Raw genomic sequence first — 57,671 nt, 5'->3', positions numbered from 1 at the left:
TTCGCGACGGCGCCGAAGATCGCGACGCCGACGGCGGATCCCACCGAGCGCGAGAAGGCGTTGAGTCCCGTGACGACCCCGCGCTCGCCCCACCCGACCGACGCCTGCGCGGCGATCAGGGTCGGCGCGGCCGTCCAGCCGAGGCCGAAGCCGACGACGAACGCGGTGAGGGCGACGAGGAACGGGTTGGGCCAGGGCGCGACGGCCACGAGCCCGGCAGCGCCCGCGAGCGAGATCGCCGCGCCGATCACGGTCGTCGTGCGGAAGCCCCAGCGCAGGTACAGGCGCCCCGAGTTCGACGCCGCGAGCGGCCATCCGAGCGTGAGCGCGGCCACCGCGAGCCCCGAGAGGAGCGGCACGGTGCCGATCGAGTTCTCGAGGTAGGTGGGCGCGAAGCTCGTGATGCCCGTCAGCAGCGCACCGACTGAGAGCGCCACGAGGGTGGTCGTGAGGATGAGCCGGCGCCCGAGCAGCGACAGGTCGATGATCGGCTCGGCTGCGCGCCGCTCGACGAGGGCGAACGCGACGAGGGCGACCCCGGCGATCGAGAAGGCCGCGATGCTCGGCGGAGCCGTCCATGCCCAGGCGCTCCCGCCCTCGAGGACCGCGAGGATGAGGGCGGACATCCCGATCGTCAGGAGCGCGGCTCCCGCGTAGTCGATGCGGTGACGGCGCCGCTCGACCTGCTCGTGATACGCGCGCACGAGCATCCAGCCCGCGGCGATGCAGAGCGGGATGTTGATGAGGAAGATGCCGCGCCACGACGCGAACTGAGAGAACACCCCGCCGAGGGCAGGGCCGAGGACCGACGAGACCGCCCAGACGCTCGCGATGTAGCCCTGCACCTTCGCGCGCTCCTCGACCGTGTAGATGTCGCCGACGATCGTCATGGCCATGGGCGTCGCCGCGCCGGCGCCGAGACCCTGGACGAGGCGGAAGAGGATGAGCGACGTCATGCTCCAGGCGACGCCGCACAGAAGGGAGCCGACGAGGAACAGCCCGATGCCGATGAGGATGATGGGCTTGCGCCCGATCGTGTCCGAGAGCTTCGAGTAGATCGGGACGCTCACGGCCTGCGCGAGCAGGTAGACCGAGAACAGCCACGGGAACTGGTCGAACTGCCCGAGATCGGCCACGACGCTCGGGACGGCCGTCGCGAGGATGGTCGCGTCGATCGCGATGAGCCCCGTCGCCAGCATGAGCGCTCCGAGCACGGGCCCGCGCTCGGATCGAAGGCCGACGGTCCTGCTGCGACTGCTCGTGGTGCTCACCTCACATCCCAAGTCGCGGGGCGCCCCGGGCATTCCCGATCAGGCGAGACGTCGGACGAGGGTCCAGACGTTCCCGTGGTCGACATGGTGATCGAGCACGTCGAGCGCTTCTCGGGCGAGCGCGAGACCGCGCCCCGATTCCGCTTCGGGGCCGGGCATCGACACGTCCGCCCACGCGATGTCGACCGGCCACGCCGTGTCGCGGATGATCGCGGTGAGCGCGGTCCGCCCCACCTCCAGGTCGGCCGTGACACGGACCTCCGCGTCGTCGGGGGCGTGCGTCACGACGTTGGTCGCGATCTCGGACACCGCGAGCCCGAAGAGCATCCGGTCCGCGTCGGCGACGTCGGCCCGGGACCAGATTCCCTCCAGCGCGTCGAGCACGGCGTCGACGAAGGCGATCTCCGCGCGTCCCTCGACACGGGCACGCAGGACCGGCTCGTCACCGTTCATCGAACGCGGTCTCCGGCGACGCGTGCTCGCGCAGCACGCGATCGAGGTTCGTCAGGCGCATCACCGTCCGCACAGCATCCGGGACGGCGGCGATGCGCAGGTCCCCACCCGCGACCCGCGCGGCCTTGAGACCGCCGATGAGGGCGCCGAGACCCGACGAGTCCACGAACTCGGTGCCGCCGAGGTCCACGACGATCCGCGTGCGGCCGGCCTCGACGAGCTCCTTCACGGCGTCGCGCAGACGCGGTGCGCCCGACGCGGTGAGGCGTCCGGTGATCGCGATGACGGAGAACCCGTCGCGGTGAGCGCTCGTGAGGTTCATGCAGTTGCCTCTCTGTCGGCGGCCGCCGGCCCTCGATAGCGGGCGGCCTGGATGATCACGCTGAGGACGACGACGTCGTAGGCGACCCACAGGGTGTTCACGAGGGTCCCCGTGCCGTCCGCGGTTCCGACCGCGACGCGGACGACGCCGATCAGGAGCGACGCGACGAGCACCGCCATCGCGGTGAGCTGCGGCCAGATCTCGCGCCACGGCACTCCTCCGGGCGCCCGCCCGTCCTTCCTGGTCACCGCGAAGCCGAGGGGGCGGCCCAGCACGACGTTGGCGAAGGCCGTCCAGCACGCCCGGATCCAGACCGGGAAGAGCGCGAGCGAGTACTGCTGCCCGCGCCACGTGCGCACGCCCTTGGCGACGACGAGGAAGAGCAGCTGGTTCACCGCGAAGGCGGGGAGGAAGCGTGCGAAGAAGTCGACGGACCACGCCGTGACCGGCATGACGCCGAAGACGAGGTAGAACACGGGAGCGGCGAGGTACACGATCGCGGCGAAGCCCGACAGGTACGTCCACATCGTCGCGAAGTACATGAGCCGCTGGCCGGCGGAGAGCCCGCGCTTCACGAGCGGGTTGTCGCGCAGCATCACCTGAAGCGTGCCCTGCGCCCACCGCAGGCGCTGCGTGAGCATCGTGCGGAGGTCCTCCGGGGCGAGTCCGCGGGCGAGGATCTCGTGGTGGTAGACGCTGCGCCACCCGAGGGCGTGCAGCTGCATCGCGGTGGCCATGTCCTCGGTGACCGAGATCGTCGCGAGCGGCAGGAGCGGCTGGGCCTCACCCGGCCGGTCCACGCGCAGCGCGTCGAGCAGCGATCGGACGGCCTCGATCGCGCCGAGCGGGGAGAGGTCGCGGGCCGCCAGCTCGTCGAGCGCGACCTCGTCGACGACCATGACGTCGAGCTGCGCGTCGTGCGCGATCGGCAGCTCGCCGATCTCCTCGAGGTCGGCGCGGATGGCGGCCAGGTCGTTCTCGACGAGACGCCGACCTGCGTCGTCGACGCGCGCACGCACGCGGTACGTCGTGTCGGCCACCGGCTCGCCCGCGGCGATCTCGGCGCGTGCGGCTGCGACCTCGGCGCGCAGGTCCATCAGCTCCTCTCGCAGCGCTCCGTCGGCGCGCTTCGCCTCGCGCCCGAGCAGCGACTCCGACGCGCGGAGCGCGCGCTGCGTCGATTCGGCGAGGTCGCGCACGTAGCCGACGATGCCGAGCTGCATGAGCGCCTCGCGGCGCAGCACCGCGTTCGACCCGCAGAAGAACGCGGCGTTCCAGCCGTCCTTGCCCTGCTGGATCGGGCCGTAGAACAGCGGCGCCTGGCTGCCGAGCGGGTCGGCCTCGTCGACGTTCGAGAACCACTGCGGCGTCTGGACGAGCGCGACTTCCGGGTCGTCGGCGAAGTAGCCGAGCGTGCGGTGGAGGATCAGGGGATCCGGCACCTGGTCGGCATCGAGGATGAGCAGGAACTCGCCGTCGGTCTGGAACAGGGCGTTGTTGAGGTTCCCCGCCTTGGCGTGGCGCGGTTTGCCGTCCCAGTCGTCCGAGCGCCGGATGTAGCCGATCCCGGCCTCGGCGGCGGCGAGCTCGAGATCCGCGCGTGCACCGTCGTCGAGGATCCAGGTCGAGTGCGGATAGGCGATCCGCTTCGCGGCCAGTGCGGTGCCCATCACGAGGTCGAGCGGCTCGTCGTACGTCGTGATGAGCACGTCGACCGTGCCCTGCGGCTCCGACCGCGGGCCGGGGCGGTCTCGTGCGCGCCACATCGTGAGGCAGAAGAGGATCGTGTCGATGAGGCTGTACGTCTCCGCGAGCACGAGCGGCACGGCGATCCACCACGCCGACCAGTTGACGGACTCGAGCCAGCGCCAGGCGACGTAGTTCACGCCGAGGATCACCGACAGGACGGCGAGGATGCGGATCGCTGCGAAGCGCGCGCTCATGTGCGGACCATCCCGTCGTCGCTCGTGCCCATCCGCGCCATCCTATGGCCGCGGTGGATCCACGCGGTCGGCGTTGACATCCGCCCTGCCGGCCGGTACGCCGATCAGGCGCGTGGGCGCGACAGGACGGCGTTCGCGACCGCCGCGATGAGGACGAGGGCGGCCGTCGCGATCGGCAGCAGGAGCGCAGCCGACGTGCCGAACCTCTCGGACACGGACCCGGTGAGGGCCGAGGCCATCGCCTGCCCGACGACGACGGCCGAGCCGACCATCGTCATGACCGTGGCAGAGCGGCCCTCGGGGCTGCGGGCCGCGGCGAGGCTGTACTGCGTCACGAGGGTCGGCCCGATGCCGATGCCGATGACCGCGAGCGAGCACGCCATGGCCGCAGGGCTGGCGGCGAGCAGGAGCGAGAGGGAGCCCGCGAGGAGCACCGAGGCGAACGCGATCCATCGTGCGGCGAGCGAGAACCGGGCCGGAAGATATGCGACGCCGAGCGCGAACAGGGCCGAGCCGATGCCCATCACGCCGTACATGAGCCCCGCCTCGTCGGCGCGGCCCCGGTCGGCCATGAACGAGGTCAGGGAGGTGAGCATCGAGCCGAAGAAGAGGCCCACGCCGAGCGTGCCTCCCACGACCACGAGGACGCGCGGCCGGAAGAGATCGCGCACGTCGGAGGAGGGTGCCGCTCCGTCCTCGCGACCGGGCGCGACCAGGCGTCCCGTGGGATGCAGTGCGAAGGCGCCGACGAAGACCGCGGTCAGCACGGCGGCGCCGACGAGCGGCGCCCACGGCGCGGTCGCCGCAGCGAGCAGCCCCACGATGAAGGGGCCGATCACGAAGACGGTCTCGTCGGCCGCGGACTCGTACGCCATCGTCGACGAGAGGGTGCGCGGTGCGCGCTCGGGGGCGATCCGGTGTCGGATGAGCGTCACGAGCCGGGCGCGCGAGAGCGGCGCGACCTGGGGAGCGGTCGCGCCGATCCCGAAGGCCGCCGCGAGCACGAGTCCGTCGGGGGTGTCGCCGTAGACGACCGCGGCGAACAGCGCGAGCGCCACCGCGTTCGCCGCCGCGAGCACGAGGAGCACGCGGCGCTGCCCGAACGCATCGGCGGCGGCGCCGAGCAGCGCGCCGAAGCACGCCGTGCCGAGTCCGACGGTCGCGGACGTGAGCCCGCCGAGCGCGAGCGAGCCCCGGATGGACACGACCGCCGTGAGCACGCCGACCACCATCATGGCGAACGGCAGCCGCGCCACGAGCGCGATGAGGAAGTAGGGGAGTCCTGCGATGCGCAGGAGGCTGCGGCTCTCTCGGACGTCGCTGATCGTCATGGGCACCTCCGGTTCGCGGGGTTCGGGTGCCGCCGCTGTCCGCCGGAGTCTCCGGCGGCCGGTAGATGCACTGCTCTCGGACGACGAGCGTCCGACAGAGGAGACTCTACCGAGCCGACCTCGGCGTCAGCTGACCACGTCGTCGGAGGCGATCTCGCTCCACACCGTCATCATGTGCGACCGCGAGTGCCGTTCGGCGGCGTCCCGGTCGCCCTCGGCGATCGCGCGGGCGGTGAGCAGATGATCCTCGAGCGTGCCCTCGGCGGGGATGCCCGGAGTGAGGCCGAGCTTCGCGCGGCCGCTCAGGACCTCGTGGACGGGCGTCTCGAGCGCCGTGAGGAGCGGGTTCCCGGAGGCGGCGAGGAGCGTGCCGTGGAAGGCGAGGTCGGCCGCGAGGTACTCCTCCGAGTCGCCCTTGCCGGTCTGCCCGAGCGTGTTGAGCCGCTCGGCGAGCCGCAGGAGCTCGGCGCGCTGAGCCGAGGTCGCCCGGGCGGCGGCGAGGCGCGCGGCCATGGGCTCGACCGTGACGCGCAGCTCCATGAGGGCCTCGAGCTGCTGCTGGCGGAAGCGGCCGCGCAGGTTCCACTGGATGAGGTGCGGATCGAAGGCGTCCCACTGCTCGCGGGGGAGGACCGTGATGCCGACCTTGCGGCGGGACGCGACCATGCGGATGCTCTCGAGCACGCGCACCGCCTCGCGGACGACCGTGCGGGAGGCGCCGTAGTCGCGCTCCAGCTGGGCGAGCGTGAAGACGGCTCCCGGCTGGGGGTCGCCCGACGCGATCCGGCTCCCGAGATCGTCGAGCACATCGCCGTGGACTCCGATGGCCATGTCGCTCCCTTGCTCGCGGTTACGTAGTATCTTATCCGTTGTTTAAGTAGTACCTTTGATGCACGGCACGCGACAGTGCGCGCCCTCGATTTCAATGGAGAAACCATGGAAGACTGGACCCAGACGATGGGCACCGGGCCTCTGCTCGGCATCGCGGCCGTCGCCGTCGCGCTCATCCTCTTCCTCGTGATCAAGGTGAGGCTGCACGCCTTCCTCGTCCTCATCGTCGTCTCGCTGCTCACCGCGATCGCGACCGGCCTGCCGCTGAACGCGCTCGTCAACGAGGTGCTCGTGTCGAGCTTCGGCGGGACGCTCGGCTCCGTCGCCCTGCTCATCGGGCTCGGCGCGATCATCGGCCGCCTCATCGAGTCGTCGGGCGGAGCCCGCGTCATCGCGGAGAAGATGGTCGCCATCTTCGGCGAGAAGCGCGCCGCCTTCGCACTCGGCCTCACCTCGCTCATCCTCGGCTTCCCGATCTTCTTCGACGCGGGCCTCATCGTCATGCTGCCGATCATCTTCGCGGTCGCGCGTCGCATCGGCGGCCGGAACCTCCTGCTCTACGGCTTCAGCGGCGCGGCGGCCTTCTCGGTCATGCACGTCTTCCTGCCCCCGCACCCGGGCCCTGTCGCCGCATCGGACTTCTTCGGCGCGAACCTCGGCGTCGTCATGCTGCTCGGCCTCGTCATCGCGTTCCCGGCCTGGTACCTCTCGGGCTACCTGTGGGGCAAGTTCGTCAACTCGCGCTACCCGATGATCGTCCCCGAGCTCTTCGGCGCGCAGGACGACGACCAGCCCGCGAACCCGCCGAAGGCGAGCACGGTCATCATGATCCTCCTGCTCCCGCTCGTGCTCATCTTCCTCAACACCGGCCTCAGCACCCTGGCGACCGCGGGTGTCGTCGACGGCGACGCCGTGTGGGTCCAGGCGCTCATCCTCATCGGCACGTCGCCGGTCGCCCTCCTCATCACGGCGCTCGTCGCCCTGCTCGTCCTCGGCAAGTTCCGCGGCGAGAACGGGTCGGCGCTCGAGAAGCTCGTCGAGGGCACGCTCGGCACGGTGGCCTCCGTGATCCTCATCACGGGCGCCGGCGGCATGTTCGGCGGCGTCCTGCGCGCATCCGGCATCGGCGACGCCCTCTCCGGCACCCTCGCCGACCTCGGCATGCCCGTGATCTTCGCCGCGTACGTCATCGCCGTCGCGCTGCGCGTCGCGCAGGGCTCGGCGACGGTCGCCCTCGTCACGACCGCGGGCCTTCTCGCGCCGGCCGTCACATCGGGCGGCTACAGCGTCATCGACACGGCCGCCATCACGCTCGCCGCGGCGGCGGGCTCGGTGTTCGCCAGCCACGTGAACGACTCGGGCTTCTGGCTGGTCGGCCGGCTCATGGGCATGGACGTCAAGACCACCCTCAAGACCTGGACCGTGCAGCAGGCGATCGAGTCGGTCGTCGGCTTCGCGATCGTGCTCATCGTCTTCGCGATCTTCTGAGCATGGCGGGGATCTTCGACATCACGGGCCGGCTCGCGCTCGTCACCGGCTCCTCTCGCGGTCTCGGCGCGTCTCTCGCCCTCGCGCTCGCGGAGGCGGGGGCCGAGGTCGTCCTGCACGGACGCGACGCCGCGGCGATCGCGTCCGCGCAGGACGCGATCGCCGAGGCGACGGGCCGCCGACCGCACGCGGCGACGTTCGACGTCACCGACGCCGAGGCCGTCGAGCACGGCGTGGCCGACATCGTCGCCGCGCACGGCGTGCCCGACATCCTCGTGAACAACGCGGGCGTGCAGCGGCGCGCTCCGTTCACCGAGTTCCCGGTCGCGGACTGGGATGCCGTCGTGAGCGCGAACCTCTCGAGCGTGTTCTACGTGTCGCGGTTCGTCACCCCCGGGATGGCCGAGCGCCGCTCCGGCAAGGTGATCAACATCGGATCGGTGCAGTCGCAGCTGGCCCGGCAGACGATCGCGCCCTACTCGGCGTCGAAGGGCGGCGTCGCGATGCTCACGAAGGGGATGGCCGCCGACCTCGCGCGCTACGACGTGCAGGTCAACGCGATCTCGCCCGGGTACTTCGCGACCGAGATGAACCGGGCCCTCGTCGAGGACGAGGCGTTCAACTCCTGGCTCGTGAACCGGACGCCCGCGCGGCGCTGGGGGGACTTCCGCGAGCTGTGGGGCACGCTGCTCTACCTCGCGTCCGATGCGTCGAGCTTCGTCTCGGGGCAGAACATCTTCGTCGACGGCGGCATGACCGCCGTCGTGTGAGCGAGAGGGAGAAGAGCATGCGCGCGGCATTCATCGACGGCAAGGAGCGGATCGAGGTCCGCGAGGCCCCGACGCCCGAGCCGGGGGAGGGCGAGGTGCGGATCCGCGTCGACAGTGTCGGCATCTGCGGCTCCGACCTGCACTACTACTTCGAGGGCGCGAACGGCGAGTACGTGGTGCGGGAGCCCCTCGTCCCGGGGCACGAGCTGTCGGGACGGGTCGATCTCGACCCGTCGGGCCGGCTCGCCCCCGGGACGCCGGTGACGGTCCATCCCGCGCGCTTCGGGACCCCGGAGCGCGGCATCGAGGACGACCCGCACCTGTGGCCGGGCGGGTCGTACCTCGGCAGCGCGTCGACGTGGCCGCACACCCAGGGCGGCATGAGCGAGCAGCTCGTCGTGCGGGCCGACATGATCCGCGTCCTGCCCGACGCGCTGCCCGTTCGTCGCGCCGTGCTCGCCGAGCCGCTGGGCGTCGCGCTGCATGCCGCCACCCGGGTCGGCGACCTCGCCGGCGCCCGGGTGCTCGTGTCGGGTGCCGGGCCGATCGGCCTGCTCGCGGTCGCCGCGGCCCGCGCACGGGGTGCCGCGCACATCACCGTCAGCGACGTGCTCGAGGCCCCGCTCGCGCGGGCCGAGGAACTCGGGGCCGACGCGCTCGTTCGCGTGGGCACCGAGGAGCTCCCGCAGAGCGCGTTCGACGTCGTCTTCGAGTGCTCGGGGGCGCCCGTCGCGATCTCGTCGGCCGGCACGGCGGTGCGCCGCAAGGGCGTCGTCGTGCAGGTCGGGATGGTCCCGAACGAGCCGCGGCCGGTGAACCTCGCGCCGTACATCTCGAAGGAGGTGCACCTCGTGGGCACCTTCCGGTTCCATGACGAGATCGACGAGGCCGTCGCGCTGCTGGCGGCCGACCCCGGCATCGAGAAGGTCGTCACGCACGCGCTTCCCCTCGCCGAGGTCGCCGAGGCCTTCCGGATCGCGCGCGATGCGCAGGTTTCCGGCAAGGTGGTCGTGACGCTGCAGAGCGACGCTGGCTGACGAGGAGGTCGGAGCATGACGAACCCGCGCGACATCGTGATCGGCGTCGACATGGGGACGACCGCCACGAAGGCGGTCGCCTACACGGTCGACGGCGAGCTCGTCGCCTCGGCCTCGCAGGGCTACCCGCTCGAGGAGCCGCATCCCGGTCACGCCGTGCAGGACCCCGAGCTCATCCTGGGCGCGGTCTACGCATCGGTGCGCGAAGTCGTCGCCGAGATCGGCGCGGAGCGCGTCGCGGGGCTGTCGTTCTCGTCGGCGATGCACTCGCTGCTGGCGCTCGACGCGCAGCTGCAGCCGATCACGCCCGTCGTCACGTGGGCCGACACGCGCGCGGCGGTGCAGGCGGAGCGGCTGCGCGCGTCCGCGAGCGGGCTCGCCCTCCATCGGCGCACGGGAACGCCCATCCATCCCATGTCGCCGCTCACCAAGCTCATCTGGTTCCGCGAGCAGGAGCCGCGGATCCGCCAGCAGGCGGCCATCTGGGCGGGGATCAAGGACTGGGTGCTGCTGCGGATGTGCGGTGCGCTCGTCATCGACCACTCGCTCGCGTCGTGCTCGGGGCTCATGGACATCCACCGCCTCGACTGGGACGAGGAGGCGCTCTCGCTCGCGGGCATCCGCGCCGAGCAGCTCCCCGAGCTCGTCCCGACGACCACGGTGCTCGACGCGCTCACGGAGGAAGGGGCGTCCGCCACGGGCCTCCCGCTCGCGACCCCCGTGGTCGTCGGCGCAGGAGACGGCCCCCTCGCCAATCTCGGCGTGGGAGCCGTGCGGCCCGGGGTCGCGGCCTGCTCGATCGGCACAAGCGGGGCGCTGCGCGTCGCCGTCCGCCGACCCGCGGTCGATCCGCGCGGCGGCGTCTTCTGCTACGCCCTCACGGAGGACCGCTGGGTCATCGGCGGGGCGATCAACAACGGCGGCGTGACCCTCGAGTGGGTGCGATCCGAGATCGCCGGCGGCCACGAGCTGTCCACGGCAGAGCTGCTCGATGCGGCGGCGACCGTGCCGGCCGGCTCGGGCGGCCTGATCATGCTGCCCTACCTCCTCAGCGAGCGCGCACCGCACTGGAGCAGCATCGCGCGCGGCGCCTACATCGGGCTCACCCGCGCACATCGCACGGAGCACCTCGTGCGCGCCGCGGTCGAGGGCGTCGCCCTGCAGCTGGCCCTCGTCCTGCAGTCGATGCGCGCGGCCGACCTCGAGGTCGAGGAGATCCGTGCGACGGGCGGCGTCATGAAGCACCCGCTGTGGCAGCAGACCCTCGCGGATGCGTTCGGCGCTCCGGTCGGCCTGCTCGAGGGGCAGGAGGGCTCCAGCTACGGCGCGGCCCTCCTCGGCATGCAGGCGCTCGGGCTCATCGAGTCGATCGACGTCGCGGCCGAGCGCCTGCCCGTGCACGAGACCATCCGCCCGCATCCCGGCGACGCCGCCGTCTACGGAGCGCTCCTGCCCGTCTTCGACGAGCTGTACGACGCCCTCCTGCCGACGTACACGCGGCTTCGGCGGCTCGCGCCCTCGCTTCCGATCGCGTTCTGAGGCGGATGGACGGGGAGCGTCCCCGGGTGCTTCCGGCCGTTCACCTCGGCGTCGCCGCGCAGCCGCATGCGCGACACCGTCGTGCTCGCGCGGTTCGGTTCGCTGGCGGCATGAAGCGAATCCTCTCCCGGAGGCCCCAGCGCTTGGCCGCGGCCGCCGCGGCGGCCGCCGTGGCCGTCTCCCTCGTCCCCGCTCCCGCCCTGGCCGCGAACGAGAAGGGCGGCGCGCCCGTCGACGAGCCCACGCTCGTCGCGCGCGCGACCCTCTCCGCCGACCACCTCGAGGAGGGGCCGCCGTCGGGCGCCCTCGCGACCCCCGCGAACGGCCGCACGGGCCCGTGGGAGGGCCAGGTCATCCCCGGGTTCTCCGCCATGATCGACAACGGCGACGGCACGTTCTGGGCTCAGCCCGACAACGGGTTCGGCTCCAAGGCGAACTCCGCCGACTTCCTCCTGCGCAGCTACCTCGTCCGTCCCGACTGGGAGACGGCGGAGGGCGGCTCCGGCGAGACCGCGGTCGAGCGGTTCATCTCGTACAACGACCGCGACAACCTCCTGGACTTCCCGATCGTGAACGAGGGCACGGAGGAGCGGCTGCTCACGGGCGCCGACTTCGACATCGAGTCGGTCGTGCGCGCGAAGGACGGCACGTTCTGGGTCGGCGAGGAGTTCGGGCCGTTCCTGCTCCACTTCGACGCCGAGGGCACGCTCCTCGAGAAGCCCTACGCGCTCGAGGGCGCGAAGTCGCCGCAGAACCCCTACCTCTCGGCCGGAGAGACGCCGCGCGTGCGCTCGAGCCGCGGCTTCGAGGCGCTCGCGATCTCGACGAACGGCCACTACCTGTACCCGGTGGTCGAGGGCGCGTACGCCGACGACGCCGACCAGCGTCGCCGGGAGATCCTGGAGTTCGACATCCGCGCCGGCGCGTACACGGGGCGCACCTGGAGCTACCAGGCCGACCAGGAGGCCAACGTCATCGGCGACGCCTTCGCCGTCCGCGGCGGCGATCTGCTGCTCGTCGAGCGCGACGACTTCGAAGGCGAGCAGGCCGTGACCAAGCGCGTGTACCGCGTCGCCCTGGACAGCGTGGACGACGACGGATACGTCGAGAAGACCCTCGCGCTCGACGCGCTGCGCATCGCGAACCCGAGCGGGATCGGCGCGGGCGACGGCTACGGGACGGGCGAGGTCTTCTCCCTCCCCGTCCAGTCGTTCGAGACGGTCGTGCAGCTGCGCGGCGGCGACCTTCTCATCGGGAACGACAACAACTACCCCGGCAACGACGCGCGCGTGCCGGGCACGCCCGACGACACCGAGTTCGCGGTCGTGTCGTTCGAGAAGACGCGACCGCAGGTCTCGGCGGTCGACGTCATCGGCCACCGCGGCGCGAGCGGGTACCGTCCCGAGCACACGCTCGCGGCGTACGAGACGGCCATCCTGCAGTGCGCCGACTACATCGAGCCGGATGTCGTGTCGACGAAGGACGGCGTCCTCGTGGCCCGGCATGAGAACGAGATCGGCGGGACGACCGACGTCGCCGCCCATCCGGAGTTCGCCGATCGCCGGACGACGAAGGTCATCGACGGCGTGAGCGTGACGGGCTGGTTCACGGAGGACTTCACGCTCGCCGAGCTGCGCACGCTGCGCGCCAAGGAGCGCGTTCCGCACGTCCGCCCTGGCAGCGCGGCCTATGACGGGCTGTACCTGATCCCCACCCTCGACGAGGTGATCGACCTCGCCCGCCACTCCACGACGTGCGACGGGGAGCCCGTCGGGATCGCGCCCGAGACGAAGCACCCCACCTACTTCGACGGGATCGGCCTCTCGCTCGAGGAGCCGCTCGTCGCGGCGCTCGAGGCCGACGGGATGAATCGCGCGGACGCGCCCGTCGTCATCCAGAGCTTCGAGACCGGCAACCTGCGCGATCTCGACGCGATGACGGATGTCCGGATCGCCCAGCTCGCGAACTCGTCGGGCGCACCGTTCGACCTGCGCGCCGCGGGCGACCCGCGCACGTACGCCGACCTCGTCACGCCCGAGGGGCTCGCGGAGATCGCGACGTACGCCGACATCCTCGGCGCCGAGAAGTCGGTCGTCATCCCGCGCGCGGCCGATGGCACGCTCGCCGAGCCGACCGCGGTCGTCGCCGACGCGCACGCCGCCGGACTCGAGGTGCACGGGTGGACGTTCCGGCTCGAGAACCAGTTCCTGCCCGCCGAGTTCCGGTCGAGCGCCGACCCGAATGCGGCCGGCGATCTCGCCGGGGAGCTGCGCGCGTTCGTCGATGCCGGCCTCGACGGCGTCTTCAGCGACCATCCCGACGTCGCCGTCGAGGCCGTGGCCGACGCGCGCTGACCGGCCGGCGCCATCCGCTCGGCCGCCGCGTGACACGCGGCGTCATCCGCCCGGCTCCCCTCTTCGCGCGGGGAGCCGGGCGGCTTACCATGTCGGGATGTCCTCCGGGAAGAAGAAGAGCAAGCGGGTCAAGCCGAAGAAGTCCTGCTGCAAGTCGAAGCCACGCTGCAAGCGGTGCCCCATCCGCCTGCTCGCCGAGGGCAGACTGGACCCAGCGGACGCGAAGAAGATCTTCGCGAAGGACCGCAACCGCAAGCAGGCGAAGAAGGCCAAGCTGGCACTCCCCGAGGGCTGAGGAGGCGAGTCGGGCCGCAGGACACAGGGGGAAGCATGGCACTCGAGCGGATCGCGATCGTCTGGAACCCGTCGAAGACCGAGCGCGAGGTGCTCGAGACCGGGCTCGCCGCCGCGCTCGGCGATGACGAGCGGGAGATCTCGTGGTGGGAGACCACGGTCGAGGATCCCGGTCAGAAGGCGACGGAGGATGCGCTCGAGTGGGGTGCCGACGTGATCGTCGCGGCGGGCGGCGACGGCACGGTGCGCGCGGTCGCGGAGCGCCTCGCGGAGCCGGGCGCGGGCGCGGAGCTCGCGATCGTGCCCCTGGGAACCGGCAACCTGCTCGCGCGCAACCTCGACATCCCGCTCAACAACCCGCAGGCGGCGTTTGCTCGCGCGCTCGCCGACGAAGCGCGCGTGATCGACATCGGATGGATCGAGACGGCCGTCGACGGGGCGCCCACGCGGCAGGCCTTCGCCGTCATGGCCGGCTTCGGCATCGACGCGCACATGATCGTGGAGACCGACGACGACCTCAAGAGCAAGGTCGGATGGCTCGCCTACGTGGAGTCCCTCGGGCGCGCGGTCAACGCGAGCGAGGTCATCGAGCTGCGGATCGCGGTCGACGGGGGAGAGGCCGTGACGGCGGCGGGCCACACCCTGATGGTCGGCAACTGCGGCATGCTGCAGGGCGGCATCACGCTTCTGCCCGACGCGGATCCGTCGGACGGCGAGCTCGACCTGCTGCTGCTGAGCGCGGAGGGCATCGCCGGATGGCTGGACACCCTGCGCTCGTTCGTGTGGGACAACGGCATCCGCCGTCTCATGGGTGCGACCGACCGCGCCGAGAGCGGCGACACGGCGGCCCACGCGCGGGCGACGTCGGTCGCGGTCGAGCTGCCGGAGCCGCGTGTGCTCGAGGTCGACGGCGACGACCTCGGCGAGGTGACGCAGTTCACGGTCGAGATCCAGCCCGGCGCGCTGCGCGTGCGCTGACGTCGGGCGGTGCGCGTCCTCTGCAGCTTCGTCGGCGGCGCGGGGCATCTTCTCCCGCAGCTGCCGCTCCTGCGCGCCTTCGCGGCCGCAGGTGGCGAACTCACCCTCGTCGGGCGGGTCTCCGCAACCCGCGCCGCCCCCGACGGCGTCTTCGAGAGGGTGGTCTCCACCCAGGACCGACGCGCGCGCAGGGCGACCGAGATCGGGCCGCTCGGCCGCGTCGACAGGGATGCGGAGATCGCTGTCGTCGCGGACCATTTCGCGGGCGCCGCGGCACGTCGATCGGCCGAACGCGTCGCACCGCTTCTGCCGGGCACCGATCTGCTCGTCTGCGACGAACTCGACTTCGGTGCGATGGCGGCGGCACAGGGCGCGGGGATCCCCGTGGTCGTCGTGGCCGTGCTGGCGTCCGGTGCGCTCGTGCGCGGCGACCGTATCCGGGCGCAGCTCGATGCGCTCGGCGGAGCGCTGGGACTGTCCGATGCCATCCGATGGCAGGGTGATGCCTTCGTCGTGCCGTTCGCTCCTTCGCTGCGCGACCCCGGGCATCCCGCCCCGCCGCACACGCTCTGGCTGAGCCCCGATGCCGGCGCATCGCCTGACCCCGACGGATCCGTGGTCGCGACGCTGGGGACCGAGTTCAACACCGAGTGCGGCGATCTGTTCGAGCGCATCCTGGCGGCGCTCGCCGATCTCGGCCGACCGAGCGTGCTTGCGATCGGCAGCGACCTCGATCCCGCGCGCTTCGGTCCGCAGCCCGGCCATGTGCAGGTGCGGCGGTATGTCGACCTTCCCGCGCTCGCTGCGCGCGCGAGCGCGGTGATCCATCACGGCGGCAGCGGCATGCTCGTCGCAAGCGTGCTGGGCGGCGCGCCGCAGGTGGTTCTCCCGATGGGCGCTGACCAGCCCTTCAACGCCGACCGGGTCTCCGCGCTGGGGCTCGGAACGGTGCTCGACGTGCACAGCGCGACTCCGTCCGCCATCCGTGACAGCGCGGCGGCGCTTCTCGCCGACAGCGATGCCCGGATGCGGGTCGGAGCCGTCCGCGAGGAGCTCCTCGGCCTGCCCTCGCCGGCCGACGTCGCCGAGGAGATCCTGCGCGGCCTGCTCTGAGCATCCGAGCCGGGCCCGCCGCGTCGGCGGCTATGCCTGCGGCAGGCGGATGGTCCCGGTCGCGGAGTGCTCGGTCGGCATGCGATCGCGCTGGTAGGTGATCGAGTCGTAGCCGTGCGGGGCGGGGTTGCCGTCCTCGCCGAGGTTCACGAAGACGATCTTCTCGATCGTGAGGATCGTCCGCCGCGTGATCATGTTGCGCACGACAGCGCGCATCGTGAGCGACGTGCGGCCGAAGTGCGTCGCGATGAGGCCCATCTCGATGAGATCGCCCTGCACAGCCGACGCCTCGAAGTTGATCTCCGAGATGAACTTCGTCACGACGCGGTAGTTGCCGAGCTGGATGATCGCGTAGATCGCGGCTTCCTCGTCGATCCACTTGAGCAGGCTCCCGCCGAACAGGGTGCCGTTCGCGTTGAGGTCCTCGGGGCGGACCCACTTGCGCGTGTGGAAGTTCATGCGGCCGTCGTCTGCGGAAGTGCTCATCGCGGCCAGCCTACGCGCGGGGCCGCTCCGCGGCGACGGCTCCGCGCCGTGAAAGCATGGACAGGTGAACAGCGCCAACCTCAGCCGTGAAGCAGCGGCCGCGCGATCCGCGGCCATCACCGTCCACGCCATCCGCGTCGAGCTCGATCTCACGGGAGCACCCGATCCGCAGCGCAGCGGCTTCCCGACGACGAGCGTCCTCGAGTTCGACGCGACGGCCGAGGAGACGTGGATCGACTTCATCGGAGAGGCCGTCGAGTCCGTCGAGGTGAACGGCGTCGCGCACGATGTCGAGTGGGATGGCGCGCGCATCCGCGTCTCGGGCCTCGCCGACCGCAACACCGTGCGCATCGCGGCACGCGGCGCGTACAGCCGATCGGGCGAGGGCCTGCACCGGTTCGTCGACCCCGTCGACGGCGAGACCTATCTGTACACGCAGTACGAGCCCGCCGACTCCCGCCGGGTGATGGCCTGCTTCGAGCAGCCCGACATGAAGGCGCGGTACACGTTCCGCGTCTCCGCGCCGAGCGGATGGCACGTGCTCTCGAATCAGAGCGCGGTCGCGTCGGAGGAGGCGGATGGCGCGCAGCACGTCGAATTCGCGCCGACTCTGCCGTTCTCGAGCTACATCACGTCGGTCGCCGCGGGCCCCTACCACCGCGTCGACGGCGTCTGGCGCCGCGACGAGCAGGAGGTCGCGCTCGGCGTCCTCTGCCGCGGGTCGCTCGCAGAGCACCTCGACGCGGACGAGGTGCTCGAGGTCACGCGCCAGGGCCTCGACTTCTTCACGGACGCGTTCGCGTTCCCGTACCCGTGGGGCAAGTACGACCAGGTGTTCGTTCCCGAGTACAACCTCGGGGCGATGGAGAATCCCGGTCTCGTGACCTTCACGGAGGCCTACGTGTACCGCGGCGCGTCGACGACGGCGCAGCATGAGGCGCGCGCCAACACGATCCTCCACGAGATGGCGCACATGTGGTTCGGCGATCTCGTCACGATGCGCTGGTGGGACGACCTCTGGCTCAAGGAGTCCTTCGCCGACTACATGGGCTCGCACGCGGCCGCCGCGGCGACCCGGTTCGCAGACGCCTGGGTGACGTTCGCGAATCGACGCAAGGCGTGGGCGTATCAGCAGGACCAGCTGCCGACGACTCATCCGATCGTCGCCGACATCCCCGATCTCGAGGCAGCCAAGCTCAACTTCGACGGGATCACCTACGCGAAGGGCGCATCGGTCCTCAAGCAGCTCGTCGCGTTCGTCGGCGAGGAGGCGTTCTTCGAGGGGTCTCGACGCTACTTCGCCGCGCACGCGTACGGGAACACGACCCTCGAGGATCTGCTTGCGCAGCTCGAGGCCGTGTCCGGCCGCGACGTCCGCGCGTGGTCGCGCGCGTGGCTCGAGACGACCGGCATGTCGACGATCTCGGTCGAGCGCGGGCAGGGCCTCACCGTCGTGCAGACCGATCCGCGTCCGCACCGGCTCTCGCTCGGCCTGTACGCGCTCGACGCGGGCCGCCTCGTCCGCCGCGCATCGCTCGACCTCGACATCCGCGCGGAGCGCACGACCGTGGATCTCCCGGTCGCCCCCGACGTCGATCTGATCCTCCCGAACGACGGCGACCGCACATACGCCAAGGTCCGCCTCGACGCGCGCTCGCTCGACGCCGTGCACGAGGCGCTCTCGACCATCGACGATGCGCTCGCGCGCGGGCTCGTGTGGTCGGCGCTCTGGAACGCGGCCCGCGACGGGGAGCTCCCGACGGGGCGGTACCTCGAGATCGTCCGGCGTCACGCACCGGCCGAGTCGAACGTCGCGCTGCTCGGCGGCGTGCTCGCGAACTCCGCCTACGCGGTCGGGCACTACACGCCGGAGTCGTCGCGCGCGACCGAGCGTGCGGCATGGCTCGAGACGACGTGGCAGGGGATGACCGCGGCGGCACCGGGGTCGGACGGCCAGCTCGCCTGGGCGCGTGCGGTCGCGTCGGCGGCGGCCTTCCACGACGGGCGCGCCGCCGACCTCCGTGCGATCCTCGCGGGCGAGCGGCCAGCGCCGGATGGTCTCGCTCTCGACCCCGACCTCCGCTGGGCGTGGCTCGCGGCGCTCGCCGCAACCGGGCATGCGACGACTGCCGACGCCGACGCCGAGCTCGCGCGCGACGACACCGCGAGCGGCCGGACGGAGCACCTCCGGGTGCTCGCGTCGCGCCCTGACGCCGTGGTCCGCCGGGACGCGTGGAACGCCGCGTGGGAGGACCGGACGCTCACGAACGACCACCTCTCGGCGACCATCTCGGGCTTCCGCGCCGGCGGCCGGCGCGACCTCGTGGCCGAGTTCGACGACGCCTACTTCGCGCGGATCCGCGCCGCGTGGGAGGAGCGCAGCATCGAGATCGCGGGGCGCCTCGTGCGCGGGCTGTTCCCCGAGGCCGATTCGCTCGATCGCGTCGACGCGTGGCTCGCCGCGAACGGCGACGCCCCGGCCGCACTGCGCCGGATCGTCATCGAGGAGCGCGACCACCTCGCGCGCGCCCTGCGGGTCCGCGGGGCTCAGCCGGCCTGATCGCCGTCGTCCGCCTCGCGGCCGAGCATGCGCGCGTGCAGGGCGCGGATCTCGGCCGCGAGCTCGGGCGCGGGGCCGGCGACGCGGACGCCGGGCGCGACCGCCGTGATCGGCAGCGCGGCGACGGGGCCAGGGGCGACGCCCCACGCGCGATGCCACGCGCCCAGCTGCTCGGTGCTCGACGCGTACACGATGCGCCCGAGCCCGACCCAGGCGTGCGCAGCGGCGCACATCGGGCAGTGCTCACCCGAGGTGTACACGGTGCACGTCCGCCGCTCGGCGGGCGACAGGTGCGCGGCTGCCCAGCGTGCGATCTCGAACTCCGGGTGGCGGGTGGCGTCGCCGTCCTTCACGCGGTTGCGGTCCTCGAAGCGCACGAGGCCCTCGGCGTCGACGAGGACGGAGCCGAACGGCTCATCCCCGTCGTCGAGGGCCTCGCGCGCGAGGTCGACGCAGCGGCGCAGGTGCGCCAGATCGGTGTCGCTCAGGGTGGTGCTCATGTCGCGACGATAGCGCGGCCCTGGCCTCAGATCCGGACGAGCATCTTCCCGGTGTTCGCGCCGCGCATCATGTCGAGGAACGCGTCGACCGCGTGGTCGATGCCGTCGACGATCGTCTCGTCGTAGGCGATGCGTCCCTCCGCGAGCCAGCCGCCCATCCGCTCCTGGAACTCCGGCGCCGCCGACAGATGCTTGCCGACCGTGAAGCCCTCGAGGCGCAGACCGCGCGTGACGAGGTTCGACAGGTTGTCGGGGCCCGGCACGGGGCCGTCGGCGTTGTACGTGGCGATCGCCCCGCACAGGGCCGCGCGGCCGCCGTCGTTGAAGGCGTCGAGGGCGGCCTCGAGGTGGTCGCCGCCCACGTTGTCGAAGTAGACGTCGATGCCCTCGGGCGCGACGTCGGCCAGCTGCTGACGGATGGGGGCGACCTTGTAGTCCACCGCCGCGTCGTAGCCGTACTTCTCGGTGAGCAGGGCGACCTTCTCGGGCGAGCCCGCCGAGCCGATCACGCGCTTCGCGCCGAGGAGCCGCGCGATCTGGCCCGCGGCCGTGCCCACGGCTCCGGCCGCGCCCGAGATGAAGACCGTGTCGCCCTCCTTCATCTCCGCGATGCGAGTGAGCCCGACGTACGCCGTGAGCCCGGTCATCCCGAGGATGTGGAGCCGCAGCGAGAGGGGCACGCCGGGCAGGTCGGGGACGACTCGGAACGCCGACGCGTCAGCCTGCGCGATGTCGCGCCATCCGAGCTGGTGCACGACGACGCTGCCCACCGGCACGTCGTCCGACGCCGACGCCACGACCCGTCCGACCGCTCCGCCCTCCATGGTCTCGCCGAGCGCGTACGGCGCGACGTAGCTGCGCGCGTCGTTCATGCGCCCGCGCATGTACGGGTCCACGGAGACGAACGCGTTCTCCACACGGACCTCCCCGGGAGCGAGGTCGCCGTAGGTCACCTGGACCGTGCGGAAGTCCTCGTGGGTCGGCCAGCCCTGAGGGCGGGACACGAGCTGGATCTGAGTGCTGACGGCGGATGGCATGGGCCGGGTTCTCTCCTTCGCTGCGGTTTCGCGGGGTGCGTCGATCACAGGGCGAGGCCGATCGCGAGCGCGATCACAGACAGGGCAGGGACCAGGCCCTGCTTCAGCGCGGCCGCGGCCTTGTCGGGGCTCGAGATCAGGAGCACGAGGCTCGCGGCCAGCATCGAGCCCACTCCGGTGAAGACGAGGGTCGCCCCGACGACGGCCGCGCCCGTGGCGAACAGCACGACGCCGAGTGCCGCGACGATCGCGAGGAACAGGTTGTAGAAGCCCTGGTTGAAGGCGAGCTCCTTCTGCGCCTCGGCCGCCTCGCGCGTCTGGCCGAACGTCCTGAGGGCGCGCGGGCTCGTCCAGGCGATCGACTCGAGGAAGAAGATGTAGACGTGGACGAGTGCCGCGACGGCGGCGAGCACGAGACCTGCGACGATCATGATCGACCTTTCTGTAATGACCGTTACAATATAGTCCGGGGAACGGGTGACGGGAGCGGACATGGGGCGGATTCCGAGCTTCGACCGCGCGGAGGTCGTGCGCGCGGCGCGCGGCGTGTTCTGGCACGAGGGCTATGAGGGCGCGTCGGTGCCGGCGCTCGAGGAGGCGACGGGGCTGCGGCGGTCGAGCCTCTATCACGCGTTCGGATCCAAGCGCGGTCTCTTCGACGCCGCCGTCGAGAGCTACCTCGACGAGGTCGTGCGCCCGCGCCTGCGGCCGCTGCAGGGCGCGGACGTGGCGGTGACCGCGGCACGCGACTACCTCGTGGGCCTGCGCGATGCGCTCGCGCGGGCGCGCACGCTCCCGGCCACGAGCGGGTGCCTCCTCATCAACGCCGCGTCGGCGCCGATCGGCGACGACCACGCGGTCGCCGAGACGGTCGCGGCCTACCGTGCCGAGCTGCGCGACGCGCTCGCCGCAGGCGTCGCGGCACGGCATCCGGAGCGGTCGCAGGGCGAGCGGCTGCGACTCGCGGAAGCGCTCACGGGGCTCGTCGTCGCGGCGCTCGCCACCGTGCGGGTCGACGCGCAGGCGGCGGCGCGCACGCTCGACACTGCGGTCGACCTGCTGGAGGGCTGAGCTCCGCGGGATCAGCGCGCGTCCGCGGCGTCGCGGTACGCGACGGCGTACCGGATGTGGGTCACGCCCGTGCCCTCGACGACCTGGAGCTGCGTGAGCTCGATGTCCCGGCGGCCGATCCCGTCGAGGTACCGCGTGCCGGCGTGCAGCAGCACGGGCGCGAGGTCGATGCGGATCTCCTCGAGGACGCCGCGGTCGAGGCACTGGCGCACGATGTCGGCGCCCGCGACGTTGATGTCGCCGTCGCCGGCGAGCTCGCGCGCGATCCGCAGTCCCTCGTCGAGGTCGCCGACGAAGGTGAAGGGCGCGTCCGGCACGGGCGGCCAGCCTTCCGGAGGCGGTCGATGCGTGACCACGACGGTCGGCGAGTCGCCGGGCGGCCTCCCGCCCCAGCCCCGCGCGTCGTCGAAGATCCCGCGTCCGGCCACGAACGCGCCCTCGGTGTCGTTCTGCCGCCAGTAGTCGGCGCTCGCCTGCGACATGTGGAACACGAGGCCGTAGCCGCGCAGCGGCACCTCGACGTCGCCGTTCTCGTACCAGTCGAAGAGCGCGCCGACCCGGCCGTGCTCGTCGGCGATGAATCCGTCGAGAGACGTCGTGAAGCTCGAGAACACCACTCCCATGCGCCTGCCTCCTCGGGGCCGCCTGCGACTGACGCTAGGCACCCGCGGCGGCGCCGTCAACGCCGGTCGTCGTGTCAGCGCCGGTTCATGTCGCGTTCACGGCCGGGGAGAACGATCGAGCGTCACCGTTCCCCGAACCGAGGAGAGACCTTGCTCCCCCGACTGCTCACCGTCACCGCGATCGGCACGGCCGCCGTGCTCGTCGGCGCCTCCGCCGCGCAGGCGCGCCCTCACCACGACGAGCCCGATGAGCTCACGGCCGTGCTCGAGACCCCCGCGCTGTGGGACGAGGACGACGCCGACGCCGACGACCCCGCGATCTGGATCGACGAGGACGACCCAGAGGACAGCGTGGTCATCGCGACCGCGAAGGAGGCCGGCATCTACGTGTACGACCTCGACGGCGAGGAGCTCCAGCACATCGCCCCGAAGCCGGCACCCGGCGACGACCACGCGCCCGGCCGCTACAACAACGTCGACATCGTCGAGGACTTCGAGCTCGACGGCGACGAGGTCGACCTCGCGGTCGCGTCCGACAAGGGCATGGACGACCTGGGCATCTTCGTCATCGACGACGGCGAGCTGACCGAGGTCACCGACCCCGACGCCGGCTGGGTCTTCAGCGCCTCTCAGGAGGAGATCGACGGCGAGCACAGCGCGTACGGCCTCACGACGTGGCAGGACGACGACGGCGCGTACGCGCTCGTCAGCCGCAACTCCGAGACGGAGGTGGCCCTCCTCGAGCTGAAGGCGCGCGAGGACGGCACCGTCGGCTGGGAGCGCATCCGCGAGCTCGCCCTGCCGGCCGCGTTCACGCTGCCCGACGGCTCCACCTGGACGACGTGCGACGACCCCGGCGAGTACGCGCAGGTCGAGGGGATGGTCGTGGATGAGCGGACAGGGACGGCCTACCTCGGCCAGGAGCTCGTGGGCATCTGGAAGGTCGACGCCGACCTCACCGGAGAGCCCGAGCTCGTCGACACCGCGGCCGAGTTCGGCCAGCCCGCCGTGTACGACCCGGAGACCGACGAGTGCGTCGCGGGGGAGAACCCCGGCTTCGGAGGCGATGCGCTGCGCACCGACATCGAGGGGCTCACGATCTACCGCACGAAGGGGAAGAAGGGCTACCTCCTCGCCTCGAGCCAGGGCGACGACACCTTCGCCGTCTACGAGCTGCAGGGCGGGAACGACTACGTCGGCTCGTTCGCGATCGGCGACGGCGCGGTCGACGGCACGCAGCACAGCGACGGCGCGGACGCGGTGAGCGCGAGCCTGCCCGGGTTCGACGGGGGACTGCTCGTCGTGCAGGACGGCGACAACACGCCGGAGGGCTCCGACGAGGCGAGCACGAACTTCAAGTTCCTCGCCTGGGAGGACGTCGCGGAGCGCAGCGGCCTCGACCTCGACGTCGCACGCCGGTGACGGGTCGGAGGGAAGCCGCCGGCGGGGCGGCTCCCCTCCGCGACCGAGACGGGATACATCGCGAGGATGACCGGATGGGGCCGCCCGGCGGACGACGCCGCGGGAGGCCGTCCGATGTCATGGAGGCATGCACACTCCAGACCCTCGACCCGATGCCTCCGCCCATGCCCCGTCCGCCCCGCTGCTCAGCGGACGCGGCCTGACGAAGGCCTACGGGCCGACCTACGCGCTCGCGGGCGTCGACATCGACGTGCGCCCGGGCGAGGCCGTCGCGATCATGGGCGCCTCGGGGTCGGGCAAGACCACCCTGCTGCACGTGCTCGCGGGCATCATCACCCCCGATGCCGGGACGGTGACCCTCCAGACGCGCACGGGCGCCAGGCTCGTGAACGACCTGCGCGAGTCCGAGCGCTCGAAGCTGCGTCGCGAGGAGCTCGGCTTCGTGTTCCAGCAGGGCCTCCTCCTGCCTGAGCTCACGGCCGTCGAGAACGTCGCGCTCCCGCTCATGCTCGCCGGCCATCCGCGGGAGGCGGCACAGGCGCACGCCGGGCAGTGGCTCGCGGCGCTGGGCCTCGCCGGTATGGAGGACCGTCGCATCGGCCAGCTCTCCGGCGGCCAGGCGCAGCGCGTCGCGATCGCGCGCGCCCAGGCGACCGGAGCGCGCGTCGTGTTCGCCGACGAGCCGACCGGCGCGCTCGACTCGGCCACGTCGGCCGACGTGATGACCGCCCTGCTCGACGCGACCCTGCGTCAGGGGCACGCGCTCGTCGTGGTCACGCACGATCCGCAGGTCGCGGCGCGCTGCACGCGGACCATCCGCCTGAGCGACGGACGGATCGTCCAGGGCGAGCGGACGACGGCGGTGGCGCGATGACCGCGCTGGCGGCCGAGCGCACGGCGCCTCCCGCGCCGCTCGGGCAGGGGAGCGGCCGCGCCCCGGTGCTGCGCCTGACCTGGCACCTCTCGCGACCGAGCGCGCAGAGCGCGGCTGCGCTCGCGCTGCCCGCCGTCGCGTTCGCCGTGACGACCGCTCTCCTCCTCACCGTGCTCGGGGGCGTGCTCATGTTCTGGGCCTGGCCGGTCGACGACGCCGGCATCGTCCCGCTCTACCAGGTGCTGAGCGTCGTGGCGCTCGCGATCCTCGCGGTGCCGCTCATGGCTCTCGGCGGCGCTGCGGCCCGGCTCTCGGCGCGCCGTCGCGACGACCGGCTCGCGACGCTCCGCCTCCTCGGGGCGACGCCCCGCCTCGTCACGATCATGACCGTGCTCGAGTCGACGGCGGTCGCCGTGGCCGGGGCGCTCGTCGGCATCGTGCTCTACCTCGGGCTCATGCCGTTCGTCGGCCTCATCCCGTTCCTCGGACGGCCGATCGGCGCGGCATCGCTCTGGGTCGGACCCGGGCCGCTTCTCGGGGTCGTCGCCGCGGTCGGCGCGGTCGCCGCCCTCAGCGCGGGGCTCGGGCTGCGCCGCGTCAACATCTCGCCGCTGGGTGTGCGGACGAGGCAGGAGGCGCCGCGGCTGCACTGGCTGCGGGCGGTCATCGCCGTCGCGGTCGTCGCGGGTGCGTATGCGGTGCTCAGCGCCCTGGGAGCGCTGCCGGGATACGCCGCCGTCGTCATCGCGGTCGGCGGCTGCTTCGCCGCGGGCGTGGGGGTGCTCGGGCTCATCGGGCCGTGGGCGATCGGCGTGCACGCGCGGCTCCGCGTGAAGCGCGCGACGACCCCCGAGCGGCTCATCGCGGCGCGCGCCGTCCTCGAATCCCCCAAGGCCGCATGGCGGCAGGTCGGCGGGATGGCCATGACGACGTTCGTCGCGGTGGTCGGCGGCTCGGGCATGGCCTTCGCCGAGGCGACCCCGGCCGGCGAGGGAGCGGAGGCCTACCTCATGGTCGACGTGCGCACGGGCATCCTCATCACGCTCGTCGTCTCGTTCCTCATGGTCGCGTGCTCGGTGGGCGTCAATCAGGCGGCGGCCATCCTCGACCGGCGCGGGCTCTACGTCGCGCTCGATCGCATCGGCATGCCGCGGGCGACGATGGAGGCCGCCCGCACGCGCGCGACGATGGGGCCGCTGCTCTTCACAGTCATCGTCTCGGCGCTCGCCGGGGGCGCGCTCGTCTTCCCGCTCCTCGGCATGTCGCTCATCCTCGCGCCCATCTCGATCCTCGTCATGGTCGCGTGCTTCGCGCTCGGCATCCTGCTCGTGTGGCTCGCCCTGCGCGCGACCCGCCCCGTGCTCACCCGCGTGCTGCGGGACCCCGAGCGGACCGAGTAGCCGTCAGCCGCGCGCCGCGATGAGCGCAGCCGCCTCGTCGACGTCGTCCACGAGGTGCACGTGCCCCGCCATGGACCGCCCCTCCGCGAGAGCGCGCAGGAGCGGCCAGGCGGGGTACGTCTCCGTCCAGTGCCGCCGGCCGACGAGCACCATCTCGCCCACGGCCTCCGGCGTCGCGTAGTAGTTCTCGCACGCGTCCTGGAAGATCTCCTGCACGGTTCCGCCGGCGCCGGGCAGGAAGACGATGCCGCGGTCGCAGAGCTGCAGGAGGATCGACTCTCGCAGCGCGTTCCGGAAGTACTTCGCGATGGCCGTCGCGAAGAGGTTCGGCGGCTCGTGCCCGTAGTGCCAGGTGGGCACGCCGAGCGTGTCGACAGGCGACGCGAGGTCGGCGAGGACGGCGCGCGCCGATGAGGCCCATCTGTCGACCGACGGATGGAAGGACGGATGCACGGCGAGGGTCGCGAGCGCCGCATCGAGAGCGTCCTCGGGGAGATCGGCGAAGCGCGCGCCCAGATTCGCGGCCTCCATCGCGCCGGGACCCCCTCCGGTCGCGACGACGAGGCGGCCGTCGGGGCGCTGCGCCGCGAGGAAGCGCCCCAGCCGCGCGGCTTCGCGGTAGTCGGGCTCGCCGCGCCGGAGGGCGTGGCCGCCCATCACGCCGACGAGGTGCCGCCCCGCGACCCAGCGCTCGAGCGCCGCGTCGACCCCCGCGTCATGCAGCACGCGGGCGAGGACGGCGTCAGGGTCGCGCGCTTCCTGCGACCAGGCGTACGCGCGTCCGTCGAGGGATGCGCCCCACGCCGGCGCGTCGTAGAGCTCGTCGGCCGTGTAGAGCGCGTCGCGATGAGGGTCGACGGGGGCGAAGGCGACGTCGGGGAGCACGAGCGCGCCCCGACCGGCGTGGAGCTCGGCGTCCCCCGGGGCGAGCGCGCATCCCGCGAAGGTCGCGCGCGACGTGTCGCAGTCCGCGAGCTGCCCGGACCGCTCGCGGAGGTCGAGGCCGAGCAGGCGCCATCCGCGCAGGCTCCGCGCGCCCTGCGCGAGCCGGGCGTCGAACTCGGCCAGGGACTCCACCACGACGATCCGCCCGCGCCTGTGCCTCATCCGTCCGAGGTTAGCGCGGTGCCGTGCCGCGTCAGGCCGGGCGGGGCCACCATGCGGGAAGGTGCTGGAAGATCGCGCGCGTGTACGACTCCTCGTCGGCGTCGTCGCTCGTCGCCCAGCGCAGGGCGGCGCCCACGAACCCGCCTGCGACATACGCGGCAGCGACCGCGTCGTCGAAGACCACATCGAAGCCGCGTTCGCGGAACCGCGACAGCGCCGTGGCGCAGCGCTCGTCGAAGAGGGCCTGCAGCCGTCGGCGGAAGTCGAGGGAGAACTCCGAGGCGAGGAGCGCGCGCAGGGCGGGGCGCTCCTCGGTGATGCCGCGCAGGACGGCCGCGGTCGCCTCCTCGTACCGCGCGGCGAGGTCGTCGAGCGAGTCTCCCGGCTGCACGGAGATCTCGGCGGCGGCGTCGAGCCAGCGCGCGTGCATGTCGGACGCGACGTCGCCCACGTTCGTGTAGTGCCCGTAGAACGTCGTCCGGTGCACACCGGCCGCACGACACAGCTCGGCGACGCCGATGTCGGTCAGCGCCTCGCGCGTGAGCAGGTCGTGCAGCGCCTCCTGCAGCCGCCTGCGGCTGCGCAGCGCTCGGGGGTCCTCCGCCATCCCTCCAGTGTGCCCGATCGCGGCATCCCGCACATCCCGCACTGCAAGCGCTTGCGCGGAAGGGGCCGAGTCGGCGGTGACTCTTCATGTTTCTCGCTGCAAGCGCTTGCAGAATCACCGCCGAGGTTGCTACCTTCGGCGGGACGCCTGGCGTCATCACCCGAGCACCCCGGAGAAGACGTGTCGAAGACGACCGCTGCGCGACGTCGCGCGCTTGCCCTCATGACCATCCCCGCCCTCGCGCTCTCGGGCGCGGTCGGCTCCGCCGTGTCCGCGAGCGCCGCCGATCGGTCGCCTGCGCTCGTGGGCAGCCTGCAGAGCGAGCTCGGCTGCGCCGACGACTGGCTGCCGGACTGCTCGGAGACCGAGCTCGCGCCGACCGGCGTCGAGGGCGTGTACGCCGCCGAATTCGAGGTGCCGGCGGGCAGCTACGACTACAAGGTCGCGCTGAACGACACATGGGACGAGGCGTACGGGCTCGACGGGGGAGCCGACGACATCCCGCTCGCCGTCGCGGGGCCTGCGACGCTGCGGTTCGTCTTCGACGACAACCTCAAGCGCGTCGGCGTCGAGGTCGTGGATCTCACGGGCGGGTACACGGCGGAGGACGACGCGCTCGTCGCGGCGCCTGTGCGGCAGCCCGGCTCCGACGAGCGGTTCTACTTCGTGATGACCGACCGGTTCGCCAACGGCGACCCCGCGAACGACACGGGCGGCATCGAGGGCGACCGGCTCGCGCACGGCTTCGATCCGACCGACCGCGGGTTCTACCAGGGCGGCGACATCGCGGGCCTGCGCGACAGCCTCGACTACATCGAGGGTCTGGGCACGACGGCGATCTGGCTGACGCCGAGCTTCGCCAACAAGCCCGTGCAGGGCGAGGGCGCGAATGCGAGCGCCGGGTACCACGGGTACTGGGTCACCGACTTCACCCGCATCGATCCGCACCTCGGCACGAACGCCGAGCTCGAGGCGCTCATCGCCGACGCCCACGCGCGCGGCATCAAGGTGTACTTCGACATCATCACGAACCACACCGCCGACGTCATCGACTACGCCGAGGGCCAGTACGGGTACATCGACCAGGCGACGAGCCCGTATCGCGACGCGGACGGCAGCGCCTTCGACCCGGCGGACTACTCCGGAACGGGATCGTTCCCGGCTCTCGACGCGGAGACGTCGTTCCCGTACACGCCCGTGACGAGCGACCCCGAGGCCAAGACCCCCGCGTGGCTCAACGACCCGACGCTGTACCACAACCGCGGCAACTCGACCTGGTCGGGGGAGTCGGTGACCTACGGCGACTTCGACGGGCTCGATGACCTCATGACCGAGCACCCGACCGTCGTGAACGGCTTCGTCGAGGTGTACCGCGACTGGGTCGACCTCGGCATCGACGGCTTCCGCATCGACACCGTCAAGCACGTCGACTTCCCGTTCTGGGAGACCTGGACGAAGGAGGTCCTCGACTACGCGCACGCGCAGGGCAAGGACGACTTCTTCATGTTCGGCGAGGTCTACGACGCCGACCCGGTCAAGCTCGCGCCGTACGTGCGCGACACCGACATGAACTCGGTCCTCGACTTCGCCTTCCAGTCCTCGGCAGCGGGCTTCGCGGCGGGCAACTCCGCGAAGGGCCTCCAGGGCCTCTTCGACGGCGACGACCGCTACACGACGCCCGACTCGTCGGCGACGGCGCTGCCGACATTCCTCGGGAACCACGACATGGGGCGCATCGGCTACCTCCTCCAGAACACGGGCGAGGCCCTCGAGCGGGACGAGCTCGCACACGAGCTGCTGTTCCTCACGCGCGGGCAGCCGGTCGTCTACTACGGCGACGAGCAGGGCTTCGCGGGCACGGGCGGCGACAAGGGCGCACGCCAGACGCTCTTCGCCTCGCAGGTCGCGGAGTACGTCGAGCAGCCCCTCGTGACGGGGGAGACCGCGGGATCCGTCGACCGCTACGACACGTCGGCGCCGCTCTACACGCACATCGCCGAGCTCGCTGCGCTGCGCGAGGCGCACCCCGCGCTGTCGACCGGCGCCCAGATCGAGCTCTACGCCGAGAACGGCGCGGGCGTGTACGCCTTCTCGCGTGTCGATCGCGATGAGAAGGTCGAGTACGTCGTCGCCCTCAACAACGCCGAGGAGGCGCGCACGGTCGAGCTCACCACGCTCACCTCGGACGCGTCCTACGCTCCCGTGCACGGCGCGGACGCGCCCATCGCGAGCGACGCGTCCGGCACGGCATCGGTCACCGTCCCCGCACTCGGCGCGGTCGTCTACCGCGCCGACGCGACGGTGTCGGCGGGCGTTGCCGCGCCCGCCGTGCAGATCGCGGCCCCGACACCCGGCGCAGGCCTCGACGGCCTCGCACCGATCTCGGCGGAGGTCGAGGGCGACGGATGGATCGAGACGAGCTTCTCGTGGCGCACCGTCGGAGAGGATGCCTGGCACGCGCTCGGCACCGCCGAGGACACCGAGCCGCGCGTGTTCCACGACGTCTCGGAGCTGCCAGCGGGAACGCTCGTTGAGTACCGCGCCGTGGTGACCGATGCCGCGGGCAACCGCTCGGCGGCCTCGACCTACGCATCGGCCGGCAATGCGGTCGACCTCGTCGAGAGCGAGGAGCCGGAGACGCCGATCGAGCTCGTCACGGTGCCCGGAAGCCACAACTCCGAGCTCGGCTGCGCGGGGGACTGGGACCCGGCGTGCGAGGCGGCGAAGCTCGAGCTGCAGGCGGGCGGTGTCTACGCCGGCACGTTCGACCTGCCCGCGGGCGACTACGAGTACAAGGTGGCGCTGAACGGCAGCTGGACCGTGAACTACGGCCAGGGCGGCGTCCAGGACGGCGCGAACTTCTCGTTCTCACACGACGGCGGCCCGATCACCTTCCTCTTCGACCCGCGCTCGAACGTGGTGCAGTCGACGGCGGAGGGCCCCATCGTCACGGTGTCCGGGAGCTTCCAGAGCGAGCTCGGGTGCGCGGGCGACTGGGCCCCCGACTGCCTCGGCTCACTTCTCTCCGACGGCGATCGCGACGGCGTGTACGAGCTCACGACCGACGCCATCCCCGACGGCGGCTACGAGGCCAAGGTCGCGCACGGGCGCAGCTGGGACGAGAACTACGGCGTCGACGGCGTGCGCGACGGGGCTAACTACTCCTTCAGCGTGGCCGACGGCACGCCCGTGACCTTCCGCTACTCGATCGCCGACCACCGGCTCGAGATCGCCGCGGCCGAGCCGCCGCTCGCCGGGACGGGGGAGCAGCGCGCGCACTGGATCGATGAGGAGACGCTCGTCTGGCCCGCCGACCTCGGGCAGCCCGACGGGGCGTCGTACGAGCTCTACGCCTCGCCGGACGCGAGCCTCGAGCTCGTCGACGGCGCCGTCGAAGGCGCCGACCCCATCGCCCTGACGGTCGTCGACGGGGGCCTCACCGAGGAGCAGCGCGAGCGCTTCCCGGCGCTCGCGGACGGGATCGCGCTGCGGGTCGAAGGGCAGGACGCCGCCGAGCTCGCTCGCGGCGAGCTGGCTGTCGCGCAGCGCGGCGGAGACGGCGTCATCACCGGCTACACCGGCGTCCAGATCCCCGGGCTGCTCGACGCGCTCTACGCTGACGCGCTCGAGCGGGTCGAGCTCGGCGTCACGTTCCAGGGGAGCAAGCCGACCTTCCGCCTGTGGGCCCCCACGGCGCAGTCGGCGACCCTGCTGACGTGGGACGAGGGCGCCGACGGCGATCCGCTCCGCCACGAGGCGCGCTACGACGAGGCCTCCGGAGTGTGGGAGGTCCGCGGGAAGAAGGATCTCAAGGGCGATGAGTTCGCCTGGGAGGTGACCGTCTTCGCGCCGACGACGGGCGCCATCGAGACGAACGTCGTCACGGACCCGTACTCCGTCGCGCTCACGCCGAACTCCGAGCGCTCGGTCGCGATCGATCTCGACGACAGGGCCTGGCAGCCGAAGCAGTGGACGAAGGCGAAGGCGCCCGAGGTCGAGCAGGACGTGGACCGTGCGATCTACGAGCTGCACATCCGCGACTTCTCGATCACGGATGAGTCCGTGCCCGCGGAGGAGCGGGGCACGTACCGCGCGTTCACGCGGGACAGCGACGGCACGCGGCAGCTGCGTCAGCTCGCCGACGCCGGCATCACGACCGTGCACCTCCTGCCGTCCTTCGACATCGCCACGATCGAGGAGGACCGGGCCGCGCAGCTCGAGCCCGACTGCGACCTCGCCTCCATGGGGCCGGCGTCGCCCGACCAGCAGGAGTGCGTGTCGGCGGTCGCCGCTCAGGACGGCTTCAACTGGGGGTACGACCCGTACCACTACTCGGTGCCCGAGGGCTCCTACGCGGTCGACGCCCACGGAGGGGCTCGCGTCGCGGAGTTCCGCTCGATGGTGGGAGCGCTGCACGGCATGGGGCTCGAGGTGGTGCTCGACGAGGTGTTCAACCACACCGCGGAGTCCGGTCAGGGGGAGCGCTCGGTGCTCGACCGCGTCGTGCCGGGCTACTACCACCGCCTCGACGCCGCGGGAGATGTGGAGACGTCGACGTGCTGCCAGAACGTCGCGACCGAGCACGCCGCGGCGCAGAAGCTCATGGTCGACTCGGTGGTGACCTGGGCGCGGGACTACCACGTCGACGGATTCCGCTTCGACCTCATGGGCCACCACTCCGTCGAGAACATGACCGCCATCCGCGCGGCGCTCGACGAGCTCACCCTGCGCCGCGACGGCGTCGACGGATCGTCCATCTACCTCTACGGCGAGGGCTGGGACTTCGGCGAGGTCGCGGGGAACCGGCTCTTCACCCAGGCGAAGCAGGGCCAGCTCGGCGGCACCGGGATCGGCACGTTCAACGACCGGCTCCGCGACGCCGTGCACGGCGGCAGCCCGGTCGACGGATCGTCGACGTTCCGCCAGGGCTTCGGCACGGGCCTCGGCACCGACCCGAACGGCGACCCGATCAACGGCACCGACGAGCAGGCGCTCGCAGACCTCGGCCACGAGACCGACCTCGTGAAGCTCGGCCTCGCGGGCAACCTCCGCGACTACGAGCTGCTCACGTCGGACGGCGAGATCCGCCGGGGCGATGAGATCGACTATCGCGGCGCGCCCGCCGGCTACGCCGACGAGCCATCCGAGGTCGTGAACTACGTCGATGCGCACGACAACGAGACGCTCTACGACCTCTCGGTGTTCAAGCTCCCGGCCGACACCCCGATGGCCGAGCGCGTGCGCATGAACACGCTGTCCCTCGCGACCGCCACGCTGTCGCAGGCGGTGTCGTTCTGGCACGCGGGCACCGAGCTGCTCCGCTCGAAGTCGCTCGACCGCAACAGCTACGACTCGGGCGACTGGTTCAACCGGATCGACTGGTCGGGGCAGGAGTCCACCTTCGGGTCGGGTCTGCCTCCCGAGGCCGACAACGGCGGCAAGTGGAGCATCATGGCGCCCCTCCTCGAGGACCCTGCGCTGAAGCCGACGGCCGACGACATCGCGATGGCCGAGGCCGCGGCGCTCGACCTGCTCGAGGTGCGCTCGGAGGTGGGCCTGCTCACGCTCGGCTCGTCGGAGCTCATCCACGAGAAGGTGTCATTCCCCGCGACCGACGCGCCGGGCACGATCGCGATGTGGATCGACGATCTGCGCGGCGCCGACGCCGACCCCGAGCTCGACGGCGCGCTCGTGTTCTTCAACGCCTCGGATGAGCCGGTCACGCAATCGCTCGCGGGGCTCGAGGGACGCGCCCTCGCGCTCACGCCCGCGCAGGCCGACGGCTCCGACCCGGTCGTCCAGGAGACCTCCTGGAGCGCGGACACGGCGACCATCGAGATCCCGGCGCGGACGGTCGCGGTGCTCGTCGACTGAGCTCGGACCACGCGGGAGAGGAGGGGCGCGATGCGCCCCTCCTCTCCCGCGTTTCCTAGGATGGATCGAGTCCCTCGACCCCGAAGGCCTCATCTCCCATGCGCACCACCCCTCGGCGCCCGCTCGGCGTGCTCGCGGACGTCCCGCCCGCCGGCTGGGCAGTGGTCGCGCTCGGGGTCCTGAGGGCGGGCGCCCTCACGGGGGCTGCGCTCGCCGCGGGCGCCGGCGTCGACGCGCTCCTCCAGGGCGCGAGCGCCGCCCCCGCACTCGGCATCGCGCTCGCCGCCACGGCGGCTGCGGCGCTTCTCGCAGGAGCCGAGGCGCTCCTTCCTCCGCTCGCGCAGGCCGGTGAGGAGCGCGCCTGGCGTCGCGCCGTCGTCGCGGCGCAGCTGACGGCGCCGCTCGATGACGGCACGCCGTCGGGCGACCGCGTCGCGCGCGCGACCGACGACGTCGAGCGGGCCGCGCACTACCGCAGCGTGTTCCTCGGGCCGCTCATCGCCGCGTTCACCGTGCCCGTGGTCGTGATCGTGGCGATCGCGGTGCTCGTCTCGACCGGCATCGCGCTGCCGATCGCGGTCTGCGCGGCGGCGATCCCGCCCGTGATCGCCTGGTTCCTGTCGCGCTTCCGCGCGGGGTCCGGCCGCTTCCGGATGATCTCCGCGCGTCTGGCCGCGTCCTTCCTCGAGACGCTGCGCGCTCTCGGCACGATCCGCCTGCTGGGTGCCGAGGGGCAGCGCCGCGCGCAGCTCGCCGCCCAGGCCGAGAGGATGCGCGTGGAGGCCATGCGCCTTCTCCGGCGCAATCAGGTCGTGCTGCTCGTCACCGATGCGATCTTCGGGGTCGTGATGCTGTCGCTCGTCGGCGCGCTCGCGGTGTCCGGCGTCGCGGACGGCTCCGTCTCGCCGGGGGCCGCATTCGCCCTGCTCCTCCTGACCGTGCCTCTGCGCGAGCCGGTCGACCGCCTCGGCCGCTCGTTCTACGTCGGGCTCGCCGGGCGCGCCGCCGCGGAGCGCGTGCGCGCCGCCATCGCGTCCGCTCCGTCGCCCGCATCCGCAGCGCCGGCCGTCGCGCCGGGCGGCCGCATCCGCGGAGACGGCATCCGCGTCGATCGAGGCGGCGTCCGTGTCGTCGACGAGGTCGATCTCGAGCTCGCCCCCGGGCTCACCGCGATCGTCGGACCCTCGGGATCCGGCAAGTCGTCGCTGGCGCTCGCGGTCGCCGGGCTCCTGCCCGCGACGGGTCTGCGCATCGACGGGCGCGAGGCGTCCCCCGAGGCCCTCCGCGCGGCGGTCGCCTACGTCCCGCAGCGCAGCGTGCTGCTGACCGGCACGGTGCGCGACAACCTCCTTCTGGCCGCGCCCGGCGCGTCCGACGACGACCTGGTCGCGGCGCTCCGCGCCGCAGGTCTCGCGACACCGGAGGCCGAGCTGCCGGCCGGACTCGAGACGAGGGTCGGCGAGGGCGCGCGAGGCGTCTCGGGCGGTCAGGCGCAGCGCATCGCGATCGCGCGTGCCCTGCTCGGCGGCCGGGGTGCGCTCGTCGCCGACGAGCCGACGGCGAGCCTCGACCGCGACACGGCCGACCGGGTCCTCGCGACGCTCCGAGACCTCGCGCGCACACGCGCCGTCCTCCTCGTCACACACCGTCTGCCCGAGGCGCACGCCGCCGATCGCGTCGTGGTGATCGAGGGCGGAAGAGTCACCGCCGCGGGCGCTCCTTCCGAGCTCGCGCTGTCGAGCGGCTACCTCGCGGCCGCCACCTCGGCGGAGGAGGCATCGTGATCGCACGGCTCGCTCGCATCGCCGCACCGGCCTGGCCCTGGCTGCTCGCGTCCCTGCTCGCGCGGCTCGCGGGGCTCGCCGCGGGCGTCGCGCTGCTCGCCGTGCCGGCAGGGGCCATCGTGTCCGTCGCCGCAGGCGCCTCCGTCGACATCCTGCCCCTGGTCGTCCTGCTCGTGGCCCTCGCCGTCGCGAAGGGCGGGCTGCGGTATCTCGAGCAGTTCCTCGGCCATCGTGCCGCGTTCGATCTCATCGCCGACATGCGGCTGCGGTTCTACGACGCGGTCGTCCCGCTCGCGCCCGCCGAGATCGCGGAGGGGTCAGGCGAGCTCACCTCGATCGCCGCACGCGACATCGACCGCGTCGAGGTCTTCTTCGCGCACACCCTCGTTCCGGCGCTCGCGGCGGTCATCGTGCCCGGCGGTCTGGTCGCGGCGGGCTTCGCGGTCGGACCGGCCGAGGGAGCTGTCGTCCTCGCGGCCTTCATCATCGGGGGAGTGCTCGCGCCGCTCGTGGGCCGCGCGCGCGGAGCCTCCGCAGCGCGCGGGCTCCTCGTCGAACGCGCCGCGATCGCCCAGCACGTCGCGGAGGACGCGGCCGCCGCGGTCGAGATCCGGACCCTCGGCGCCGAGGAGCGGCGCCTCGCCGCACTCGATGCGCTCGGGGCGCGAGTCGGGGCGCACCTGCGAGCGGAGGGGCGCGCGCTCGGCGCACGGACGGCGATCGGCGCCGCCTGGCCGTTCGCGGCCGTCATCGCCCTGCCCGCGCTCGCGGGCGGCGACCCGGCGGCGCACGTCGTGCTCGCGGCCGCGGTCGTGGGCGCAGCGCCCGCCGTCACCGCGGTCGAGGCGTTCGCGCGCAGCCTCCCGCTCGCGCTCGCGGCGGCCCGGCGCTACCTCGACGTGCTCGATCGCAGCCCGCGCGTCGCCGACCCCGAGCGACCCGTGAGGCTGCCGGACGGCCCGCTCGACGTCCGGGGCGAGAACGTGACCGCGGCGTATTCGGAGGCCGCTCTTCCGGTCCTCGATGCACTGTCGTTCGCGGTGCCGCCGGGCGGGAGCCTCGCCGTCGTGGGGCCGAGCGGAAGCGGCAAGTCGACGCTCGCGTCGCTCCTCGTCCGGGCACGGGATCCCCGGTCGGGGCGCATCCTGCTGGGCGGCGTGGATCTCCGCGACATCGCGCTCTCCGAGCTGCGTGCCGCGGTCGCGCTCGTCGAGCAGCGGGCCGTGCTCGTGAGCGGCACGGTCCTCGAGAACCTGCGCCTCGGACATCCGCGGCTCTCGGAGGATGACGCGTGGCGAGCGCTCGAGCAGGCGGCACTCGCCGACGACGTGCGCGCGCACCCCGACGGTCTCGCCGCGCGCGTCGGCGAGGACGGTCTCGCGCTCTCGGGCGGCCAGCGCCAGCGGCTGAGCCTCGCGCGCGCCCTCGCGCGGCGCCCGCGCCTCCTCATCCTCGACGAGGCGACATCCCATCAGGACCCGATCACCCAGGAGGCCATCCGCCGCAGCGTCGCGGCGCGCCCCGAGCTCACGACGATCGTCATCGCGCACCGTGCGGACGCCGTGGCCGGCATCTCCGAGATCCTCGCCCTCGAGGCCTCCGACGCGGGAGCCCTTGACACGGAGCGAGCACGCACGGGAGGCTCACGAGGCCTCGAACGTCCGCAGGCAGAACGAGGAGGACTCTGATGGAGAGACAGCACACGAGGACCAGCGGCCGGGTGATCGGCATCGCGATCGCCGCGGCGCTCGGAGGATTCCTCTTCGGATTCGACACCGCCGTCATCAACGGCGCCGTCGACGCGCTCGCGGCGGACTTCGAGCTCGAGGCCGCGCTCAAGGGCTTCGCGGTGTCGTCCGCGCTGCTCGGCTGCGTGGCCGGCGCGTGGTTCGCCGGATCGATCGCCAACCGCTGGGGGCGCGTCCCCGTCATGCTCGTCGCGGCCATCCTCTTCCTCGTCTCCGCGATCGGGTCGGGTCTCGCGTTCGGCGTGATCGACCTCATCGTGTGGCGCGTCGTGGGCGGTCTCGGCGTCGGCGCGGCCTCGGTCATCGCGCCCGCGTACATCGCGGAGGTGTCGCCCGCGCGGATCCGCGGACGGCTCGGCTCGCTGCAGCAGCTCGCGATCGTGCTCGGCATCTTCGCGGCTCTGCTCTCGAACGCGCTGCTTGCCGGCATCGCGGGGGGCTCGAACGCCGTGCTCTGGTGGGGCATCGACGCGTGGCGGTGGATGTTCATGGCCGAGGCGATCCCGGCCATCGTGTACGGCGTCATGTCGCTGCGTCTGCCTGAGTCGCCGCGCTTCCTCGTCCGCAAGGGCGACTACGACCGCGCGTCGCAGGTGCTGCTCGACTTCACGGGCGAGCCCGACGTCAACCTCAAGATCCAGCAGATCCGGGACTCGCTCGACAGCGAGAAGCGCGAATCGCTCCGCGACCTCGCCGGGCCCGTGCTCGGCCTCAAGCCCATCGTGTGGGTGGGGCTGCTCCTGTCGGTCTTCCAGCAGTTCGTCGGGATCAACGTCATCTTCTACTACTCGACGACGCTGTGGCGATCGGTCGGCTTCGACGAGTCGAGCGCCCTCACGACGTCGGTCATCACGTCGATCACGAACATCGCGGTCACGATCGTCGCGATCATCCTCGTCGACCGCGTCGGCCGCCGCGCGCTTCTCCTGTCCGGCTCGGTGCTGATGACCCTCTCGCTCGGGACGATGGCCCTCGCGTTCTCGTTCGCCGAGCTCGTCACGGCGGCCGACGGCACGACGAGCGCCGAGCTCGCGGCACCGTGGTCGATCATCGCCCTCATCGCCGCGAACCTGTTCGTCGTCGGCTTCGGCGCGACCTGGGGCCCCGTCGTGTGGGTGCTCCTCGGGGAGATGTTCCCCAACCGGATCCGCGCGAGCGCGCTCGCGGTCGCCGCGGCGGCTCAGTGGGTCGCGAACTTCTTCATCTCGACGACCTTCCCGGTGTTCAGCGACATCAGCCTGACCTTCGCGTACGGGTTCTACGCGTTCTTCTCGCTGCTGTCGTTCTTCTTCGTGCTCTGGAAGGTGCGCGAGACGAAGGGCCGAGAGCTCGAGGACATGGAGGGCTGACCTCCGCTCAGCCCTGCTGCGCGGGCTCCGCGTCGAGGAGCCCGCGCAGCACGGCCACGACGCCCTCCTCATCGCTTGCGGGCGCCCTGAAGCGGGCGCGCGCGAGGATGTCCCGGTGGGCGTTCGCCATCGCGTACGACTGCCCCGACGCGTCGAGCATCTCGAGGTCGTTGAGGTAGTCGCCGAAGGCGACCGTCTCGTCCCGCGTCACCCCGAGCTCGCGCTGCAGGCTCTCGACCGCAGCGCCCTTGTTCGCCGCGGGCGGCATGACGTCGATCCAGTGCCGTCCCGAGACGACGACGTGGTGCGTCTCGCGCAGCCGGTCGAGTTCGGCGCCCGTCCCGGTGGCGGCGTCGACGAAGTCGTACACCGCGATCTTCAGGACGTCGTCATCGGCGGCGAGGATGTCGTCCACCCGCTCGAGCGCGGCGTAGTACCGGCTCGCCTCGGCGACGAAGGGCGCGTCGACGCGCTCGATGTACGCCGAGCGCTTTCCGCAGAGGACGACGCCGATGTCGCGCCCGGCGGCCGCGAGGGAGCGCAGGAGCCGGACCGCCTCGACGACGAACGCCCGATCGAGGACGAGCGACGAGATCTCCACGCCGTCGCGCACGACATAGGCGCCGTTCTCGGCGATGAAGGGCATGCCCTCGGAGGCGCGCGCGAAGAGCCGGGCGAGCGTGGCGTACTGCCGCCCGCTCGCCGGCGCGAAGACGATGCCGCGCTCGCGCATGAGGTCGAGCAGCGGCCAGAACGCCTCGGGAACCTCGCCGGCCGCGTCGAGGAGCGTGCCGTCCATGTCGCTCACGACGAGTCGGGGAGCGGGCAGGTCCGTCGCCGCGGAGGCGGACGGCAGGGGAGAGGTGCGGGGCACGGCGAGGCCTTTCGTCGGAGAGCACCATGACACCACACGCGCCTCGGAGGGCCCTCACCTCCGAACCGCCTGGCAACGCATCGGGCGGGGGTGTCGCTCGGGGTACCCGGGGCGTCGCGACTTAGGCTCGGTACGCCATGATCCGGTTCGAACACGTCACCAAGCGCTTCAAGGGCACGGCGAAGCCGGCCCTCAGCGACATCGACTTCGAGGTGCAGCGCGGCGAGTTCGTCTTCCTCGTCGGAGCCTCCGGCTCGGGGAAGTCGTCCTGCCTCCGCCTCATCCTCCGCGAGGACCTTCCGTCCTCGGGCCGCGTCGTCGCGCTCGGTCGCGACACGAAGACCCTCAGCTCACGGCGCACGCCGTACTTCCGCCGCAACATCGGGGCGGTGTTCCAGGACTTCCGTCTCCTGCAGTCGAAGACCGTCGCGCAGAACGTCGCGTTCACGCTCCAGGTGATCGGCCGGTCGCGCGCCTTCATCAAGGAGGCCGTGCCCGAGGCGCTCGAGCGCGTGGGCCTGGCCGACATGGGCCGTCGCATGCCGCACGAGCTGTCCGGCGGCGAGCAGCAGCGCGTCGCGATCGCCCGGGCGCTCGTCAACCGGCCGCAGCTGCTCCTCGCCGACGAGCCCACCGGCAACCTCGACCCGACGACGTCCGTCGACATCATGCGCATCCTCGCGCAGGTCAACGCGACCGGGACGACGGTCGTGATGGCGACCCACGAGGCGACCTTCGTCGACCAGATGCGGCGCCGCGTCATCGAGCTCCGCGAGGGCGAGCTCGTCCGCGACGACCGGCACGGCGGCTACGGGGACACCTCGGTCATCCGCACGTTGCAGCCGGAGACCGAGCGCGGTGCGGCCGCGATCGCGGCCCTGACCGCCGTCCTCGAGGTCCAGCGCGAGGTGTCCGAGACCCCGGGCGAGACGGCCGAGAGCGCCACGCAGCGCGCGGTCGACGCCGTCGAGGAGGTCGTGGAGACCACCGTCGAGCCGACGTCGGCGCCCGCCGCGCGGTCGACGCCGGCGCCCGCCGCGCAGCCGTCCGAGCCCGCCGACGCGGCCATCCCGCCCGTCGAGCGCGCCGCCGAGACATCCGCCGCGCCCGGCGTCGATCCGGAGCCGGAGGACGCCGCGAACCGCACCTTGTCCATCCCGCGCGTCGATGTCGACGTGGACGCGCTCGGCATGGCCGACCGCCTGGGGCTCACCTCCCGCGACGACGAAGTGGGGCCGACCTCATGAGATTCGGACTCGTCCTCGGCGAGGCCCTGCAGGGCCTGCGCCGCAATGCCTCGATGGTCGTCTCGGTCATCCTCGTGACCTTCGTCTCGCTCACCTTCGTGGGCGCGGCCGTGCTCATGCAGGCCCAGATCGCCAAGACCAACGCGTACTTCCAGGACCGCGCGCTCGTCGACATCTACATGTGCTCGCCCCTTTCGACCGGCGACACGTGCGTCGACGGCGCCGCGTCGGAGGAGCAGATCGCCGCCGTGCAGGAGGAGCTCGAGGGCCCGACGCTGTCGCCGCTCATCCAGGACTACACCTACCTCAGCCCCGAGGAGGCGTTCGACTCAATCGTCGAGAACCTCGGCGAGGACTACGCGAGCCTCCTCACCGCCGAGCAGACGAGCGCGGAGTTCCACGTCAACCTCGTCGACCCGAGCCAGTCCGACGTCATCGCCGAGGCGTTCACGGGCATCCAGGGCGTCGAGGAGATCACCGACCAGCTCGAGTACCTCGATCCGCTCTTCGCGACCCTCACGATCGCGACGTACATCGCGATCGGCATCGCCGCCCTCATGCTCGTGTCGGCCGTGCTCCTCATCGCCACGACCATCCGCCTCTCGGCCTATGCCCGCCGCCGCGAGGTCGGCATCATGCGCCTCGTGGGCGCGTCCAACCGGTTCATCCAGACGCCGTTCGTCCTCGAGGGCGTGTTCGCGGCGTTCATCGGCGCGGCCCTCGCCGGCGCGGCCGTGCTCGCGGGCGTGCACTTCGGCGTCGAGCGGTACCTCGTGAACGAGATGTACGCCATCCCGTGGGTGGGGATGGCCGAGGCGTGGGCCGTCGTGCCGGTGCTCGTCGTGGTCGGCGTCGTGCTCGCGGCTCTGTCGGCGGGCTTCGCGATCCGGCGCTGGCTCCGGGCATAGCCCGACCCTTGCTAGGGTGGAAGGCTGCGCCGTGAGAGCGAGGAGGTGAGCGCATGCCCCGGGAACAGGGTGAGAAGGTGGTGGCGACGAATCGTCGCGCCCGCCACGAGTACACCATCGAGAAGACCTATGAGGCGGGCCTCGTGCTCACCGGAACCGAGGTGAAGTCGCTGCGCCAGGGGCGCGCGAACCTCAGCGACGGCTACGCGTACATCGATCGCGGCGAGGCCTGGCTCGACGCCGTGCACATCCCGGAGTACTCGCAGGGCACCTGGACGAACCACGCGTCCAAGCGCACCCGCAAGCTGCTCCTGCACCGCGACGAGATCGTGAAGCTCAGCCACCAGGTCTCCGCGGGCGGGTACACGCTCGTGCCGCTGCGCCTCTACTTCCTCGACGGCCGCGCGAAGGTCGAGATCGGCGTCGCGAAGGGCAAGCGCGAGTTCGACAAGCGCCAGACCCTCCGCGAGCGGCAGGACAAGCGCGAGGCCGAGCGCGCGATGCGCATGCGCAACCGCATGGGGGAGTGACTCTCCACAGGCATCCGCGCCACCCCCGCAGGCGTCCCTAGCCTAACGGGATGCCGCTTCCCGAGGTCCTCGCCGCCGTCGCGTACGGCGGCTTCCTCGTCGTCGGCGTGATCCTCATGCGCGTCGACATCCATGAGCATCGGCTCCCCGATCGGATCGTCCTGCCCTCGACCGCCGCTCTCCTCGCCGTCGTCGCCGCGCACGCCGTATCGCTCGGAGACGCGGCGCCCCTGGCCCGTGCCCTCCTCGGCGGACTCGCGCTCGGCGCCTTCTACCTCGCTCTGCGGGTCGCGAACCCCGAGGGGATGGGCGGCGGCGACGTCAAGCTCGCGGCGCTCGTGGGCGTCTTCCTCGCCTGGCACGGATGGGCCGTGCTCGCGGTCGGCGCGGCGGCAGCCTTCGTCGGCGGGGCCGCCTGGGCGCTCGCGCTCCTGGCCGCGCGGCGCGCCGACCGCGATGCGCGCATCCCGTTCGGCCCGTGGATGATCCTCGGCGCCTGGGCGGGGCTGCTCGTCGCCTGAGCGCGGCGGGGCGCTCGGGCTGCGCGGCGCTCGGTAACGTGGCAGGCATGTCGTCGATCGAGAGATGGATGCGCTCGGCCATCGCCCGGATGCTGCGTGTGCGCATCGTGCGCGCCGTGCTCCTCTTCACCGAGCACCAGGGCGGGCTCCTCGCAGCGGCCGTGACCTTCCGGGCGCTGTTCTCGGTGTTCGCGGCCGTCGCGCTCGGCTTCGCGGTCGCGGCGCTCTGGCTCAACGCGCGCAGCGACCTCTGGCAGGCCCTCATCGACGCCGTGAGCGCGGCCATCCCCGGTCTCGTGCGCAACGGCAGCGGCGACGGCATCATCGACGCCGACAGCCTCGGCGCCGCGCTCGGCGGCAGCGTCTGGCTGAGTGTCGTCTCGGCGCTCGCCCTCGTCTGGGCGGCGATCGGCGCGATCGGCAACATGCGCACGGCCATCCGGATGATCGCGGGCACCGCCCACGAGGAGGTCCTCGTCGTGTGGCTGCTGCTGCGCGACCTGCTCTTCGCGGTGTCGGTGGGCGTGCTGTTCCTCGCGGCGGCCGTGCTCACGTTCCTCGGCTCGACGTTCATCGAGACGGTGCTCGGATGGCTGGGGCTCTCCGGCGGCGGATGGGCCGAGATCCTCACGCGCGTCGCGACGGTCGCCACGACGTTCGCGCTGGACGCGGTGATCATCGCCTGGCTCTTCCGCCTGCTGTCGGGCGTCCGCGCTCCGGCGCGTGCGCTGTGGACGGGCGCGCTCCTGGGCGGCGCGGGCCTCACCGTCCTGCAGCAGCTGTCCGGTCTGTTCGCCGGCGGGGCGGACCGCAATCCGTTCCTGGCGTCGTTCGGGTCTCTCATCGCCCTGCTGCTGTGGTTCAACCTCTCGGCGCAGGTGATCCTCATCGCGTGCACGTACATCGTCGTCCGCGTCGAGGAGCAGGAGGCGCGGGTGAGCGCCCGGTTCGGCGCCGAGACGTTCGCCCAGCGGCGCGTGCGGATGGCCGAGCGCGACGTCCGGCTCGCCGTAGACGCTCTCGAGCTCGCGCGCAAGGCCGAGCGCGAAGAGCGCGAGCACGTCACGGCGCGGCTATCGTGAGGGCATGGCCATCGCACGACTGCACGGAGGACCCCTCGACGGACAGGTCCTGCCCCTGGACAGCCCCGATCTCGAGCAGCTGATCGTCCCGTATTCGGAGACGCAGGTCGTCTACCATCGCTCGGGCGCGGCTCAGCACACCGGGGAGGGCGACGGCCCGACCGAGGTCGCGTTCCTCTTCGTCGAGGAGGAGGACAGCCTCGTCCAGGACGGCGAGGACGAGGGCGGTTCGCGCTGACATGACCGAGCCCACGCGCTTCGTCGAGGTCGAGCGGAAGTTCGACGTCGACCCCGGAACGCCCCTGCCCGACTGGACGGCCGTCCCCGGCGTCGCGTCGGCCACGGAGGGCGAGGAGCGGCATCTCGACGCCCTCTACCTCGACACCGACGACCTCGCGCTCGCGCGCGCCGGCGTCGCGCTGCGGCGCCGCACGGGCGGCCCCGACGCGGGCTGGCACATCAAGGGCCCGCTCGTCGACGGCGCGCGCACGGAGCTCGGATGGCCGTTGGGCGACACCGAGGAGATCCCGGATGCGGTCGCCGCGGAGATCGCCGCCTGGACGACCGAGCCCCTGCGCCCGCTCGCGCGCATCGTCAACGACCGCACGGCGTACGAGCTGCTCGACGCCGACGGCGGCGTCGTCGCGGAGTTCGTGGACGACCACGTGCGCACGGCGGACCTCCGCGCGGGGGTCGACCGCGAATGGCACGAGTGGGAGATCGAGCTCGGACCGGCCGCCCCGGCCGACCGCGACGCGTTCTTCGACGCGGTGGCACGCGCGGCGACCGCAGCGGGCGCACGCGCGGCGTCGAGCGCGTCCAAGCTCGCTCGCGCCCTCGGGCACTGAGGGCGGCGCCACCCACCCCGGTCATTGAGCGAGCGGAGCGAGTCGAAATGACGTGAGCCGGCCCCGGGATCTCCCGGGGCCGGCTCACGTCGTTTCGTCTCCTCGCTGGCGTTCGTCGCTCAACGACCGGAGGCGGCGCGCTGCGCGCGCTCAGTCCTACATGTTGATGAAGTGACCGAGGAGGCCGTGGAAGCCCTCCTGCAGCGTCTCCGAGAGGGTCGGGTGCGTGTGCACGTTGCGGGCCGCCTCGAGCGCCGTGATGTCCCACTTCTGCGCGAGCGTGAGCTCGGGGAGGAGCTCCGAGACGTCGGGGCCGATGAGGTGGGCGCCGATGAGCTCGAGGTGCTCGGCATCCGCGATGAGCTTGACGAAGCCGACGGGCTCGCCGAGGCCGTTCGCCTTGCCGTTCGCGCTGAACGGGAACTTCGCGACCTTGATCTCGCGGCCCTCGGCGCGCGCCTGCTCCTCCGTGAGGCCGAAGCTGGCGACCTGCGGCGAGCAGAAGGTGGCGCGCGGCATCATGCGGTAGTCGCCGAGCGGCATCGTCTCGGCCTTGCCGATCGTCTCGGCGGCGACGACGGCCTGAGCCTCGGCGACGTGCGCGAGCTGGAGCTTGGCGGTGACGTCGCCGATCGCGTAGATGCCCTCGACGTTCGTGCGCATGAACTCGTCGATCTCGATCGCGCCGCGGTCGGTGAGCTGGACGCCCGTGTTCTCGAGGCCGAAGCCCGAGACGTTCGGCGCGAAGCCGACCGACATGAGCACCTTGCCGGTCGTGATCTCGCCGGCCACGCCGTCACGCGACTCGTACGTGACGTGCACGGACGAGCCGTTGTCGGTGACGGTCTTGACGGCGGTCGAGGTGAGGATGTCGATGCCGTACTTCTTGTACTGCTTCTGGATCTCCTTCGAGACCTCCGCGTCCTCGTTCGGGAGCGCGCGGTCGAGGAACTCGATGATCGTGACCTTGACGCCGTAGTTCGACAGGACGTAGGCGAACTCCATGCCGATGGCGCCGGCGCCGACGATGACGATCGACTCGGGCAGCTCGCGCGTGAGGATCTGCTCCTCGTACGTCACGACGTTGTCGCTCAGCTGGACGCCGGGGAGGAGGCGCACGGTCGAGCCGGTGGCGATGATCACGTTGTCGAACGTGACCTCCTCGGTCGAGCCATCCGACTTGGCGACCGAGATCGCCTTGGGTCCCGTGAAGGTGCCGCGGCCCTCGTACTCGGTGACCTTGTTCTTCTTCATGAGGAAGTGGATGCCCTTGACGTGCGTCTCCGCGACCTTGCGGCTGCGGTCGAACGCCGCGCCGAAGTCGAAGTGCACGTCGCCCGAGATGCCGAACAGGTCGGCCTTGTGGGTGAAGGTGTGGGCGATCTCGGCGTTCTTCAGGAGCGCCTTCGAGGGGATGCAGCCGACGTTGAGGCAGACACCGCCCCAGTACTTCTCTTCGATGATGGCGGTCGTGAGACCGAGCTGGGCGCTGCGGACGGCGGCGACGTAGCCGCCGGGGCCCGCGCCGAGGATGACGACGTCGTAGTGAGCCATGGGATCAAGCCTATCTGTGCGGGAGGGGACCTGAGCGCGCGGGCGGGAGGATGCCCGGGGCGGCTCAGGAGGACCGGCGTGCGCGGCCGACGAGGACGGCGACGAGCGACAGGGCGACCACCGCGCCGATGCCGCCGAGGATCCAGGGGAGGGGAGACGCGGCATCCTCCGACGTCTCGGTCGGGGCGGCCGTGTCCTCCGCTGCGGGCGTCTCCGCCGGTTCGGCGCTCGGCGCCTCGGACGCCCCGCCCGGCGCGGCCTCGGTCGTCGTGAACCGGAAGATCTTGTCCTCGCTGTGCGAGTCGCCGTAGGTGACACTCGCGATGACCGTGTACTCGCCGGCGGGTGCCCCGGCGACGTCGAGCTGCTGCGTGAGGAGCGGGCCGTCCGCCACGGCGTCGCCGGCCGCGTAGTCCCGGCACGACGCGCGGTCGATCGCGATGCTGCCCGGCTCGGCCTCGGCGATCCCGGGGCAGGACGCGTCCGTGACGAACACCGCCTGCGGCGCGCCCTCGAGGAGAGCGCCGCTGAAGGTGAGGGTGATCGCGTCGGGGAGGGTCTGCACGGTCTCGCCGTCGGCGGGCGACGTGCTGACGAGCGCGTCGTGCGCCGACGCGGCGGATGGCATCAGCTGCGGCGCGAGGATCGCGGCCGCGACGAGCGCTGCGGCGGCAAGACGGCGGGACGGACGGCGGGTGCGTGCGGAGGCGTGGAGAGCAGTCATGGCACGTCGACGCTATCGGCCGATTCTGAACGGATCTTCCGCTCGCGTCGTGCACAGGGCAGACTTTCGCGAGTGCCCTCACAGGCCCCTGGGAGGGGCCGATCCGATCGACGGCGATCGGATAGGGTGGAGCGAAAGGGAGGTCGAGCGTGACAGAAGCGCAGTACCGGCCGGCGGGCGGCCACGACGGAGCAGGTGACGTCACCCAGACGTTCGGGCATGACGCCGACCTGTCGTTCGTGCCGTTCGCGGGTGAGCTGTCGACCGCCGAGCTCGAGGCGGTGGGGGCGCTCCCGTCGGGAGCCGCGCTGCTCCTCGTGCGCTCCGGCCCGACCGCGGGCGCGCGCTACCTCCTCGACGCCGACGTGACGACCGCGGGCCGGCATCCCGAGGCCGACATCTTCCTCGACGACGTCACGGTCTCCCGTCGTCACGCCGAGATCACCCGCGACCGGACGGTGTTCGAGATCATCGACCAGCGCTCGCTCAACGGAACCTACGTCGACGGAGAGCGTGTCGACCGCGCGGTGCTCCGCAATGGCGCCGAGGTGCGCATCGGCAAGTTCCGCTTCAACTTCTTCGCCTCCCCCCGAGACATCGCGGGGGCCGGCGCCTGATGGCAGCCGCTGCCGCAGAGCGAAGCGCGTCAGCGGCGCTGCTCAGCATCGGACAGGTGCTCGCGAAGCTCACTCCCGAGTTCCCCAATCTCACCTCGAGCAAGCTCCGTTACCTCGAGGAGCAGGGGATCGTCTCGCCGCAGCGGACGCCGTCGGGGTACCGCAAGTTCTCGCCGCAGGATGTCGAACGGCTGCGTCTGGGTCTCGTGCTGCAGCGCGACCACTACCTCCCGCTCAGCGTGATCCGCGATCACCTCGACGAGGTCGATGCGAACGGAGGCGAGAGGCTCGCGCTGCCGACCTCGATCCATCCGACGACCCGCACCTACACGCGCGCCGACCTGCTCGCCGAAGCGGGTGCGGCCCCGCAGCTGCTCAACGACGCGATCAGCATCGGGCTCATCCAGGCATCCGACGTCTACGACGAGCACGCGGTCGCGCTGCTGCGTGCGTTCGTCGCGCTCGACCGGCACGGCATCGAGCCGCGTCACCTCCGCGCCGTGAAGCAGAGCGCGGACAAGGACGCCGACCTCGTCGATCAGGCGCTCACCCCGCTCCTGCGGCGCACGGACGCGCGCTCGCGCGCGCGGGCCGGTGAGCTCGGCCCCGAGCTCGCGCGGCGTCTCGACGAGGTGCGCGGCATCTTCGTGCGGCAGGCGCTCGAGCGCGTCCTCCCGTGACCTGCGGCGTCGTTCTATAACGTTCATAACGCTTCGCTCGACACGCCGCCGCCTCGACGCGGATGTCGTTGCCGGGGCCCCATCCCTGCCATACGGTGGACAGGAATCGAACGTGAGGAGTAAGGATCACGATGGCTGAGGATCCCGCAGCGGACGGCTTCACCGCCGACCTTCTCTTCACCGACGGCCTGCCGCAGCTCGACCCCGAAGCCGGCTACCGCGGTGCGGTGGCGGCGCGCGCGGCGGGCATCACATACCGGCAGCTCGATTACTGGGCGCGCACCGAGCTCGTCGTGCCGACCATCCGCAGCGCCTCGGGATCGGGCTCGCAGCGGCTGTACGGCTTCCGCGACATCCTCGTCCTCAAGCTCGTGAAGCGCCTGCTCGACACGGGCATCTCGCTTCAGCAGATCCGGGTCGCCGTCGACCAGCTGCGCGCGTCGGGCATTCGCGATCTCGCCGGGACCACGCTCATGAGCGATGGCGCCTCGGTCTACCTCTGCACCTCGAACGACGAGGTCATCGACCTCGTGAGCCGCGGCCAGGGCGTGTTCGGCATCGCCGTCGGGCGCGTGCTGCGCGAGGTCGAGTCGACGCTCGTCGACTTCGACCCGACCGCTCCGGACCCGGTCGACGAGCTGGCTGCACGCCGCTCGAAGCGCACCGCCTGACGCTCCTACCCGGTCCCGTCGACACATCCGTCGGCAGTGACGGGGCTTTCGCACGCCGTGTCTCGCTACGGGTGGGTATGGCGGGTGCTTTCCCGCGCCGGGTGAGACACGGGCCGGCGTGGGGCGGTGCGTGTCTCGCTTCGCGCGGGTATGGCGGGTGCTTTCCCGCGCCGGGTGAGACACGGGTCGAGTCAGCGCGGCGTACCTGCCTCACCAAGGTGAGTGCGTGTCTCGCTACGGGTGGGTATGGCGGGTGCTTTCCCGCGCCGGGTGAGACACGGGCCGGCGTGGGGCGGTGCGTGTCTCGCTTCGCGCGGGTGTGGCGGGCCCTTTCCCTCGCGGGGTGAGACACGCGTCGGGTGTGGGCGGTGCGTGTCTCGCTACGGGTGGGTATGGCGGGTGCTTTCCCGCGCCGGGTGAGACACGGGCGGACGCGGGGCGGTGCGTGTCTCGCTTCGCGCGGCGGGGCGGATGGTCCGGGGGCTCACTCCGCGGCGGTGGGGCCCGTCTCGGGGACGGGGATGCGGCCGGCGCGCACGATGCGGTCGAGCAGCTGGTCGAAGTCCTGCGCCAGCTCCTGCGCCGATTCGCCGGGCCACACATGCAGCGGCTTCGCGGCGCCCTGCGCCTGCTGGAGCGAGGTGCGCTCGGGCAGCTGCGGCGACAGCACGAGGGGGCCGAACATGTCGCGGAGCTCCTTGATGCGGAACTGGTGCTCGATCGACTGGGGGCGCACGCGGTTCACGACGATGCCGAGGGGCTGGAGACGCGGCGAGAGGCCCCGGCGGATCTCCTCGATCGCACGCAGCGCGCGGTCGGCGGCCGCGACGGAGAAGAGCCCCGGCTCGGTGATGACGGCGACGCGATCGCTCGCGGCCCACGCCGTGCGCGTGAGGGCGTTGAGCGACGGAGCGCAGTCGATGAGCACGAGGTCGTAGTCGGCCTCGACCGAGGCGAGCGCCTCCTCGAGCTTCCACACGTCGCGCACCGTCGGGTGCGGTCCGTCGTAGTTGATCGCCGACGGGCTCCCGATGAGCACGTCGATGACGCCGGGGTGCACCTTCGTCCACCCGCTCGCCGTGATGGCCTGGCGGACGACCTTCTCCTTCGGGTTCTCGAGAACATCGGCCACGTTCAGGTGGCCGGCGATCTGGATGTCGAGTCCCGTCGACACGTCGGACTGGGGGTCGAGGTCGACGACGAGCGTCCGGATGCCCCGCGAGAATGCCGCTGAGGCGAGCCCGAGGGTCACGGTCGTCTTGCCGACGCCTCCCTTGAGAGAGCTGACGCTGAGTACGTGCACGTGGTCTAACCTACCCTCCCCTAAGCTGGGGGCGAGCTCAGCGATGTCGGTGTGCCGGGCTCCGCCGTGCCAGCTGTCGCCGAGGAGGCGTATGTTCTCGAAGGTTCTCGTGGCCAACCGTGGCGAGATCGCCATCCGCGCGTTTCGCGCGGCGTACGAGCTGGGGGCGCGCACGGTCGCGGTCTTCCCGTACGAGGATCGCAACTCGCTCCATCGCCTGAAGGCGGATGAGGCGTACCAGATCGGCGTGGAGGGCCATCCGGTCCGCGCCTACCTCGACGTCGACGAGATCGTCCGCGTGGCGGTCGAGGCGGGCGCCGACGCGATCTATCCCGGCTACGGCTTCCTCTCCGAGAACCCCGACCTCGCGGCGAAGGCCGCCGCGCACGGCATCGCGTTCATCGGCCCGCCGGCCGAGGTGCTCGAGATGGCCGGCAACAAGGTCACCGCCAAGGAGCACGCGATCCGGGCGGGCGTTCCCGTGCTCCGGTCGACGCCCGCATCCGACGACGTGGACGAGCTCGTCGCCCAGTCCGACGAGATCGGATTCCCCCTCTTCGCGAAGGCCGTCGCGGGCGGCGGCGGCCGCGGCATGCGCCGCGTGGAGTCGAAGGAGGAGCTCGCCCCCGCGCTCGCCGAGGCGATGCGCGAGGCCGACAGCGCCTTCGGCGATCCGCGCATGTTCCTCGAGCAGGCCGTGCTCCGGCCGCGTCACGTCGAGGTGCAGGTCCTCGCCGACGCATCGGGAGAGACCGTCCACCTGTTCGAGCGGGACTGCTCGGTGCAGCGCCGCCATCAGAAGGTGATCGAGATCGCGCCAGCGCCGAACCTCGACGACACCGTGCGCGCCGACCTCCACCGCCACGCGGTCGCGTTCGCGCGGTCGATCGGCTACGTCAACGCCGGGACCGTCGAGTTCCTCCTCGAGACCGCGGGGCCGCGCGCGGGCGAGGTCGTCTTCATCGAGATGAACCCGCGCATCCAGGTCGAGCACACCGTGACCGAGGAGGTGACGGATGTCGACCTCGTCCAGGCGCAGATGCGCATCGCGTCGGGCGAGACGCTCGCCGACATCGGGCTCCTGCAGGACGACATCCGCCTGCACGGGGCGGCTCTCCAGTGCCGCATCACGACCGAGGACCCGGCACAGGGATTCCGGCCCGACACCGGCAAGATCACGACCTACCGGTCGCCGGGCGGCGCGGGCATCCGCCTCGACGGCGGCACGACGGCCGCCGGCGCCCAGGTGAGCCCGCACTTCGACTCGATGCTCGCGAAGCTCACGTGCCGCGGACGCGACTACACCGCGGCCGTCCGCCGCGCGCGCCGCGCGCTCGCGGAGTTCCGCATCCGCGGCGTCTCGACGAACATCCCGTTCCTTCAGGCCGTCCTCGACGACCCGTCGTTCATCGAGGGCGACCTCTCGACGTCGTTCATCGACGAGCGCCCCGAGCTCGTGCGGGGGCGGCCCTCGAAGGACCGCGGCTCGAAGATCCTCAACTGGCTGGTCGACGTCACCGTCAACAAGCCCCACGGGGAGAACCCGCTCTCGATCGACCCGCGCTCGAAGCTGCCGGCCGTCGACCTGTCAGCCGCGCCGGCCGCGGGCTCGCGCCAGCGGCTCCTCGAGCTCGGCCCTGCGGGCTTCGCCCAGGCGCTGCGCGAGCAGAAGGCCCTGGCCGTCACGGAGACGACCTTCCGCGACGCGCACCAGTCGCTGCTCGCGACGCGCGTCCGCACGAAGGACCTCCTCAACGTGGCGCCGCACGTCGCGCGTCTGACTCCGCAGCTGCTCTCCGTCGAGGCGTGGGGCGGTGCGACCTACGATGTCGCGCTGCGCTTCCTCGCCGAGGACCCGTGGGAGCGTCTCGCACGGCTGCGCGAGGCGCTGCCGAACGTCGCCATCCAGATGCTGCTGCGCGGTCGCAACACGGTCGGGTACACCCCGTATCCGACCGAGGTGACCGATGCCTTCGTGCGCGAGGCCGCGGCGACCGGGATCGACATCTTCCGCATCTTCGACGCGCTCAACGACGTGTCCCAGATGCGCCCCGCGATCGATGCGGTGCTCGAGACCGGCACGACGGTCGCCGAGGTCGCCGTCTGCTACACGGGCGACCTGCTGAACCCTGCTGAGGATCTCTACACGCTCGACTACTACCTCCGACTCGCCGAGCAGATCGCGGACGCGGGCGCTCATGTGCTCGCGATCAAGGACATGGCGGGCCTCCTGCGACCCGCCGCCGCGGCGAAGCTCGTCTCGGCGTTCCGCGAGCGCTTCGACCTGCCCGTGCACGTGCACACGCACGACACCCCCGGCGGCCAGCTCGCGACGCTGCTCGCGGCGAGTGCCGCGGGCGCCGATGCGGTCGACGCCGCGGCGGCGACCATGGCGGGCACGACGAGCCAGCCGTCGCTGTCGTCGCTCGTCGCCGCCCTCGCGCACACCGATCGTGACACGGGGCTCGACCTGCAGGCCGTTTCCGACCTCGAGCCGTACTGGGAGGCCGTCCGCCACCTGTACAAGCCGTTCGAGTCGGGCCTCGCCGGGCCGACCGGGCGCGTCTACGCGCACGAGATCCCGGGCGGACAGCTGTCGAACCTGCGTCAGCAGGCGATCGCGCTCGGCCTCGCCGACGACTTCGAGCTCATCGAGGACATGTACGCCGCGGCGAACGAGATCCTCGGGCGCGTTCCCAAGGTGACCCCGTCGTCGAAGGTCGTGGGCGACCTCGCGCTCCACCTCGCGGCGGTCCGCGCCGATCCCGCCGACTTCGCCGAGAACCCCGGCAAGTACGACGTGCCCGACTCAGTCGTCGGATTCATGGCCGGTGAGCTCGGCGACCTGCCGGGCGGATGGCCCGAGCCGTTCCGCACGAAGGTGCTCGCCGGGCGCGAGGTGAAGACCGGCGTCACGCCGATCAGCGCCGATGACCAGGCCGCGCTGGACGGCGACTCGGCCACGCGACGCGCGACGCTGAACCGCCTGCTCTTCCCGCAGCCGACGAAGGTCTTCCAGGAGATGCGCGAGACCTACGGCGACCTGTCGGTCCTCGACACGGCCGACTACCTCTACGGGCTGACCCCGGGTCGCGAGCACGTCATCACGCTCGAGAAGGGCGTGCAGCTCTACGCGGGGCTCGAGTCGATCGGCGCGGCCGACGACAAGGGCATCCGGTCGGTCATGACGACCCTGAACGGCCAGCTCCGCCCGGTCTCGGCGCGCGACCGCAGCATCCAGGTCGAGGCGCACGAGGCCGAGAAGGCCGACACGAGCAGGCCGGGGCAGGTGGCCGCGCCGTTCTCCGGCGTGGTCACGGTCAAGGTGGAGCCGGGCGACCGCGTGGCCGCGGGGCAGCCGGTCGCCTCGATCGAGGCGATGAAGATGGAGGCCGCCATCACGGCGCCCGTCGACGGCATCGTCGAGCGGATCGCGATCGCGGCCACCCAGCAGGTGGAGGCGGGCGACCTTTTGGTCGTCGTCACGCCCGCCCAGTAACCTTGAGCGGGGCGCGACGTGTGTCGCGCCCCGCTTGGGGAGACATGACAGTGAGTTCGGATCGCAGCGGACGGCCAGAGGAAGAGCCCGAGGACCACGGAGTCCTCGAGGACACCGGCATCGACACGACGGCGATCGGCATCCTCGGCACGCACACGGCACAGGTGCGCGTCGTGCTGCCGCAGACCATCGAAGACCCGGATGACGACGTCGTCGACGATGACATCCCGGGCGGCGACGTGCGCCGCGGCGGGATCGTCATCGAGCTCCCGGCCGACGAGCCCGACGACGACCTCGAGGTCATCACGGGCGAGCTCGACGAGGAGACCGTCGCCGCCGCCCGTGAGTCCACGCCCGCAGAGACCGTCGAGGACGACGCCGAGGCCGATGGCGCGGAGTCGGACGGCGCGCACGCCGACGACGTCGAGGTGCTCGAGCCCGACGCGGACGACGTCGAGGTGCTCGAGGCCGAGGTGCCTGGAGCCCACGAGCCCGACGCCCAGGTGGAGGAGCGCGAGCCGGACGACGACCTCACCGCTGCCGCAGCTGAGGCAGAGGAAGCGGGCCTCGACGAGGAAGACGTCGAGCCTGACGACCAGCCCGCCGCGGCGGACGACATCGAGCCCGACGACCAGACCGACGACGTGCCCGACGAGCCGACCGAGGTCGAAGCCGACACCGCCATCGAGGCAGACGAGGCGGACGACGACACCGCCGCGGCGTCGGACGACGCGCAGGGCGCCCCGGACACCGAGCCGCGCGAGCGCCGTCCCGTCGTGCGCGAGGAGACGCTCCCGCCGGGCTACGACTCGTTCCTGCGCCCCGCGGCTGCTTCCGCCCGAGACCAGGAAGAGCCGGCCGAGCACGTCGGAGAGACCGCCCCCGATGGCGCCGTCGCCGATGCGAGAGAAGAGGACATGTCCGAATCCACCGAGAACGCGAAGCCCGCGCCGCCGATCACGCGTCCGTCGTTCATCGAGCAGGCGAAGGCCGCGCCCGAGTCGTCGCCCGCGCCCGCGCGCAAGCCGCGTGAGACGGCGTCCCGTCGAGCGGGGGAGGTGAGCGAGAACGCCGCGCGCGAGAGCGCGGACGTGCTCACGGCCGACCGGCTGCTCGATACGGGCGCCATCCACCGTCCCGAGCCCGAGGGGCCGTGGCGGCAGCTCGTCTACCGCCTGTCGGGACACCTCATCAACCTCGGCGACAGCAGGCGGACGCGCGAGCGCAAGGAGCTCTCGCGGCGCATCGCCGCTCCGCTGAGCGGCGCGGCGCGCTTCGTCCCCGTGCTCAGCCGCAAGGGCGGCGTCGGCAAGACGACCGTCACGGCGCTCCTCGGCATGGCACTCGCCGACGCCCGCGACGACCGCGTGATCGCCGTCGACGCGAACCCCGACCGCGGCACGCTCGCCGAGCGCATCGCGCGGGCGACCGGGAAGACCGTGCGCGATCTCGTCCGCAACCGCGACGCCGTGCACGGCTACGCCGACATGTCGAGTCACGTCGTCCGCGACGAGACCCGCCTCGACGTGCTCGCGTCGGACACCGATCCGCACGTGTCGGAGGCGTTCAGCGACCAGGACTACCGCGACGTCGCCGACGTCGCCGCGCACTACTACTCGATCGTGCTCACCGACACGGGCACGGGCATCGTGCACTCCGTCATGGGCGCGACGCTCGACCTCGCTGACCAGATCGTCGTGGTCGCGGGGCTCAGCGTCGACGAGGCGCGCCTCGCGAGCGAGACGCTCACGTGGCTCGAGTCGAACGGCTTCGCCGATCAGGTGCGCTCTGCGGTCGTCGTGCTGAACCAGTCGACTCCGGGTGCTCCGCTCGTGCGCCTCGACGAGCTCGACGCGCATTTCCGCAGCCGTGTGCGCGCCGTCGTCCGCATCCCGTACGACCCGCAGCTCGCGACGGGCAGCGCCATCGCGTACGGCGAGCTCGCCCCTGCCACGCGCGACGCCGCGCGCGAGCTCGCCGCGCGCGTCGTCGAGGGACTGCGGCAGCCGACGCAGGAGGAGAAGTGACCGTCCGCGACATCCGGATCATCGGCGACCCCGTGCTCGCTCAGCGGTGCGCCGAGATCGAGCACATCGACGACGGCATCCGCGCGCTCGTCGACGACCTCATCGAGACGGTGAAGCTCCCGGGCAGGGCCGGTGTCGCGGCGCCGCAGATCGGCGTCGGACTCCGTGCGTTCAGCTACAACATCGACGGAGACATCGGGTACATCCTCAACCCGCGCATCGTCGAGGTGCGGGGCGAGCCCGTCCCGACCGGAGAGGGATGCCTGTCGGTGCCGGGCCTCTGGCACGACGCCCTGCGCCACCCGTACGCACGGGCGGAGGGCATCGACCTCGACGGCGCGCGCGTCGTGCTCGAGGGGGAGGGCCTCTTCGCGCAGATGCTGCAGCACGAGACCGATCACCTCGACGGCATGCTCTACCTCAAGCGCCTCTCGGCGGACGACCGCAAGGCCGCCATGCGCGAGGTGCGGGAGAAGATCTGGCTCACCTAGGCGGGGCATGAGTGAGGGGGACGGCCGCCGGCCGTCCCCCTCACTCATGCCTGCTCACCCCATCGGGATGTTCGTCGTCTGGATGGGCGTCTCGTAGATCGCCTCGATGTCCTTCGCGAAGTCGCGCAGGATCTCCGCGCGCTTGATCGACATCTTGGGCGTCAGGTGGCCGGTCGCCTCCGTCCACTCCGTGCCGAGCACGGTGAACTTGCGGATGGACTCGGCGCGAGAGACGCGCGTGTTCGCCTCGTCGATCGCCCGCTGGATCTCGGCGCGCACCGTCGCATTCTGCGCCGCCTGCTCGAGCGTGAGGTCGGACGACTCGCCGTGCGTCGCGAGCCAGGCCGGCAGCATCTCGGGGTCGAGCGTGACGAGCGCCGCGATGAACGGCTTCTGGTCGCCCACCACGACGACCTGGCTGACGATCGGGTTCGCGCGGATCGGATCCTCGAGCGCGGCGGGGGCGACGTTCTTGCCTCCCGCGGTCACGATGATCTCCTTCTTGCGCCCCGTGATCGTGAGGTAGCCGTCGTCGTCGAGCGCGCCGATGTCGCCGGTGCGGAACCACTCGCCGTCGAAGGCGGCCTCGGTCGCCTCGGGGTTCCGCCAGTACTCGCGGAAGACGTTGATCCCGCGCACCTGCACCTCGCCGTCGTCCGCGATGCGCACGCCGACGCCGGGGAGCGCTGGGCCGACCGAGCCGATCTTCGACTTGGACGGGAGGTTCACGGTCGCAGGCGCGGTCGTCTCGGTGAGGCCGTACCCCTCGAGGATGGTGATGCCGAGGCTGTGGAAGAAGTGCCCGAGTCGGGCGCCGAGGGGCGCCGAGCCGGAGATAGCGTAGCGGACGTTCCCGCCCATGAGCGCGCGGAGCTTCGCGTAGACGAGACGGTCGAAGAGCGCGAACTGCACGCGCAGCCCGAGTCCGATCTTCTCGCCGTCCTGCACGCGACGGGAGTGCTCGACGGCCACCTTCGCCGCGGCGCGGAAGATCCGGCCCTTGCCCTCGGACTCGGTCTTCTGCTCGGCCGAGTTGTAGACCTTCTCGAAGACGCGGGGCACCGCGAGGAGGAACGTCGGCTTGAAGGAGCCGAGCGCCGCGACGAGCTGCTTCGTGTCGGGCTGGTGGCCGGTCTTGACGCCCGAGTGGACGCACAGCAGCGAGATGAACCGGGCGAACACGTGCGCGGTCGTGATGAAGAGCACCGTCGAGGCGCCGGGCTGGTGCACGATCTCGGTCATCGCCTTCGCCGCGTTGCGGCAGAGCTCGACGAAGTTCGCGTGCGTGATCACGCATCCCTTGGGGCGCCCGGTCGACCCGGACGTGTAGATGAGGGTGGCGATGTCGTCGCCGTTCGCGAGCTGACGTCGCCGCTCGATCTCGGCATCCTCGACCGACGCGCCCGCCGCCGTGAGCGTCGCGATGGCGTCCTGATCCATCCGCCACAGCTCGCGCACGAGCGGGAGCTCGCCGCGGACCTCCTCGAAGCGCGCTGCGTGGTCGGCGCTCTCGACCATGAGGGCGGTCGCACCCGAGTCGGAGAGGATCCACTGGATCTGGGCGGGCGAGCTCGTCTCGTAGACCGGCACCATGACGGCGCCCGCGAAGAAGAGAGCGAAGTCGACGACCGACCACTCGTAGGTCGTGCGCGCGAGGAAGGCGACCTTGTCGCCGGGCTGCACGCCCGCGGCGACGAAGCCCTTCGCGAGGGCGACCACCTGCTCGTGGAACGTGCGGGCCGAGACGTCGCGCCATCCGCCTGAGCCGTCGGGGACCGCGAACAGCGCCCGATCGGGAGTCTCCGACACCCGCTCGACGAGGAGGTCGGCGACGTTCGCCGACGGATCGGCGGGGACGATTGCGGGCGTCGATGTCTCGATCACGGCATCTCCTTCGGTACCGGCTGCGGATGCTGCGAGTATATGCCG

At 71.9% G+C, this 57,671-nt stretch carries 48 protein-coding genes (1 of these 48 only partly in view); 30 read left to right on the top strand and 18 right to left on the bottom strand.

Going from position 1 to position 57,671, the window contains the following annotated elements; all coding sequences use genetic code 11:
- From PKE79_RS08835 to PKE79_RS08810, 6 genes are all read right to left on the bottom strand, one after another.
- Positions 1-1,199, bottom strand: partial view of an MFS transporter gene (locus tag PKE79_RS08835; RefSeq protein ID WP_271173395.1) — the 5' portion only. Its footprint begins 160 nt before the window's first position; only the first 1,199 of its 1,359 coding nucleotides appear in the window; its start codon is at positions 1,197-1,199; its stop codon lies beyond the left edge, outside the window.
- Positions 1,200-1,310: 111 nt separating this feature from the next.
- Positions 1,311-1,724 (bottom strand): ATP-binding protein, encoded by a 414-nt coding sequence (locus PKE79_RS08830; RefSeq protein ID WP_271173326.1) that lies wholly within the window; start codon positions 1,722-1,724, stop codon positions 1,311-1,313.
- Positions 1,714-2,046 carry an STAS domain-containing protein gene (locus tag PKE79_RS08825; protein ID WP_271173325.1) on the bottom strand — a complete coding sequence of 111 codons (333 nt, stop codon included), beginning with the start codon at positions 2,044-2,046 and terminating at the stop codon, positions 1,714-1,716. The genes PKE79_RS08830 and PKE79_RS08825 overlap by 11 nt, the downstream gene beginning before the upstream one ends.
- Complete coding sequence (locus PKE79_RS08820) at positions 2,043-3,989, bottom strand: glycosyltransferase family 2 protein (RefSeq protein ID WP_271173324.1); 1,947 nt, start codon at positions 3,987-3,989, stop codon at positions 2,043-2,045. The genes PKE79_RS08825 and PKE79_RS08820 overlap by 4 nt, the downstream gene beginning before the upstream one ends.
- Positions 3,990-4,093: 104 nt before the next feature.
- On the bottom strand, positions 4,094-5,320 hold the full coding sequence (locus PKE79_RS08815; RefSeq protein ID WP_271173323.1) for an MFS transporter: 1,227 nt from the start codon (positions 5,318-5,320) through the stop codon (positions 4,094-4,096).
- A gap of 126 nt (positions 5,321-5,446) precedes the next feature.
- The gene (locus tag PKE79_RS08810) at positions 5,447-6,151 is read right to left on the bottom strand and encodes a FadR/GntR family transcriptional regulator (protein WP_271173322.1); all 705 of its coding nucleotides are present in this window, start codon (positions 6,149-6,151) and stop codon (positions 5,447-5,449) included.
- Positions 6,152-6,256: 105 nt separating this feature from the next.
- Here PKE79_RS08810 and PKE79_RS08805 point away from each other — a divergent pair, with 105 nt between their 5' ends.
- From PKE79_RS08805 to PKE79_RS08770, 8 genes are all read left to right on the top strand, one after another.
- Positions 6,257-7,639, top strand: coding sequence for a GntP family permease (locus PKE79_RS08805; protein ID WP_271173321.1), 1,383 nt, complete (start codon positions 6,257-6,259; stop codon positions 7,637-7,639).
- 2 nt (positions 7,640-7,641) lie between these two features.
- Positions 7,642-8,409 (top strand): SDR family oxidoreductase, encoded by a 768-nt coding sequence (locus PKE79_RS08800; protein ID WP_271173320.1) that lies wholly within the window; start codon positions 7,642-7,644, stop codon positions 8,407-8,409.
- A 17-nt stretch (positions 8,410-8,426) separates the two neighbouring features.
- Entirely contained in the window at positions 8,427-9,446 is a 1,020-nt protein-coding gene (locus PKE79_RS08795; protein ID WP_271173319.1) for a zinc-binding dehydrogenase, read from the top strand.
- A gap of 15 nt (positions 9,447-9,461) precedes the next feature.
- Positions 9,462-10,985: a gluconokinase gene (locus PKE79_RS08790; protein ID WP_271173318.1), complete on the top strand. Its 1,524-nt coding sequence runs from the start codon at positions 9,462-9,464 to the stop codon at positions 10,983-10,985.
- 110 nt (positions 10,986-11,095) lie between these two features.
- Positions 11,096-13,339, top strand: a complete 2,244-nt coding sequence (locus PKE79_RS08785) for an esterase-like activity of phytase family protein (RefSeq protein WP_271173317.1) — start codon at positions 11,096-11,098, stop codon at positions 13,337-13,339.
- A 97-nt stretch (positions 13,340-13,436) separates the two neighbouring features.
- Entirely contained in the window at positions 13,437-13,634 is a 198-nt protein-coding gene (locus tag PKE79_RS08780; protein WP_271173316.1) for a hypothetical protein, read from the top strand.
- A gap of 35 nt (positions 13,635-13,669) precedes the next feature.
- Positions 13,670-14,611: a diacylglycerol/lipid kinase family protein gene (locus PKE79_RS08775; protein WP_271173315.1), complete on the top strand. Its 942-nt coding sequence runs from the start codon at positions 13,670-13,672 to the stop codon at positions 14,609-14,611.
- Positions 14,612-14,620: 9 nt separating this feature from the next.
- On the top strand, positions 14,621-15,724 hold the full coding sequence (locus PKE79_RS08770; RefSeq protein WP_271173314.1) for a nucleotide disphospho-sugar-binding domain-containing protein: 1,104 nt from the start codon (positions 14,621-14,623) through the stop codon (positions 15,722-15,724).
- 30 nt (positions 15,725-15,754) lie between these two features.
- Here PKE79_RS08770 and PKE79_RS08765 read toward each other — a convergent pair whose 3' ends face one another.
- Positions 15,755-16,210, bottom strand: coding sequence for an acyl-CoA thioesterase (locus PKE79_RS08765; protein ID WP_271173313.1), 456 nt, complete (start codon positions 16,208-16,210; stop codon positions 15,755-15,757).
- Between the two features lie 64 nt (positions 16,211-16,274).
- Between PKE79_RS08765 and pepN the strand changes: the two genes are divergently transcribed.
- Positions 16,275-18,770, top strand: a complete 2,496-nt coding sequence (gene pepN, locus PKE79_RS08760; protein WP_271173312.1) for an aminopeptidase N — start codon at positions 16,275-16,277, stop codon at positions 18,768-18,770.
- Here pepN and PKE79_RS08755 read toward each other — a convergent pair.
- The 3 genes from PKE79_RS08755 to PKE79_RS08745 are packed head-to-tail and all read right to left on the bottom strand — an operon-like array spanning position 18,758 to position 20,738.
- On the bottom strand, positions 18,758-19,270 hold the full coding sequence (locus PKE79_RS08755; protein WP_271173311.1) for a nucleoside deaminase: 513 nt from the start codon (positions 19,268-19,270) through the stop codon (positions 18,758-18,760). The two genes, pepN and PKE79_RS08755, sit on opposite strands and share 13 nt — an antisense overlap.
- 26 nt (positions 19,271-19,296) lie before the next feature.
- Positions 19,297-20,307: an NADP-dependent oxidoreductase gene (locus PKE79_RS08750; protein WP_271173310.1), complete on the bottom strand. Its 1,011-nt coding sequence runs from the start codon at positions 20,305-20,307 to the stop codon at positions 19,297-19,299.
- 44 nt (positions 20,308-20,351) lie between these two features.
- Complete coding sequence (locus tag PKE79_RS08745) at positions 20,352-20,738, bottom strand: DUF1304 domain-containing protein (protein ID WP_271173309.1); 387 nt, start codon at positions 20,736-20,738, stop codon at positions 20,352-20,354.
- Positions 20,739-20,799: 61 nt separating this feature from the next.
- Between PKE79_RS08745 and PKE79_RS08740 the strand changes: the two genes are divergently transcribed.
- On the top strand, positions 20,800-21,378 hold the full coding sequence (locus PKE79_RS08740) for a TetR/AcrR family transcriptional regulator (protein WP_271173308.1): 579 nt from the start codon (positions 20,800-20,802) through the stop codon (positions 21,376-21,378).
- Between the two features lie 11 nt (positions 21,379-21,389).
- Here PKE79_RS08740 and PKE79_RS08735 read toward each other — a convergent pair whose 3' ends face one another.
- Entirely contained in the window at positions 21,390-22,001 is a 612-nt protein-coding gene (locus PKE79_RS08735) for a dihydrofolate reductase family protein (RefSeq protein ID WP_271173307.1), read from the bottom strand.
- A 150-nt stretch (positions 22,002-22,151) separates the two neighbouring features.
- On the opposite strand from PKE79_RS08735, the gene PKE79_RS08730 reads away from it, so the two are divergent.
- From PKE79_RS08730 to PKE79_RS08720, 3 genes are all read left to right on the top strand, one after another.
- Complete coding sequence (locus tag PKE79_RS08730) at positions 22,152-23,423, top strand: phytase (protein WP_271173306.1); 1,272 nt, start codon at positions 22,152-22,154, stop codon at positions 23,421-23,423.
- 127 nt (positions 23,424-23,550) lie between these two features.
- The gene (locus PKE79_RS08725) at positions 23,551-24,297 is read left to right on the top strand and encodes an ABC transporter ATP-binding protein (RefSeq protein WP_271173305.1); all 747 of its coding nucleotides are present in this window, start codon (positions 23,551-23,553) and stop codon (positions 24,295-24,297) included.
- Entirely contained in the window at positions 24,294-25,697 is a 1,404-nt protein-coding gene (locus tag PKE79_RS08720) for an ABC transporter permease family protein (protein ID WP_271173304.1), read from the top strand. The genes PKE79_RS08725 and PKE79_RS08720 overlap by 4 nt, the downstream gene beginning before the upstream one ends.
- 3 nt (positions 25,698-25,700) lie before the next feature.
- On the opposite strand, the gene PKE79_RS08715 is transcribed toward PKE79_RS08720, so the two are convergent.
- Both PKE79_RS08715 and PKE79_RS08710 read right to left on the bottom strand, forming a co-directional pair.
- Positions 25,701-26,804: an LOG family protein gene (locus tag PKE79_RS08715; protein WP_271173303.1), complete on the bottom strand. Its 1,104-nt coding sequence runs from the start codon at positions 26,802-26,804 to the stop codon at positions 25,701-25,703.
- A gap of 31 nt (positions 26,805-26,835) precedes the next feature.
- Positions 26,836-27,411 (bottom strand): TetR/AcrR family transcriptional regulator, encoded by a 576-nt coding sequence (locus PKE79_RS08710; protein WP_271173302.1) that lies wholly within the window; start codon positions 27,409-27,411, stop codon positions 26,836-26,838.
- A 222-nt stretch (positions 27,412-27,633) separates the two neighbouring features.
- Between PKE79_RS08710 and pulA the strand changes: the two genes are divergently transcribed.
- From pulA to PKE79_RS08690, 4 genes are all read left to right on the top strand, one after another.
- Complete coding sequence (gene pulA / locus PKE79_RS08705) at positions 27,634-33,285, top strand: pullulanase-type alpha-1,6-glucosidase (protein ID WP_271173394.1); 5,652 nt, start codon at positions 27,634-27,636, stop codon at positions 33,283-33,285.
- A 98-nt stretch (positions 33,286-33,383) separates the two neighbouring features.
- Positions 33,384-35,069, top strand: coding sequence for an ATP-binding cassette domain-containing protein (locus PKE79_RS08700; RefSeq protein ID WP_271173301.1), 1,686 nt, complete (start codon positions 33,384-33,386; stop codon positions 35,067-35,069).
- Positions 35,066-36,757: an amino acid ABC transporter ATP-binding/permease protein gene (locus PKE79_RS08695; RefSeq protein ID WP_271173300.1), complete on the top strand. Its 1,692-nt coding sequence runs from the start codon at positions 35,066-35,068 to the stop codon at positions 36,755-36,757. The genes PKE79_RS08700 and PKE79_RS08695 overlap by 4 nt, the downstream gene beginning before the upstream one ends.
- Entirely contained in the window at positions 36,757-38,166 is a 1,410-nt protein-coding gene (locus PKE79_RS08690; RefSeq protein ID WP_271173299.1) for a sugar porter family MFS transporter, read from the top strand. The genes PKE79_RS08695 and PKE79_RS08690 overlap by 1 nt, the downstream gene beginning before the upstream one ends.
- Positions 38,167-38,173: 7 nt before the next feature.
- Here the strand turns inward: PKE79_RS08690 and PKE79_RS08685 are convergent, their stop codons facing one another.
- On the bottom strand, positions 38,174-39,040 hold the full coding sequence (locus PKE79_RS08685; protein ID WP_271173298.1) for a Cof-type HAD-IIB family hydrolase: 867 nt from the start codon (positions 39,038-39,040) through the stop codon (positions 38,174-38,176).
- A 137-nt stretch (positions 39,041-39,177) separates the two neighbouring features.
- On the opposite strand from PKE79_RS08685, the gene ftsE reads away from it, so the two are divergent.
- Genes ftsE through PKE79_RS08650 form a run of 7 tightly spaced genes read left to right on the top strand, consistent with a single transcriptional unit; the run spans position 39,178 to position 44,176 of the window.
- Positions 39,178-40,287 carry a cell division ATP-binding protein FtsE gene (ftsE, locus tag PKE79_RS08680; RefSeq protein ID WP_271173297.1) on the top strand — a complete coding sequence of 370 codons (1,110 nt, stop codon included), beginning with the start codon at positions 39,178-39,180 and terminating at the stop codon, positions 40,285-40,287.
- Entirely contained in the window at positions 40,284-41,195 is a 912-nt protein-coding gene (ftsX, locus tag PKE79_RS08675) for a permease-like cell division protein FtsX (RefSeq protein WP_271173296.1), read from the top strand. The genes ftsE and ftsX overlap by 4 nt, the downstream gene beginning before the upstream one ends.
- Positions 41,196-41,248: 53 nt before the next feature.
- Positions 41,249-41,725, top strand: coding sequence for an SsrA-binding protein SmpB (gene smpB / locus PKE79_RS08670; RefSeq protein ID WP_271173295.1), 477 nt, complete (start codon positions 41,249-41,251; stop codon positions 41,723-41,725).
- 50 nt (positions 41,726-41,775) lie between these two features.
- Positions 41,776-42,246 (top strand): prepilin peptidase, encoded by a 471-nt coding sequence (locus PKE79_RS08665; protein WP_271173294.1) that lies wholly within the window; start codon positions 41,776-41,778, stop codon positions 42,244-42,246.
- A 47-nt stretch (positions 42,247-42,293) separates the two neighbouring features.
- Complete coding sequence (locus PKE79_RS08660) at positions 42,294-43,328, top strand: YihY/virulence factor BrkB family protein (protein WP_271173293.1); 1,035 nt, start codon at positions 42,294-42,296, stop codon at positions 43,326-43,328.
- Positions 43,329-43,332: 4 nt separating this feature from the next.
- Positions 43,333-43,566 (top strand): response regulator, encoded by a 234-nt coding sequence (locus tag PKE79_RS08655; protein WP_271173292.1) that lies wholly within the window; start codon positions 43,333-43,335, stop codon positions 43,564-43,566.
- Position 43,567: 1 nt separating this feature from the next.
- On the top strand, positions 43,568-44,176 hold the full coding sequence (locus PKE79_RS08650; protein ID WP_271173291.1) for a CYTH domain-containing protein: 609 nt from the start codon (positions 43,568-43,570) through the stop codon (positions 44,174-44,176).
- A 156-nt stretch (positions 44,177-44,332) separates the two neighbouring features.
- Here the strand turns inward: PKE79_RS08650 and lpdA are convergent, their stop codons facing one another.
- Positions 44,333-45,730 carry a dihydrolipoyl dehydrogenase gene (gene lpdA / locus PKE79_RS08645; RefSeq protein WP_271173290.1) on the bottom strand — a complete coding sequence of 466 codons (1,398 nt, stop codon included), beginning with the start codon at positions 45,728-45,730 and terminating at the stop codon, positions 44,333-44,335.
- Positions 45,731-45,794: 64 nt separating this feature from the next.
- The gene (locus tag PKE79_RS08640) at positions 45,795-46,454 is read right to left on the bottom strand and encodes a copper resistance CopC family protein (RefSeq protein WP_271173289.1); all 660 of its coding nucleotides are present in this window, start codon (positions 46,452-46,454) and stop codon (positions 45,795-45,797) included.
- Positions 46,455-46,603: 149 nt separating this feature from the next.
- On the opposite strand from PKE79_RS08640, the gene PKE79_RS08635 reads away from it, so the two are divergent.
- The 3 genes from PKE79_RS08635 to PKE79_RS08625 all read left to right on the top strand — a co-directional run bounded on the left by PKE79_RS08635 (position 46,604) and on the right by PKE79_RS08625 (position 48,422).
- A complete protein-coding gene (locus tag PKE79_RS08635; RefSeq protein ID WP_271173288.1) occupies positions 46,604-47,071 on the top strand; it encodes an FHA domain-containing protein in 468 nt (155 codons plus the stop codon).
- Complete coding sequence (gene ftsR / locus PKE79_RS08630; protein WP_271173287.1) at positions 47,071-47,751, top strand: transcriptional regulator FtsR; 681 nt, start codon at positions 47,071-47,073, stop codon at positions 47,749-47,751. The genes PKE79_RS08635 and ftsR overlap by 1 nt, the downstream gene beginning before the upstream one ends.
- A gap of 131 nt (positions 47,752-47,882) precedes the next feature.
- The gene (locus tag PKE79_RS08625) at positions 47,883-48,422 is read left to right on the top strand and encodes a MerR family transcriptional regulator (RefSeq protein WP_271173286.1); all 540 of its coding nucleotides are present in this window, start codon (positions 47,883-47,885) and stop codon (positions 48,420-48,422) included.
- A 484-nt stretch (positions 48,423-48,906) separates the two neighbouring features.
- Here the strand turns inward: PKE79_RS08625 and PKE79_RS08620 are convergent, their stop codons facing one another.
- Positions 48,907-49,725 carry a ParA family protein gene (locus tag PKE79_RS08620; RefSeq protein ID WP_271173285.1) on the bottom strand — a complete coding sequence of 273 codons (819 nt, stop codon included), beginning with the start codon at positions 49,723-49,725 and terminating at the stop codon, positions 48,907-48,909.
- A gap of 91 nt (positions 49,726-49,816) precedes the next feature.
- Between PKE79_RS08620 and PKE79_RS08615 the strand changes: the two genes are divergently transcribed.
- The 3 genes from PKE79_RS08615 to PKE79_RS08605 are packed head-to-tail and all read left to right on the top strand — an operon-like array spanning position 49,817 to position 55,742.
- On the top strand, positions 49,817-53,224 hold the full coding sequence (locus tag PKE79_RS08615) for a pyruvate carboxylase (protein ID WP_271173284.1): 3,408 nt from the start codon (positions 49,817-49,819) through the stop codon (positions 53,222-53,224).
- Between the two features lie 44 nt (positions 53,225-53,268).
- Positions 53,269-55,251, top strand: a complete 1,983-nt coding sequence (locus PKE79_RS08610) for a nucleotide-binding protein (RefSeq protein ID WP_271173283.1) — start codon at positions 53,269-53,271, stop codon at positions 55,249-55,251.
- Positions 55,248-55,742 (top strand): peptide deformylase, encoded by a 495-nt coding sequence (locus tag PKE79_RS08605; protein WP_271173282.1) that lies wholly within the window; start codon positions 55,248-55,250, stop codon positions 55,740-55,742. Before PKE79_RS08610 ends, PKE79_RS08605 begins: the two co-directional genes overlap by 4 nt.
- Before the next feature lie 54 nt (positions 55,743-55,796).
- Here the strand turns inward: PKE79_RS08605 and PKE79_RS08600 are convergent, their stop codons facing one another.
- Complete coding sequence (locus PKE79_RS08600; RefSeq protein ID WP_271173281.1) at positions 55,797-57,626, bottom strand: AMP-dependent synthetase/ligase; 1,830 nt, start codon at positions 57,624-57,626, stop codon at positions 55,797-55,799.
- Positions 57,627-57,671: the final 45 nt, after the last annotated feature.

Origin of the sequence: Microbacterium barkeri, assembly GCF_027921765.1 — a bacterium.
In the GTDB taxonomy this organism is placed as follows: Bacteria; Actinomycetota; Actinomycetes; order Actinomycetales; family Microbacteriaceae; genus Microbacterium; species Microbacterium barkeri.
The sequence above is the reverse complement of the archived record's forward strand: the minus strand, read 5'-3'. Positions and strand labels throughout refer to the sequence as shown.

Coding starts and splice junctions, on each gene's coding strand:
- ftsX (WP_271173296.1), top strand. CDS start 40,284: ATGAGATTCGGACTCGTCCTCGGCGAGGCCCTGCAGGGCCTGCGCCGC.
- PKE79_RS08755 (WP_271173311.1), bottom strand. CDS start 19,270: ATGAGCACCACCCTGAGCGACACCGATCTGGCGCACCTGCGCCGCTGC.
- PKE79_RS08775 (WP_271173315.1), top strand. CDS start 13,670: ATGGCACTCGAGCGGATCGCGATCGTCTGGAACCCGTCGAAGACCGAG.
- PKE79_RS08655 (WP_271173292.1), top strand. CDS start 43,333: ATGGCCATCGCACGACTGCACGGAGGACCCCTCGACGGACAGGTCCTG.
- PKE79_RS08750 (WP_271173310.1), bottom strand. CDS start 20,307: ATGCCATCCGCCGTCAGCACTCAGATCCAGCTCGTGTCCCGCCCTCAG.
- PKE79_RS08825 (WP_271173325.1), bottom strand. CDS start 2,046: ATGAACCTCACGAGCGCTCACCGCGACGGGTTCTCCGTCATCGCGATC.
- smpB (WP_271173295.1), top strand. CDS start 41,249: ATGCCCCGGGAACAGGGTGAGAAGGTGGTGGCGACGAATCGTCGCGCC.
- PKE79_RS08810 (WP_271173322.1), bottom strand. CDS start 6,151: ATGGCCATCGGAGTCCACGGCGATGTGCTCGACGATCTCGGGAGCCGG.
- PKE79_RS08765 (WP_271173313.1), bottom strand. CDS start 16,210: ATGAGCACTTCCGCAGACGACGGCCGCATGAACTTCCACACGCGCAAG.
- PKE79_RS08735 (WP_271173307.1), bottom strand. CDS start 22,001: ATGGGAGTGGTGTTCTCGAGCTTCACGACGTCTCTCGACGGATTCATC.
- PKE79_RS08625 (WP_271173286.1), top strand. CDS start 47,883: ATGGCTGAGGATCCCGCAGCGGACGGCTTCACCGCCGACCTTCTCTTC.
- PKE79_RS08740 (WP_271173308.1), top strand. CDS start 20,800: ATGGGGCGGATTCCGAGCTTCGACCGCGCGGAGGTCGTGCGCGCGGCG.
- PKE79_RS08690 (WP_271173299.1), top strand. CDS start 36,757: ATGGAGAGACAGCACACGAGGACCAGCGGCCGGGTGATCGGCATCGCG.
- PKE79_RS08785 (WP_271173317.1), top strand. CDS start 11,096: ATGAAGCGAATCCTCTCCCGGAGGCCCCAGCGCTTGGCCGCGGCCGCC.
- PKE79_RS08830 (WP_271173326.1), bottom strand. CDS start 1,724: ATGAACGGTGACGAGCCGGTCCTGCGTGCCCGTGTCGAGGGACGCGCG.
- PKE79_RS08640 (WP_271173289.1), bottom strand. CDS start 46,454: ATGACTGCTCTCCACGCCTCCGCACGCACCCGCCGTCCGTCCCGCCGT.
- PKE79_RS08650 (WP_271173291.1), top strand. CDS start 43,568: ATGACCGAGCCCACGCGCTTCGTCGAGGTCGAGCGGAAGTTCGACGTC.
- PKE79_RS08715 (WP_271173303.1), bottom strand. CDS start 26,804: ATGAGGCACAGGCGCGGGCGGATCGTCGTGGTGGAGTCCCTGGCCGAG.
- PKE79_RS08820 (WP_271173324.1), bottom strand. CDS start 3,989: ATGAGCGCGCGCTTCGCAGCGATCCGCATCCTCGCCGTCCTGTCGGTG.
- PKE79_RS08815 (WP_271173323.1), bottom strand. CDS start 5,320: ATGACGATCAGCGACGTCCGAGAGAGCCGCAGCCTCCTGCGCATCGCA.
- PKE79_RS08745 (WP_271173309.1), bottom strand. CDS start 20,738: ATGATCGTCGCAGGTCTCGTGCTCGCCGCCGTCGCGGCACTCGTCCAC.
- PKE79_RS08615 (WP_271173284.1), top strand. CDS start 49,817: ATGTTCTCGAAGGTTCTCGTGGCCAACCGTGGCGAGATCGCCATCCGC.
- PKE79_RS08780 (WP_271173316.1), top strand. CDS start 13,437: ATGTCCTCCGGGAAGAAGAAGAGCAAGCGGGTCAAGCCGAAGAAGTCC.
- PKE79_RS08725 (WP_271173305.1), top strand. CDS start 23,551: ATGCACACTCCAGACCCTCGACCCGATGCCTCCGCCCATGCCCCGTCC.
- PKE79_RS08700 (WP_271173301.1), top strand. CDS start 33,384: ATGCGCACCACCCCTCGGCGCCCGCTCGGCGTGCTCGCGGACGTCCCG.
- pulA (WP_271173394.1), top strand. CDS start 27,634: ATGACCATCCCCGCCCTCGCGCTCTCGGGCGCGGTCGGCTCCGCCGTG.
- PKE79_RS08710 (WP_271173302.1), bottom strand. CDS start 27,411: ATGGCGGAGGACCCCCGAGCGCTGCGCAGCCGCAGGCGGCTGCAGGAG.
- PKE79_RS08795 (WP_271173319.1), top strand. CDS start 8,427: ATGCGCGCGGCATTCATCGACGGCAAGGAGCGGATCGAGGTCCGCGAG.
- ftsR (WP_271173287.1), top strand. CDS start 47,071: ATGGCAGCCGCTGCCGCAGAGCGAAGCGCGTCAGCGGCGCTGCTCAGC.
- PKE79_RS08790 (WP_271173318.1), top strand. CDS start 9,462: ATGACGAACCCGCGCGACATCGTGATCGGCGTCGACATGGGGACGACC.
- PKE79_RS08720 (WP_271173304.1), top strand. CDS start 24,294: ATGACCGCGCTGGCGGCCGAGCGCACGGCGCCTCCCGCGCCGCTCGGG.
- ftsE (WP_271173297.1), top strand. CDS start 39,178: ATGATCCGGTTCGAACACGTCACCAAGCGCTTCAAGGGCACGGCGAAG.
- PKE79_RS08610 (WP_271173283.1), top strand. CDS start 53,269: ATGACAGTGAGTTCGGATCGCAGCGGACGGCCAGAGGAAGAGCCCGAG.
- PKE79_RS08665 (WP_271173294.1), top strand. CDS start 41,776: ATGCCGCTTCCCGAGGTCCTCGCCGCCGTCGCGTACGGCGGCTTCCTC.
- PKE79_RS08660 (WP_271173293.1), top strand. CDS start 42,294: ATGTCGTCGATCGAGAGATGGATGCGCTCGGCCATCGCCCGGATGCTG.
- lpdA (WP_271173290.1), bottom strand. CDS start 45,730: ATGGCTCACTACGACGTCGTCATCCTCGGCGCGGGCCCCGGCGGCTAC.
- PKE79_RS08800 (WP_271173320.1), top strand. CDS start 7,642: ATGGCGGGGATCTTCGACATCACGGGCCGGCTCGCGCTCGTCACCGGC.
- PKE79_RS08805 (WP_271173321.1), top strand. CDS start 6,257: ATGGAAGACTGGACCCAGACGATGGGCACCGGGCCTCTGCTCGGCATC.